The sequence below is a fragment of the Bacteroidales bacterium genome, from assembly GCA_017521245.1.
Classification (GTDB): domain Bacteria; phylum Bacteroidota; class Bacteroidia; order Bacteroidales; family G3-4614; genus Caccoplasma_A.
The window spans coordinates 288,358-346,028 of the sequence record JAFXDI010000001.1; the positions used below are offsets into that span (position 1 = coordinate 288,358).

General features: G+C 34.5%; 50 protein-coding genes, 1 tRNA gene and 1 pseudogene (2 of these 52 only partly in view). 10 read left to right on the forward strand and 42 right to left on the reverse strand.

From position 1 onward, the window contains the following. From IKK64_01125 to nfo, 7 genes are all read right to left on the reverse strand, one after another. On the reverse strand, positions 1–1,030 hold the 5' portion of the coding sequence (locus IKK64_01125) for a DNA topoisomerase 3 (GenBank protein MBR4118663.1). Its footprint begins 1,055 nt before the window's first position; 1,030 of the gene's 2,085 nt are visible here — the first part of the coding sequence; its start codon is at positions 1,028–1,030; its stop codon lies beyond the left edge, outside the window. Between the two features lie 9 nt (positions 1,031–1,039). Then, positions 1,040–1,663 (reverse strand): trimeric intracellular cation channel family protein, encoded by a 624-nt coding sequence (locus tag IKK64_01130; protein ID MBR4118664.1) that lies wholly within the window; start codon positions 1,661–1,663, stop codon positions 1,040–1,042. 63 nt (positions 1,664–1,726) lie between these two features. Next, positions 1,727–4,525, reverse strand: coding sequence for an insulinase family protein (locus IKK64_01135; GenBank protein MBR4118665.1), 2,799 nt, complete (start codon positions 4,523–4,525; stop codon positions 1,727–1,729). Then, the gene (locus IKK64_01140; GenBank protein ID MBR4118666.1) at positions 4,522–5,055 is read right to left on the reverse strand and encodes a 5-formyltetrahydrofolate cyclo-ligase; all 534 of its coding nucleotides are present in this window, start codon (positions 5,053–5,055) and stop codon (positions 4,522–4,524) included. The genes IKK64_01135 and IKK64_01140 overlap by 4 nt, the downstream gene beginning before the upstream one ends. Next, positions 5,048–6,676, reverse strand: a complete 1,629-nt coding sequence (locus IKK64_01145) for a PDZ domain-containing protein (protein ID MBR4118667.1) — start codon at positions 6,674–6,676, stop codon at positions 5,048–5,050. Before IKK64_01145 ends, IKK64_01140 begins: the two co-directional genes overlap by 8 nt. Positions 6,677–6,686: 10 nt before the next feature. Continuing rightward, positions 6,687–7,121, reverse strand: a complete 435-nt coding sequence (locus IKK64_01150) for a dCMP deaminase family protein (protein MBR4118668.1) — start codon at positions 7,119–7,121, stop codon at positions 6,687–6,689. 22 nt (positions 7,122–7,143) lie between these two features. Continuing rightward, positions 7,144–7,992: a deoxyribonuclease IV gene (nfo, locus tag IKK64_01155; GenBank protein MBR4118669.1), complete on the reverse strand. Its 849-nt coding sequence runs from the start codon at positions 7,990–7,992 to the stop codon at positions 7,144–7,146. Between the two features lie 189 nt (positions 7,993–8,181). On the opposite strand from nfo, the gene lepA reads away from it, so the two are divergent. Both lepA and IKK64_01165 read left to right on the forward strand, forming a co-directional pair. Then, complete coding sequence (gene lepA, locus IKK64_01160; protein ID MBR4118670.1) at positions 8,182–9,969, forward strand: translation elongation factor 4; 1,788 nt, start codon at positions 8,182–8,184, stop codon at positions 9,967–9,969. Positions 9,970–10,107: 138 nt separating this feature from the next. Continuing rightward, positions 10,108–10,668, forward strand: coding sequence for a DUF4251 domain-containing protein (locus tag IKK64_01165; GenBank protein ID MBR4118671.1), 561 nt, complete (start codon positions 10,108–10,110; stop codon positions 10,666–10,668). A 151-nt stretch (positions 10,669–10,819) separates the two neighbouring features. On the opposite strand, the gene IKK64_01170 is transcribed toward IKK64_01165, so the two are convergent. From IKK64_01170 to IKK64_01185, 4 genes are read right to left on the reverse strand one after another with little or no spacing between them, the layout of a single operon-like run. Continuing rightward, complete coding sequence (locus tag IKK64_01170; GenBank protein MBR4118672.1) at positions 10,820–12,400, reverse strand: peptide chain release factor 3; 1,581 nt, start codon at positions 12,398–12,400, stop codon at positions 10,820–10,822. Positions 12,401–12,404: 4 nt separating this feature from the next. After that, entirely contained in the window at positions 12,405–13,274 is an 870-nt protein-coding gene (gene rfbD / locus IKK64_01175) for a dTDP-4-dehydrorhamnose reductase (protein ID MBR4118673.1), read from the reverse strand. 7 nt (positions 13,275–13,281) lie between these two features. Continuing rightward, entirely contained in the window at positions 13,282–13,824 is a 543-nt protein-coding gene (locus IKK64_01180) for a DUF4924 family protein (GenBank protein MBR4118674.1), read from the reverse strand. A 9-nt stretch (positions 13,825–13,833) separates the two neighbouring features. After that, positions 13,834–16,329, reverse strand: a complete 2,496-nt coding sequence (locus tag IKK64_01185) for a carboxypeptidase-like regulatory domain-containing protein (GenBank protein ID MBR4118675.1) — start codon at positions 16,327–16,329, stop codon at positions 13,834–13,836. A gap of 289 nt (positions 16,330–16,618) precedes the next feature. Between IKK64_01185 and IKK64_01190 the strand changes: the two genes are divergently transcribed. After that, on the forward strand, positions 16,619–17,092 hold the full coding sequence (locus tag IKK64_01190) for a CYTH domain-containing protein (GenBank protein MBR4118676.1): 474 nt from the start codon (positions 16,619–16,621) through the stop codon (positions 17,090–17,092). A 12-nt stretch (positions 17,093–17,104) separates the two neighbouring features. Beyond that, complete coding sequence (locus tag IKK64_01195; GenBank protein ID MBR4118677.1) at positions 17,105–17,893, forward strand: M48 family metallopeptidase; 789 nt, start codon at positions 17,105–17,107, stop codon at positions 17,891–17,893. A 72-nt stretch (positions 17,894–17,965) separates the two neighbouring features. Here IKK64_01195 and IKK64_01200 read toward each other — a convergent pair whose 3' ends face one another. From IKK64_01200 to IKK64_01225, 6 genes are read right to left on the reverse strand one after another with little or no spacing between them, the layout of a single operon-like run. After that, complete coding sequence (locus IKK64_01200) at positions 17,966–19,066, reverse strand: ABC transporter permease (GenBank protein ID MBR4118678.1); 1,101 nt, start codon at positions 19,064–19,066, stop codon at positions 17,966–17,968. Positions 19,067–19,070: 4 nt separating this feature from the next. Further along, positions 19,071–20,165: an ABC transporter permease gene (locus IKK64_01205; protein MBR4118679.1), complete on the reverse strand. Its 1,095-nt coding sequence runs from the start codon at positions 20,163–20,165 to the stop codon at positions 19,071–19,073. Between the two features lie 4 nt (positions 20,166–20,169). After that, positions 20,170–20,910 (reverse strand): ABC transporter ATP-binding protein, encoded by a 741-nt coding sequence (locus IKK64_01210; GenBank protein ID MBR4118680.1) that lies wholly within the window; start codon positions 20,908–20,910, stop codon positions 20,170–20,172. Next, entirely contained in the window at positions 20,907–21,806 is a 900-nt protein-coding gene (locus tag IKK64_01215; GenBank protein ID MBR4118681.1) for an ABC transporter ATP-binding protein, read from the reverse strand. Before IKK64_01215 ends, IKK64_01210 begins: the two co-directional genes overlap by 4 nt. A 1-nt stretch (position 21,807) precedes the next feature. Then, positions 21,808–22,692: an HlyD family efflux transporter periplasmic adaptor subunit gene (locus tag IKK64_01220; GenBank protein ID MBR4118682.1), complete on the reverse strand. Its 885-nt coding sequence runs from the start codon at positions 22,690–22,692 to the stop codon at positions 21,808–21,810. 3 nt (positions 22,693–22,695) lie between these two features. Continuing rightward, positions 22,696–23,973 carry a TolC family protein gene (locus IKK64_01225; GenBank protein MBR4118683.1) on the reverse strand — a complete coding sequence of 426 codons (1,278 nt, stop codon included), beginning with the start codon at positions 23,971–23,973 and terminating at the stop codon, positions 22,696–22,698. Between the two features lie 156 nt (positions 23,974–24,129). Between IKK64_01225 and IKK64_01230 the strand changes: the two genes are divergently transcribed. After that, on the forward strand, positions 24,130–24,933 hold the full coding sequence (locus IKK64_01230) for a helix-turn-helix transcriptional regulator (GenBank protein MBR4118684.1): 804 nt from the start codon (positions 24,130–24,132) through the stop codon (positions 24,931–24,933). Positions 24,934–25,440: 507 nt separating this feature from the next. Here IKK64_01230 and IKK64_01235 read toward each other — a convergent pair. The 4 genes from IKK64_01235 to IKK64_01250 all read right to left on the reverse strand — a co-directional run bounded on the left by IKK64_01235 (position 25,441) and on the right by IKK64_01250 (position 29,023). Further along, positions 25,441–25,528: transfer RNA gene (locus IKK64_01235), tRNA-Ser, on the reverse strand. 249 nt (positions 25,529–25,777) lie between these two features. Next, complete coding sequence (locus IKK64_01240) at positions 25,778–26,161, reverse strand: hypothetical protein (protein MBR4118685.1); 384 nt, start codon at positions 26,159–26,161, stop codon at positions 25,778–25,780. A gap of 62 nt (positions 26,162–26,223) precedes the next feature. After that, the gene (locus tag IKK64_01245) at positions 26,224–27,027 is read right to left on the reverse strand and encodes a transporter substrate-binding domain-containing protein (GenBank protein ID MBR4118686.1); all 804 of its coding nucleotides are present in this window, start codon (positions 27,025–27,027) and stop codon (positions 26,224–26,226) included. A gap of 10 nt (positions 27,028–27,037) precedes the next feature. Beyond that, the gene (locus IKK64_01250) at positions 27,038–29,023 is read right to left on the reverse strand and encodes a putative porin (GenBank protein MBR4118687.1); all 1,986 of its coding nucleotides are present in this window, start codon (positions 29,021–29,023) and stop codon (positions 27,038–27,040) included. 214 nt (positions 29,024–29,237) lie between these two features. Between IKK64_01250 and IKK64_01255 the strand changes: the two genes are divergently transcribed. The 3 genes and pseudogenes from IKK64_01255 to IKK64_01265 all read left to right on the forward strand — a co-directional run bounded on the left by IKK64_01255 (position 29,238) and on the right by IKK64_01265 (position 33,172). Continuing rightward, positions 29,238–29,804: a DUF308 domain-containing protein gene (locus IKK64_01255; GenBank protein ID MBR4118688.1), complete on the forward strand. Its 567-nt coding sequence runs from the start codon at positions 29,238–29,240 to the stop codon at positions 29,802–29,804. Positions 29,805–30,995: 1,191 nt separating this feature from the next. Further along, positions 30,996–31,130: pseudogene (locus IKK64_01260) on the forward strand (spore coat protein). Positions 31,131–31,573: 443 nt separating this feature from the next. Then, positions 31,574–33,172 carry an outer membrane protein transport protein gene (locus IKK64_01265; GenBank protein MBR4118689.1) on the forward strand — a complete coding sequence of 533 codons (1,599 nt, stop codon included), beginning with the start codon at positions 31,574–31,576 and terminating at the stop codon, positions 33,170–33,172. A gap of 19 nt (positions 33,173–33,191) precedes the next feature. Here the strand turns inward: IKK64_01265 and IKK64_01270 are convergent, their stop codons facing one another. The 9 genes from IKK64_01270 to IKK64_01310 all read right to left on the reverse strand — a co-directional run bounded on the left by IKK64_01270 (position 33,192) and on the right by IKK64_01310 (position 42,812). After that, positions 33,192–33,641, reverse strand: coding sequence for a DoxX family protein (locus IKK64_01270; protein MBR4118690.1), 450 nt, complete (start codon positions 33,639–33,641; stop codon positions 33,192–33,194). Positions 33,642–33,720: 79 nt separating this feature from the next. Continuing rightward, complete coding sequence (locus IKK64_01275) at positions 33,721–34,998, reverse strand: MATE family efflux transporter (GenBank protein ID MBR4118691.1); 1,278 nt, start codon at positions 34,996–34,998, stop codon at positions 33,721–33,723. A gap of 66 nt (positions 34,999–35,064) precedes the next feature. Further along, positions 35,065–37,842 carry an AsmA family protein gene (locus IKK64_01280; protein MBR4118692.1) on the reverse strand — a complete coding sequence of 926 codons (2,778 nt, stop codon included), beginning with the start codon at positions 37,840–37,842 and terminating at the stop codon, positions 35,065–35,067. 23 nt (positions 37,843–37,865) lie between these two features. Then, positions 37,866–39,242 (reverse strand): MATE family efflux transporter, encoded by a 1,377-nt coding sequence (locus tag IKK64_01285; GenBank protein ID MBR4118693.1) that lies wholly within the window; start codon positions 39,240–39,242, stop codon positions 37,866–37,868. 11 nt (positions 39,243–39,253) lie between these two features. Continuing rightward, positions 39,254–40,072 carry a 3-deoxy-8-phosphooctulonate synthase gene (kdsA, locus tag IKK64_01290; protein MBR4118694.1) on the reverse strand — a complete coding sequence of 273 codons (819 nt, stop codon included), beginning with the start codon at positions 40,070–40,072 and terminating at the stop codon, positions 39,254–39,256. A gap of 12 nt (positions 40,073–40,084) precedes the next feature. Then, positions 40,085–40,783 (reverse strand): 16S rRNA (uracil(1498)-N(3))-methyltransferase, encoded by a 699-nt coding sequence (locus tag IKK64_01295; protein MBR4118695.1) that lies wholly within the window; start codon positions 40,781–40,783, stop codon positions 40,085–40,087. Between the two features lie 159 nt (positions 40,784–40,942). After that, complete coding sequence (locus tag IKK64_01300) at positions 40,943–41,545, reverse strand: bifunctional nuclease family protein (GenBank protein MBR4118696.1); 603 nt, start codon at positions 41,543–41,545, stop codon at positions 40,943–40,945. Between the two features lie 145 nt (positions 41,546–41,690). Further along, positions 41,691–42,116 (reverse strand): GtrA family protein, encoded by a 426-nt coding sequence (locus tag IKK64_01305; GenBank protein MBR4118697.1) that lies wholly within the window; start codon positions 42,114–42,116, stop codon positions 41,691–41,693. 6 nt (positions 42,117–42,122) lie between these two features. Beyond that, positions 42,123–42,812 carry a CDP-alcohol phosphatidyltransferase family protein gene (locus IKK64_01310; GenBank protein MBR4118698.1) on the reverse strand — a complete coding sequence of 230 codons (690 nt, stop codon included), beginning with the start codon at positions 42,810–42,812 and terminating at the stop codon, positions 42,123–42,125. A 248-nt stretch (positions 42,813–43,060) separates the two neighbouring features. On the opposite strand from IKK64_01310, the gene IKK64_01315 reads away from it, so the two are divergent. Beyond that, positions 43,061–43,738 (forward strand): MgtC/SapB family protein, encoded by a 678-nt coding sequence (locus IKK64_01315; GenBank protein ID MBR4118699.1) that lies wholly within the window; start codon positions 43,061–43,063, stop codon positions 43,736–43,738. Then, the gene (gene pgeF, locus IKK64_01320) at positions 43,738–44,508 is read left to right on the forward strand and encodes a peptidoglycan editing factor PgeF (GenBank protein MBR4118700.1); all 771 of its coding nucleotides are present in this window, start codon (positions 43,738–43,740) and stop codon (positions 44,506–44,508) included. The genes IKK64_01315 and pgeF overlap by 1 nt, the downstream gene beginning before the upstream one ends. Positions 44,509–44,597: 89 nt before the next feature. Here the strand turns inward: pgeF and IKK64_01325 are convergent, their stop codons facing one another. From IKK64_01325 to IKK64_01380, 12 genes are all read right to left on the reverse strand, one after another. Continuing rightward, positions 44,598–45,149, reverse strand: coding sequence for a 2-oxoacid:acceptor oxidoreductase family protein (locus tag IKK64_01325; GenBank protein MBR4118701.1), 552 nt, complete (start codon positions 45,147–45,149; stop codon positions 44,598–44,600). A gap of 1 nt (position 45,150) precedes the next feature. Next, complete coding sequence (locus IKK64_01330) at positions 45,151–45,924, reverse strand: 2-oxoglutarate oxidoreductase (protein ID MBR4118702.1); 774 nt, start codon at positions 45,922–45,924, stop codon at positions 45,151–45,153. Further along, the gene (locus IKK64_01335; protein MBR4118703.1) at positions 45,924–47,006 is read right to left on the reverse strand and encodes a 3-methyl-2-oxobutanoate dehydrogenase subunit VorB; all 1,083 of its coding nucleotides are present in this window, start codon (positions 47,004–47,006) and stop codon (positions 45,924–45,926) included. The genes IKK64_01330 and IKK64_01335 overlap by 1 nt, the downstream gene beginning before the upstream one ends. Before the next feature lie 24 nt (positions 47,007–47,030). After that, positions 47,031–47,258, reverse strand: coding sequence for a 4Fe-4S binding protein (locus IKK64_01340; GenBank protein MBR4118704.1), 228 nt, complete (start codon positions 47,256–47,258; stop codon positions 47,031–47,033). A gap of 296 nt (positions 47,259–47,554) precedes the next feature. After that, the gene (locus IKK64_01345; GenBank protein ID MBR4118705.1) at positions 47,555–48,709 is read right to left on the reverse strand and encodes an adenylyltransferase/cytidyltransferase family protein; all 1,155 of its coding nucleotides are present in this window, start codon (positions 48,707–48,709) and stop codon (positions 47,555–47,557) included. Then, complete coding sequence (locus tag IKK64_01350; protein ID MBR4118706.1) at positions 48,706–49,761, reverse strand: mannose-1-phosphate guanylyltransferase; 1,056 nt, start codon at positions 49,759–49,761, stop codon at positions 48,706–48,708. Before IKK64_01350 ends, IKK64_01345 begins: the two co-directional genes overlap by 4 nt. A gap of 68 nt (positions 49,762–49,829) precedes the next feature. After that, on the reverse strand, positions 49,830–51,845 hold the full coding sequence (locus tag IKK64_01355) for a polysaccharide biosynthesis protein (protein MBR4118707.1): 2,016 nt from the start codon (positions 51,843–51,845) through the stop codon (positions 49,830–49,832). Positions 51,846–51,902: 57 nt separating this feature from the next. Continuing rightward, a complete protein-coding gene (locus tag IKK64_01360; protein MBR4118708.1) occupies positions 51,903–52,871 on the reverse strand; it encodes a glycosyltransferase family 4 protein in 969 nt (322 codons plus the stop codon). A gap of 44 nt (positions 52,872–52,915) precedes the next feature. Beyond that, on the reverse strand, positions 52,916–53,878 hold the full coding sequence (locus tag IKK64_01365; GenBank protein ID MBR4118709.1) for an NAD-dependent epimerase/dehydratase family protein: 963 nt from the start codon (positions 53,876–53,878) through the stop codon (positions 52,916–52,918). A 269-nt stretch (positions 53,879–54,147) separates the two neighbouring features. Beyond that, on the reverse strand, positions 54,148–55,218 hold the full coding sequence (locus IKK64_01370; GenBank protein MBR4118710.1) for an acyltransferase: 1,071 nt from the start codon (positions 55,216–55,218) through the stop codon (positions 54,148–54,150). A gap of 294 nt (positions 55,219–55,512) precedes the next feature. Next, the gene (locus tag IKK64_01375) at positions 55,513–56,589 is read right to left on the reverse strand and encodes an acyltransferase (GenBank protein MBR4118711.1); all 1,077 of its coding nucleotides are present in this window, start codon (positions 56,587–56,589) and stop codon (positions 55,513–55,515) included. Between the two features lie 206 nt (positions 56,590–56,795). Beyond that, a protein-coding gene (locus tag IKK64_01380; protein ID MBR4118712.1) for an acyltransferase crosses the window boundary here: on the reverse strand, positions 56,796–57,671 show its 3' portion. The gene runs 162 nt beyond the window's last position; only the last 876 of its 1,038 coding nucleotides appear in the window; its start codon lies off the right edge, out of view; its stop codon occupies positions 56,796–56,798.

Sequence of the window (57,671 nt, forward strand, 5' to 3'; positions counted from 1 at the left end):
TAAGATTAAGGTTATTAATAAATTCACTATATGTTGCATTTCTACCTAAAGCACCCATTATGCCAGGAACCTTAGGATATATATCATTACTTAAAAAAGTTGTATCAACGCGAGGATAAGTGGTAAACTTCTTCTCGTATAAACTTTGAATAATTTTCAATGTATCATCAGCAGAGAAAGAAAATTTTTTGTTACACTCCACTTGTAACGAAGTTAAGTCAAATAGGCGAGGAGGAGCCTCTTTACCCTGCTTCTTTGAAACATCAGTAATAAAAAACTCTTTATCCAATATTGCATTCAGAGCCTCTTGTCCTTTCTCTATTGCATCAAATTTACCCTTTGCAGCGGAGAAAACAGTATCTCTATAAAGAGTCTTTAATTCCCAATAAGGAGTCGGAATAAAGTTCTCAATCTCCTTTTGTCTGTTAACGATTAGTGCAAGTGTAGGAGTCTGTACTCTACCAACCGACAATACTTGTCTGTTCTGTCCATATTTAACGGTGTAGAGTCTTGTTGCGTTAATACCTAATAACCAATCACCAATAGAGCGAGTAAGACCAGCTTCATACAATTTATCAAACTCCTCTTGAGGTTTAAGAGAGTTAAAGCCCTCTCTAATAGATTCCTCAGTAAGGGATGAAATCCATAATCTCTCTACCTTACATTTGCAACCAGCCAATTGCATAACCCATCTCTGAATTAACTCACCTTCTTGCCCGGCATCACCGCAGTTGATAACTGTATCTGCCGAAGCAATAAGTTTAGCAATAGTTGCAAATTGTTTCTCTACCCCTTTGTCATTTATAAGTTTAATACCAAATTTAGGAGGAATCATAGGAAGAGTGTTTATATTCCAGCTCTTCCATTCAGAGGCATATTCATGAGGTTCCTTAAGAGAGCAGAGGTGTCCGAAGGTCCAAGTAACACAATAGCCATTTCCTTCAAAATAGCCATCCTGTCTATTGTTTGCACCAATGATTGACGCAATCTCTTTGGCAACACTCGGTTTCTCTGCAATACAAACTTTCATAAAGTAATCTTATAAATCCTCCTCGCTTTTAAGAGTCGGAAGAGTCCATTTATATCTAACAGCCATAATACGAGTAGCAATAACACCACCGGCTGCAAGAATTTGAGTGATAATATCATTTACACCCATACGGAACGAAATCCAATAAACAATACCACCAAAGATACAAGCCGAAGCATAAATATCTTTTCTAAAAATCAGAGGTTCCTCATTAACAAGAATATCTCTTAAAATACCTCCAAAAGCACCAGTTAAGGTACCCATTATAATAGCAACCCAGAATGGATAATCCAAAGCAACTGATTTTTGAATACCAACTACAACAAAAAGAGCTAAACCAATTGTATCAAATATAAAAAAGGTATTCTCAAAACGTAGAATGTTCTTTTGAAGAATAATAACCAATAGCAAAGCTGCGGCAGTAATAATCAAATATATTGAGTCGCTCATCCAAAAGGGGGTGACATCTAAAAGAAGATCACGAAGAGTTCCACCGCCAATAGCAGTAACAAGTCCGACAACGTATGCCCCAAAGAGGTCGAACCTCTTTCGGGCAGCCATTCTTATACCGCTTATTGCAAAAGCAAAAGTTCCTATAATCTCAACAATATACAAAAATGTGCTATTACTCATCTCTCCTATTGCAAATATTCTTTATTATTGGTTAAAATCAAGATGTTATATCTGCTAATATAATTAGTTATTAACACCAACCATCATTACCTCAAACTTGTCGGCATTTTTGAAGATTTTCTTTATAAACTTTTGAACATCTTCAGCAGTTATATCCTCTATTATCTCAACATAGTTCAAGACATCGGTAGTTCCGTAAAGAGCCTTGTTGTTAAGCTCGCTAACCCAGAAACTATTTCGTTTTACATTATCGTTAGCCTTTTTGAGCATATACTTTTTAACGCGTTCAAATTTCTCGTTATCGATATCTTCGTTAATCACTTTAAACATCTCTTTGATGGCGCGATTTTTCAAGCGGTCCATACTCTCAACGTTAGTATCAAAAGCAAAACGGAATACCCATTCATTATTTAATGTGATAACTGCTTTAGTACCGACGCCGTATGTTCCACCCTCTTCCTCACGTATAGTAGAGGTATAAACCATATCCATAATTTGCTCAAAGATGCTTATCATCATCAGATTTTTTGTAGTACATTTGGTCTTACCAATAAATCCGCAATTAACAGTACCAACAATGTTTTCCATCTCTCTCTCAAACACATTAATGTACTCATCGTGACGCATACCATATTTGTCGTCACCACATTTCTCTTTTTTCTTAGAAGAGGGAAGAGATCCAATATATTTCTCAAATAGAGGGCGAAGAGTCTCTTCGTCAATATTACCAACAACATTGAATGTGAAGTCTCCCGCATTGCTGAAACGCTCTTTCCAAATTTCAATGATTCTATCGTAACTAATTAATCCAGCTTTATCAATATCCATAGATACTCTTCTTGGATTACCTTTATATATAGCAACGGCAACCGAGTCGGATACTGCATTCTTTGGGTCTGCATCTTTATTTTTCAAAGCCTCTTCAAGAGCATCTTGCCAAACCGCAAATGTTTCATCATCTTTACTAATATCAGTAAAATGTAGATATATTAACTGTAAGAATGTCTCAATATCCTTTACCGAACTAACACCTCTTACAGCCTCCGATTTATTGCCCAGACTAACCGAAGCATTAGCACGTTTACCTGCCAATAACTTTTTGATTTCGTTATCAGTAAAACCGCCAAGTTTACTTAAACCTATAACCTCGTCAAAAACTAAAGTGTTATAAACATCTGCCTCTGAGTTATCATACAAATAGGCACCACCTTTACTAACACCATTTATCATTATTTGGTCTTTCTTATAGTCTGTATTCTTTAAAACAATCTTGGCACCATTTGAAAGAGTCCATATCTTAGTACCAAGTTTTTTGTCCACACACTCTTTAACAACCTTGCCGGGGACAATATCTTTTGAGATAAGTTCTTTACCACTCATCTCATCTTTGTATGGTTCAATGTTGCTATTGTTTACATCCTCTAAGATGGCAAGAATCTCCTCCTCTGTTGGATAAGAAATACCCTCTTTCTCAATAGCCTCAATTAAAACAACTCTGTTATTATCTGTAACAACGGTTTTAATATAGTTGTTAATATCTTCGGTAGTAATTTTGTTTGCGACACTTTTGATTGCCTCAAAGTCTTTCTCTATACCCATAATAGAGCCACCATTCAAGAAGAAGTTCAAATACTCTTTAATATATTTGTTATTAGCAACTTTAGCACGTTCATTATACTCTCTCTCATAAAAAGATACAATGTTTGCTTTAGCACGTTCGTACTCTCCGGGAGTAATACCATATCTTTGTAAACGTTCAATCTCGGTAGCAAGAACAATAATAGCCTCTTTGCTCATACCCTCCTTAGCAACAGCATCAACCATAAAGGCATCCTTGTCCGCTAACATTCTTCCGTCAATACATCTTCCATTTAATATAACAGAACCGGGTTTTTGCGAAATCTCTGAAATGCGTTGAGAGAAGATGTTTCCAACAATTGATTTAACATAAACATCCTCCACACCAAGCATTGTTGCTTTAAGTTTGTTGTCAAGGGGATTATGTTTACAATAAATCGAAACGTCTGTACGATTATACTCCTTATCAGTAGCAACAGAAACAAGAGGAGTCTCATTATCAGGAATCTTTTCCCAAATACGCTCTGCTCTATTTTCATCTAATTTTCTTTCGCACCAAATCTCTTTAATTTTAGCCTCAACTGCATCAGCGTCAATATCTCCAACAATTATAATGCCTTGAAGGTCGGGACGATACCATTTCTTATAATAATTTTTCAATGTCTCGTACGAGAAATTTTGAACAACCTCCATTGTGCCAATAGGCATTCTGTTTGGATATTTAGTACCTTTGAACAAAACCTTAGCAGTAGCCTCATACAAACGCAAAGGAGCGGTATTACGAGTTCTCCATTCTTCAAGAATAACACCACGCTCATTGTCTATTTCATCATGCTCTAATGATATGGCAGCTGACCAGTCATACAAAATGTACAAACAAGAGTCCACTATGTTTTCCCTATCAGTCGGAACATTATCTATATTATACACAGTTTGGTCAAATGAAGTGTAAGCATTAAGATCGTTACCAAACTTAACACCATTACGTTCCAAATAGTTAATCATCGATTTGCCCGGGAAATGCTCACTACCATTAAAAGCCATGTGCTCTAAGAAATGGGCTAATCCTCTTTGGTCATCCTCTTCAAGAACAGAACCAACCTTTTGAGCAATATAAAAATCAGCACGATTCTTACTCTCATCATTATGGCGAATAATATAAGTCAATCCATTCTCTAAAACGCCATACTTCACATTCTCATCAATAGGAAGTTTTGATAAATCTTGAGCCATAAAAGTTGCAGAAAACAACATTAAGGCAACCGACAAAAATAATTTTTTCATAGTATCTCTTTTTCTGTAATTATGCAATTCATTTTAACATCATGAGGCTCTGTTGCAATACAATCTACAATTTGCATATCATAACCAACACCAACCAAGTAGGCATTACTATTGGCAAGTAACTTATCATAGAACCCTTTACCTCTACCAAGTCTATTAAGATTTCTGTCAAATGCAACACCCGGAACAACAATTAAATCAATTATATTAAAATCAATCTCCTCTCCGGTAGGTTCCAAAATACCAAAAGCACCAACCTTTAACAGCTCTTTGTTATATCTCTTAATAATCAAGTTGTCTCCCGCAACAACAGGTAAGAACAACTCTTTTGAATTTGCCCATCCCTCTAACATACAATCAGTAGGAAGTTCATCAGGTAGAGCGTTATAAAGCAAAATGTTTTTAGCACTCATAAATTGAGTGAGCAACTCAACTTTATTCTTAACCAAGATTGAAGCTAACTCCCTCTCTTCTCGTGAAATATTGAGTTTGCATTTTTTTATATGCAATCTTAAATCATCCTTATTCATTCCCTTCATCCTCTCTTACAGGAAACCCTTTGTCTTCATTTAAAATATCCACTGCTTTGCGGAAAGTCTCATCGTTCATCAGAACAATAGGGTAGAAGGCCTCATCACCCAAAATATTACGAGCAATATTAGCGTACAGGTTATTTAAAATCTCTTTACGCGAAATATTTATATAAATAGGTCGAGCTTTAATATCTTTGCTTGCTGCAAAATTAACAAACTGGTTAAGAATATCTTCACCTTTCAAATATACAAGCAGGCTCTTTGCCGATTTGAATTTTGATAATTTCTCTCTATTCTCATCTGAGTATTTAAAAGCAAACTGATAAATAATACCATTATTTACAACCTGAGTCAAATACGGACTATAAAACGAAGTATCGCGTGGAACAAAAATATCGGGCATGATACCGCCACCGCCATAGACAGTTCTTCCGTATATAGTTTTATATACAGCAGAGTCATTCATGTGAATACTATCCTGCGAGTCAAATTCGCCATGCTCAAATCTGTTAAGCAAATCCATTTCATAGTTTTCGCTATCACCCATTTTATACTCTTTTTGGATAGAGCGTCCCGACGGAGTGTAATATCTTGCGATAGTTAATCTAATTGCCGAGCCATCATTAAACGGAATCTGTTGTTGTACCAAACCTTTACCAAAAGAGCGACGGCCAATAATTAAACCTCTATCGTTATCTTGAATAGCTCCTGCAAAAATTTCACTTGCCGAAGCCGACCATTCATCAACTAGAACAACAATCTGATTATCTTGGAACGAGCCCATACCATTAGAGAATACCTCGTTTAAAGGCGAAGCATTACCTTTGGTATAAACAATCATATAGCCAGCAGGGAGAAACTCATTAACCATATTAATAGCCGACTCCATATATCCCCCAGAGTTCCCTCTAAGGTCGATAATAAACTTAGATGTACCCTCAACAGCCAATTTTGCTAACGATGTTAAAAATTCGCTATAAGTATGTTTTCCAAATTTACTAACTTTAATATACCCAATTTCATCATTAGGTTTAAACGCAACGTCAACGCTATTAACAGGAATATCGCCACGAGTAATATCTATCTCTAAAATATCTTTTGAAGAGGGGCGAAGAATAGACAACTTCACATTACTATTCTTAGGACCTCTCAATCGGTGCATAACCTTTTCGTTAGTAATTGAACTCCCGGTAATAGAAGAGTCATTTACCGAAACAATCCTATCTCCTGCTAAAACACCAGCCTTTTCCGATGGCCCACCCGATATAACATCAACCACCATAATAGTATCGTTTAATATACTAAACTGAATACCAATGCCACTGAATGAGCCATCCAAATCATTATTAACAATCTCCAAATCTTCAGCAGGTATATATGATGAGTGAGGATCTAATTCTCCAATTATTTTAGGTATAACTTTTTCAGTAAGCGAATCAACATTAACAGAATCAACATACTCGTTACTGATTAAATACATCAAACCATTAATCTTGCTTTGCCCAAAATTTGGTATAACAGAAATTGGAGAATTGCTATACTTGGCACCAATATAGATACCAACAACAATTGCAATAGCAAGTAATAGTGGGTATAATATTTTAAAACCTCGTTTCATAGATAATCAACTATTCGTCAATTTTTTCATCACCAATATAGCAAATCTCAACACCTGCTCTCTTTAACAAGTCAAGACCTTCGCTTAGTCTGTAATACTCTAAAAACACCACCCTTTTAATACCTGCCTGAATAATAAGTTTAGCACACTCAATACAAGGTGATGCAGTAACATATAAAGTTGCTCCTTCGCTACTATTGTTAGTTCTTGAAACCTTAGTAATAGCATTTGCCTCGGCATGAAGAACATATGATTTAGTATGTCCTGTTTCATCCTCACAAATATTTTCAAATCCCGAAGGAGTACCATTGTATCCGTCTGAGATAATCATTTTATCTTTAACAATTAATGCACCAACTTTACGTCGTTTACAATATGAGTTTTCAGCCCATATCTCAGCCATTTTCATATAGCGACGATCCAATATATTTTGTTTTTCTTCCATAGTACAATATTCTATATATAAATTACTTTTCTGCTTCGCTTTTTAGCCATGCAATCTCATCGGCCCATATATCCTCATTAGGGGTTTCAAGAATAAGAGGTATATCATTCATTCTATCATCCTTCATAATTCTGGAGAAAAGTTCTTTACCAATAACACCCTCGCCCAGAGAGTCATGGCGGTCAACACGTGAGCCAATACCCTTTTTAGCATCGTTTAGGTGCATGCCTCTTAGATATTTAAAACCAACAATACGCTCAAAATCGTTAAAACTCTTTTCGTAACCTTCTGCCGAGATTAAATCATATCCAGCGGCAACAGCGTGGCAAGTGTCTATGCAAACACCAACTCTTGCTTTATCCTCCACCTTGTCAATGATAGCAGCCAGATGTTCAAACTCAAAACCAATATTAGAACCTTGCCCAGCAGTATTTTCAATAACCGCAGTAACTCCAACGGTTTTATCCAAAGCAATATTAATACTCTCAGCAATAAGCGTAATACACTCGTCAATACTTATCTCTTTAAGAGTACTGCCAGGGTGAAAATTTAAAAGTTTCAATCCAAGTTGACTACAACGTAGCATCTCATCATTAAAAGAGTTTCTTGATTTCTCCAAAGCCTCTTTATTAGGGTTTCCTAAATTAATAAGATAACTATCATGAGGAAGTATCATATCGGCCGAGTAGCCAAATTCAGTACATCTCTCTTTGAATAAATCAATACTTTTTTGAGTAAGAGGAGGAGCAATCCATTGTCTCTGATTTTTAGTAAAAAGAGCAAATGCTGTTGCCCCAATATTGTGAGCATTTAAAGGTGCATTTTCTACACCTCCTGCTGCCGAAACGTGAGCACCAATATATTTAGTCATAAATAATCATTTTTTATTTTTGCGAAGATACAAAATATTTATAAAAGTTCTTAGTTTTTATCCGTTAGATTTTAGTTTTTATTTCAATATCAATACGCTTAGAACAATAATAATTTATTAAAAACATTTTGGCATATTTGAGGATATATAGTAACTTTGCAAAAGTATTAAAATGGAATAATTACGTAGATGAAGAATATTCGCAATTTTTGTATAATTGCCCATATTGACCATGGCAAAAGTACGCTTGCCGATCGCTTATTAGAATACACCAACACAGTATCAGGGAAAGACTTACAAAATCAAGTTCTTGACGATATGGATTTGGAGCGTGAGCGAGGAATAACAATCAAAAGTCACGCAATACAGATGGAGTATAAAAAAGGGGGTGAAACATATAAGTTAAACCTTATTGATACTCCGGGACACGTCGATTTCTCATACGAGGTATCACGCTCAATTGCAGCATGTGAAGGAGCATTATTAATAGTCGATGCCTCACAAGGAATACAGGCACAAACCATATCAAACCTCTATATGGCAATAGATAACGATTTGGAGATAATACCTGTATTAAATAAAATAGACCTTCCAAGTGCCCAGCCAGAGGAGGTGGAAGACCAAATAGTTTCATTATTAGGATGCAAACCAGAAGAGGTATTGCGTGCAAGCGGAAAAACAGGCGAGGGAGTACATGAAGTGTTAGACGCAATAGTAGAGCGTGTACCAGCACCAAAAGGAGATGCAGAAGCACCACTACAATGTTTGATATTTGACTCAGTATTTAATCCATTTAGAGGAATTATCGCATACTTTAAAATAGTAAACGGAACAATCCGATCTAACGATAAAGTAAAATTTGTTGCAACAGGAAAACAATATGAAGCAGATGAGATAGGAACACTCAAACTCGATATGGTCCCTAAAAAAGAGTTATCGGCAGGAGATGTAGGTTATATAATATCGGGAATAAAAACCTCAAAGGAGGTAAAAGTAGGAGATACCATTACCCATATAGCACGTCCTTGTGACAAGGCTATCGCAGGATTTGAAGAGGTAAAGCCAATGGTCTTTGCAGGAGTATATCCAATAGATCCACAAGATTTTGAAGACCTTAGAGCATCACTTGAAAAACTACAACTCAACGATGCTTCTCTAACATTTCAACCCGAATCATCAGTAGCATTAGGATTTGGATTTCGTTGTGGATTTCTTGGCTTGTTGCACATGGAGATAATCCAAGAGCGATTAGACCGTGAGTTTGATATGGATGTAATAACCACAGTCCCCAACGTATCATACAAGGTATATGATAAAAAAGGGAATATGGCAGAGGTTCACAACCCATCGGGATTACCGGAACCAACACTAATTGACCATATCGAAGAACCCTATATTAGAGCATCCATAATAACAACAACCGATTACATAGGTCCTATTATGACACTATGTTTAGGTAAACGAGGCGAGTTAATAAAACAGGAGTATATCTCAGGGAACCGTATAGAGTTGATATACGATATGCCATTGGGAGAGATAGTTATCGACTTCTATGACAAACTAAAAAGCATATCAAAAGGATATGCGTCATTTGACTATCATATCCACGACTTCCGAGAATCAAAACTCGTTAAGTTAGATATATTACTGAATGGTGAAACAGTTGATGCCCTATCAACCCTAACACACTTCGATAATGCCGAGCCATTCGGTCGCCGTATGTGCGAAAAGTTAAAAGAGTTGATACCACGTCAACAATTTGATGTGGCGATACAGGCAGCCATAGGAGCAAAAATCATTGCGCGAGAAACCGTAAAAGCGGTACGTAAGGATGTAACAGCAAAATGTTACGGAGGAGATATAAGCCGTAAGCGTAAATTGCTTGAGAAACAAAAGAAAGGAAAAAAACGAATGAAACAAATCGGTACGGTAGAGGTCCCACAAAAAGCATTCCTTGCGGTGTTAAAACTCGATTAATAACATAAAAAGAGAGATTGTTAGCTGACAATTTCTCTTTTTTTTGAACATCATAATAAATTTAAATAGTCAATAAAAAAAGTTTATATACTTGATAATTAAAAAAATATTAATACCTTAGCAAAAAAAATCAAGACAATGAAAAGATTATTTACCCTAATAGCAATATTAGTATTTGCATTTACAACAAATCTATCGGCACAAGATGAAGTGTTATCTAAAAAAGAGCAGAAAGCGGCAAAACGTATGCTTGAAGCGCAAAAAGATTCCATTGCAGGAGTAATGGCAAAAAACGCAATAGATAGTGGCGAATGGATATTTAATGCAATATCAATTAATGTAAGCGGTGGAGCAATGATGAATGTACCATCAAACCTAAACTTTTTAATGGTGCAAGGAGAACAATTCACCTTTCAAACCTCAACAGGATTTGGTGGAGGACCAAACAATATGGGAGGAATAACCACTACAGGATTAATAAAAATAGAGGCAGTAGATGTTGACCGACATGGCAATATATCATACTCATTACGATTGAACGGAACACTGTTAAATGCAACAGCAACATTAAATCTTCAACGTAACTCAAATATGGGAGATCTCTATCTAAATATGGATAGGGGAGCACGTAATATCTCAATGACAGGAGCAGTCTATTCATTAGGTTCATCTCAAGTATTCGAGGGCACTTTAAGGTAATTATGTAGTAATTAGAATTGACTTGTCTGTCATTTCTACATTGTTAGTTGTGGCGAACAAGATAACAATATAAACAACGGACTGCTTCAAGTAATCCGTTGTTTATATTTTCCAATTAGTCTAATTTGACAAATATGACCAATCTTAAAAACTAAAACTCACTTGTAAAGTGGAATTTAATTTTTGGAAAATCGCTCTGTGCCATTTGTAGAACGTAGGCAGAGTCGGCAAGGAAAACATCTCTACCTTCTTTATCCTTTGCCATATATTGGTATTTGCGTTTCTTAAAGTTCTCCAACTCTGCTTTATCATCGCTCTCAATCCAGCAAGCCTTATACAATGATATAGGCTCCCATTTACATTGAGCACCATATTCATGTAACAGGCGGTATTGAATAACCTCAAACTGAAGTTGTCCGACAGTACCAATAATCTTACGGTTGTTATATTGGTTAACAAACGATTGGGCAACACCCTCATCCATAAGTTGATCAATACCCTTATTAAGTTGTTTGGCCTTCATTGGGTCACTATTCTCAATATACTTAAACATTTCGGGAGAGAAACTTGGTAACCCTTTAAAGTGTAACTCCTCTCCGGCAGTTAAAGTATCTCCAATTTTAAAGTTACCGGTATCTGGCAAACCAACAATATCACCAGGATATGCCTCGTCCAAAACCGATTTCTTTTGAGCCATAAAAGCAGTGGGGCTTGAAAAACGCATCATCTTGCCATGGCGAACATGTTTGTAGTTTTCGTTTCTGACAAATTTACCCGAACAAACCTTAACAAAGGCAATACAACTGCGGTGGTTGGGGTCCATATTTGCGTGAATTTTAAATACAAACCCGGTAAAAGCCTCCTCTTCAGGTTTAACCTCACGCTCAATAGCGTTTATAGGACGTGGGGTAGGAGCAATATCAATAAAGCAATCTAATAACTCTTTAACACCAAAGTTGTTAAGAGCAGAACCAAAGAATACAGGAGCAAGTTCTCCTTTAAGATACTCCTCCTTCTCAAAATCAGGATATACTCCCGATATAAGTTCAAGGTCATTTCTCAAACGTTCGGCATCATCCTCGCCAATATAATTCTCAAGTTCTGGGTTGTTAATATCAGTAAACTCAACACTTTCGGTAACAACCTGTTTGCTTGGAGTATAAAGGTTTAAGTTTTTCTCATATATGTTATAAACACCTTTAAATCTTTGACCAATGTTAATAGGCCAACTTAAAGGACGTACCGAAATTTTCAACTCACTCTCCAATTCATCAAGAATTTCAAAAGGATCTCTACCTTCGCGGTCCAGTTTATTTACAAAGATAATAACGGGAGTTTTACGCATACGGCAAACCTCCATAAGTTTTCGAGTCTGCATCTCCACACCCTTAGCAACGTCAACAACAATAATAACGCTATCAACAGCCGTTAGAGTGCGATAAGTATCTTCGGCAAAATCTTGGTGACCAGGAGTGTCAAGAATATTAATTTTATGGTTGTTGTATTCAAAACCCATAACAGAGGTGGCAACCGAGATACCGCGTTGTTTTTCAATTTCCATCCAGTCCGAAGTTGCTGTCTTTTTAATCTTGTTCGATTTAACAGCACCAGCAATATGAATAGCACCACCAAAAAGCAATAACTTCTCAGTAAGAGTTGTTTTACCGGCATCAGGGTGGCTAATAATTGCAAATGTCCTTCTTCTCTCTATCTCTTGTGTTAGGGTACTCATAAAATTAATCTATATTACTATTTAATAACTTAATACAATCTTTTAAACTCTCTCTCCATTCGGGTATCTCTAAACCATACACCTTTTTAATTTTGCTCTTATCTAAAACACTATATGCAGGTCTTTGAGCCTTTGTTGGGTATTGGTCAGTTGTAATGGCATTAACCATGCAATCAATATCTGCAATTTTAAAAATCTCACAAGCAAACTCATGCCACGAACATTCTCCCTCATTTGAATAGTTGTATATCCCAGACTCAAACTTATTTGAGTTTACAATACTCATAATAGCATTTGCCAAATCACGGGCAAAAGTAGGAGTTCCACGTTGATCGCAAACAACATTTAAACTCTCACGCTCTTTGCCAAGTGAAATCATTGTCTTAACAAAATTTCTACCAAAAGATGAGTATAACCATGAAGTTCTTATTGTAATACTCTGTTCGGGTAATATATTGGCAAGAGCAATCTCTCCTTCAAGTTTTGTTTTGCCATATACTGATTTTGGATTTGTTGTGTCGCTCTCTATGTATGGCATAGTAGCATCTCCACCATAAACATAGTCGGTTGATACATGAATAACCTTTGCGTTGGCAATCTTTGCGGCATTGGCTAAGTTATCAACTGCGAGAGTATTTATTTTAGCACAAATCTCACTATCATCTTCTGCTTTGTCAACAGCAGTATATGCGGCACAGTTAATGATAAAGTCAGGTTTGTGAATTTCAACAAAATTACAAATATCACTAAAGTTTGTAATATCCAACTCCTCAACATCGGTAAAAATGTAAGAATTGATATTATCTCTATCAGCAATGCAACGCATCTCATTGCCTAATTGACCATTAGCACCTGTAATTAATAAAACTGCCATAAAACTATTATAACTCTAATTCGCCTGCTTTATCTTGTTTATATAGTTCTGAGAGATGAGATAAAAACTGCGAAATAGTTTTACTTGCAGCAATTGTCTCTTCCGAAATCTCTTTTTTAGTTAAACGTAGCATCAATAATCCGTATAGCATATTGAACGCAGTTTCAATATCACTACACTCATTTGCTCCTTGTTTACCCTTTATCTCGTTAATGTAGGGTAGTGCTTTGTAAAAAGCGACGGTATAAAGAGGCATTTTGTGCGAAGCCAGAAGTTGAGAGTGAAGGTCGTTGAGTTTGATAATGACATTTGTGTTAATCTGCAAATGACCTCTCTCCAATTTGCCCTCATTTCGCATCATTTCAATTAGATTTTCATACCAATTCCTTATCTCGGCTTTAACCTCTGGAGCAACATTATAACCCTCCACAATATTAGCATTAATCAGAGCAATGTCATATTTACATGCTCTGATTATATCCTCCACCTGCCACATATAAAGCAGATATTCGGCTATATTGTTCTCTCTCTTCTCTTTTGCAATAATCATATCTCTTTATTAGAATGAGAAGTGTAACTCAATTCTCACGCCACCTTTTTTAATATTCGGTAAATCTCTGTATGTTACGCGGAATACATATTCAATTCTTAAAATACTTAATATGTTGTCCAATCCAACACCCACCTCCATATATGGCAATTTAGGTTTCCAATGAGCATTTTGGTTAACATCGGGGAAACGCCAAAGTGTGGGATCTTTCTCGGGATTATTCTTATCCGACAAATAACCAAAGAAACCTCTAAACGAAACAACCTCTCTTATTTTCAAATATTTTATATATGGAATGTGGTTAAACAGAATACCATTGGCATAATACTCAAGATCCCAAGCAGCGTAGTTGTCAAAAATAAACTCAACAGGATTCAATACTGAGAACGATTGAGGTTGAATAGTATATGTAAGGTTAGCATCGGGTATAATCAATGCAGTATATGGAGTTTTAGTCCAAACCTTTGAGAATTTAAGTACAGCATTCAAGTGTCCGTAAGTTGAGAACCAGAAAGCCTTTTGTAAACTTAAATCGGTACGTTGATAGTTGTACTTGCTATTCAAGAAACCCTTCCATCCCATTCCATGGTTAAGCAAAATAATAGGAGCTGTTTTTGAAATAGGGTAGCGTTGACCTTTAGTTTGGTAAAAACGCTCTTTGTGGGCATATCTGATTTTTATATTGAAATCTGCTTGGTCATACTTTTTAAGAGAGTTACCATAACCATCAACAAACTCCATCCATTGAGTAGCCTCTTCGGTCTTAAAAGCAAAACCTATATTATATGATAATCCATGTCTGTGTTCTCTCATATACTCAATTTCAGAAGTTCTTAAATAGGTAGAGCGAACATCTTTCATACGTTTAAGAGCCAAGAATACATTATCCTTATTGGTAAATCTGTATTGCTGACCAAGCTGGTTAATATCATACTTGTGTGATAGACGAATTTGATGAATTGGGTACTCTTTGTAATGCTCCTTTTTATCAATAAAAGAGTATATGAAATCGGCTTTATATTTAAACTTCTTATCGCGAGTACCAAATGCCACATAACCATCCAAGAAGATACGTTTGTGTAGGTTAGGAGTAGTCATACCACCAATTCTTAAACGAGCACCCTCAACCGTATTACCACTAATAGTAGTATTTAACGGACCCAAATCAAACTTGCTGTTTTTTGAAGTAGGAACATATCCTGACACTAAGCTTGTGAGAATCTTCTCTGACCAATAAAATACCTTATTTTGACGTAGTTGGGCAAGAATTTTGTCTACCGAGTTTTCTTTCTTCTTAATCGGAATCATACGGTTATCTTCCCAATATTGATTAGGTTGCATTAAGGCATATTCATCCTCAATAACAGCACCCTCTTTCTCGAAAATAGAACTATCGGCAGGAGCTTCAAAACTATGATTTCTGCAACCAATTAAACGCCTAACGTGTAATCCCTGAATACCGGGCATCAACTTCATTTCAACAATAGCGTCATCCAATTTTTTTATACGTAATCCATCTTCGGTGCGAGTAAACTCTTGTTTAATCTTCATACTTTGAACGTAGTTAAGATTAATATCTTTAGGTACGTTCATATCAACTTTTTTAACAAAGTATGTAGAGTCAAGAGTAACATAAAGGTGTCCCACAAAACCATTTGATTCTGAGTTGTGAGGAGCAAATCCTAAATCAACACACTGAACACTATCAATAGCAATAGTATCTAAAAGGTAGAACTTATAAAACGAAGGAGCAATATTTGAAAGAGGACTCACAAAACGAGTAAGCATCAAATTAATTTGGTTGTCATAAATATTAACCTCCTTAAAAAGCTCATCGTAGAATTGTTGCATACTCTCTTGGTTGAGCATATCATCAATACCCATACGCCTGATAGCCTCAATATATTGCTTTTTAGTATTACCCTCTTTTTTGTAGTATATCTTAGAGTTTCGCTCTTTGATTGACACAGTCAAAATAGGTTTACCCGAAACCTCTGAAGTGTCAACATAATCAAATAAGAATTTGAATTTACGGAAAATAGGTTTCTCTTTCTTATTCTCGTTAAAATCATTAAAAGCAAGAGTTAATCTATCGTATTGATCATGAGTATAATAATCCTTCTCTTCCAAACTATTACTCTCTCCTGCTTTAATAACTTTCTTTACAAACTCTACCGCAGGGTTGCCTCTACGCTTATATTTTTCGCGTTTAGGTTTAACCACAACCTCTTCCATTGCATACTCTTCGTTTTGCAACTTCACCGAGATTTGGTACTTCTCACCCCTGATAACAGGATAGACATAATCTTTATAGCCAACCGAAGATACAATTAACTCTTTTGAATCTGTGTTTGTTTTTATAGAGAAGTATCCAGCTTCATCAGTCATCTGAACCGTTTGTGTACCTCTAAAATATACAGTAACATAAGGCATAGGTTCGCTTGTGGTAGAGTCGGTTACGATACCCGAAACGTATGTAGTTTGCGCTTGCACCGAAGTCGGCATTGCAAAAAGAAGTGTCGAGATAGTAGCAAATAATATTATTAAATATTTACGCATTAAATTACTCAAATTTACCATTAAAAATCGACTGCAAAGGTACAAAAAATATCCCTAACTTATTGTTTTATATTTCCTATATTTTATCCATTTTGCATTTGTTATCAAAAAATAATAAATTAAATATTAAATATTTCAAAAAAATAAGAAAATAATAGCAAAAAAGAGAATAACAAAATCAAAGAATCTAAAAAAACTGTATTATCTTCGCATACGAATTGCAAAAAAAATCATAATGGGAAAAGAGATTGAACGTAAATATTTGGTAACAGATAATCAATATAGATCTCAATCAAATGTAACATATATCTTGCAGGGCTATCTAATATCTCAAAAAGAGCGAGTGGTAAGAGTGCGAATAAAAGGAGATAAAGGGTACATAACTATTAAAGGCGAAAATATAGGAGCCACTCGTCTTGAATATGAATACGCGATTCCGGTTGTTGAGGCAAAAGAGATTATTGATAATTTATGTGAAAAACCCGTAATAGAAAAAAACAGGTATTTATATAAGGCAGAGGATGATCATATATGGGAAATAGATGAGTTCTTAAGAGATAATCAAGGGTTAGTAGTTGCGGAGATTGAACTTTCAGATGAACAAGAGGAGTTTGTCTTGCCTGAGTGGGTAGGAGAGGAGGTAACCTCCGATCCCCGATATTACAATTCAAATTTAATAGGAAACCCCTATAAAAATTGGAATAAATAAAAATAAATCAAGATGAAAAAATTAAATTGTTTAATACTGCTGATAGCAGTAATTCTAACGGCGTGTAGTACAGTGCCATTGACTGATCGTAAACAATTTCTGTTAGTTAGCGATCAAGAGGTTTTGGCATTAGGGCTACAAAGTTATAACGACTACATTTCAACAGCAAAACCATCACCTGATACAATCAGTGCAAAAGTAGTTGCAGAATGTGGATTAAAAATTCAAAAAGCAGTTGAAAATTATTTAGCGTCTGTTGGAATGAGCTCTCAAATCTCAGGATATGAGTGGGAGTTTGTGTTAACCCATGATAGTACAGCAAATGCATTCTGTATGCCGGGAGGTAAAGTAGTAGTATATGACGGGTTGTTACCATATACAAAAAGTGTGGATGAGTTAGCAGTGGTAATTGGACACGAAATAGCTCATGCTGTTGCAAAACACTCAAATGAGCGTATTAGTCAGCAAATGATACTATCAGCAGGATCGCAAACATTGTCCGGAATACTATCAGGAAAATCTGAAACAGCACAACTATGGGGCGAAACAATCTTTGGATTGGGAGCAAATTACGGAGTTATGTTGCCATTCTCTCGTAAACAAGAGTATGAGGCAGATAAATTAGGATTGATATTTATGACAATGGCGGGATATGATCCCTCAGTGGCAGTCTCATTCTGGGAGTCTATGAGTACAGGTGGAGCATCAATGCCTGAGTTTATGAGTACACACCCAAGTGATGCAAATCGTGTTGCAAAAATAAAAGAGTTGTTACCCGAATTAGAACAATATAAAAAATAGTAATATCCGGCATAATACAAATAAAGGACGGATTTCAAATCTGTCCTTTATTTGTATATATAACAATTCCTATTAACTCTGCTTTTTATATGTAATAGCAGCAAGGGAGTTAAATATAATAGCAAAAATACCCAGTGCCATAAAGTTATTCCATAACTCTGTAATTGTTGTACCTTTAAGATAAACAGAGCGAAGAATCTCAATAAAGAATCTTGGGGGTAATATCAGTGTAAAGTTCTGAGCCCATTCAGGCATTGAGTCAATAGGCGTAAGCAAACCGCTCATAAGCATATTAACCATAATAATAAAGAACATAACAAAAATAGTCTGTTGCATAGTCTCTGAAAAATTGGCAACCGTTAGGCTTAACCCTGATATAGTTAATATAAAGAGCAATGCTCCCAAATAAATTGTACCAACTGAACCTATTGGGGCAAGACCATAAACCAATCGAGCAATAATCATAGCAATAGTAACCACAAACAAACCTATAATCCAGTAAGGCAGAAGTTTTGAAAGAATAAAACTAAATCTCGAAACAGGAGTAACATTAATCTGTTCAATAGTTCCACTCTCTTTCTCTCCAACAATACTCAATGCAGGAAGAAATCCGCAAATAAGAATAAATATAATAATCATTAGGGCAGGAATCATATAGTGCCTATAATTAAGCGTTGGATTATATCTATTCTCAATAGTAATTAATTCTGATGTAGCAATCGCACTATTCTCGTTTTTGACCTCTTTCAGTGATGAAGCAATAGTCTGAATAACGTATTGCATACCCATACTACCCTTTGTGGCATTAACTGCATTAGCAGTAATGCTAATTCTTTCGGGAGATGTCATCATATTACGTTCAAAATCTTTAGGAATCTGAACAATAACATCAATATCTCCCTCTTCCAAAGCACTCAAAGCAAGAGGGTATTCAGAGGACGTTTGTTTCAGAGAAAAATAGTCCGAAGCCTCAATATGAGAAGCAATCCTGCGAGAAACAGAAGAACAATCCATATCCACAATAGCAACATTAACATTACGCACATCCATTGTCATAATAAGAGGCATAATTAGCATTAGCATTATAGGAAATGCAATAATCAATTTTGGCAGAAACGAGTTACGGCAAATCTGCAAGAACTCTTTTTGAAGTAATACAATAAACGTACGCATAAATCTATTCGAGTTTATCATTAAACTTTTTCAATGAGATACCAAGTAGTGCAACAGTCATACCAAAAAGAATAGCACAATTTTGCCAAACTGCAGTAATAGATTCACCTTGAATCATCATTTTACGCACTGCGTCAATATACCAACGGGCAGGAACTATATTCGAAACTACCTGAAAAAACTTAGGGAGATTTTCAATAGGGAATAGTAATCCTGAAAGCATCATAATAGGCATCATCAAAACCATAGCCGAAATCAATAGAGCAACAACCTGAGTCTTTGCGATAGTAGATACTAATAATCCAAGAGCAAGAGAAAGAATCAAATATAATATCGAAATTGATAGAATACCCCCAACACCACCCGTCATAGGAACCTCTAACAGATAATGAGCCAACATTAAAATTGTAATAAGAACAATACACGAAATAGCAAAATAGGGAATCATCTTGGCAAAAATAATCTTAACAGGTCTAACGGGAGAAACAAGTAAAACCTCCATAGAGCCCATCTCTTTTTCGCGAACAATTGAAACAGAGGTCATCATTGCACAAACAAGAATAAAGATAAGCCCCATAATACCAGGAACAAAATTATAGGCACTCTTCATCTGAGGGTTAAATAACATACGTGTTTCAAACATTGATTGTTGCGATTCCCTCCCCAATAATATGTTCTGTAAGTAAGCAGTAGCAGCACCAGCACTATTAACATTAGAGGCATCAACAATCAACTGAATAACGGGCTTTGAGGGAACACCCTCTGAGGCAAGAGCAACACGTCTGTCATAATCCGATGCAAATACAATAACAGCACAAACATCATTTGTACGTAACTTATTATCAACGTCATCATTATTTATATATCCGCAAAAAGTAAAATAACTATTTTGCGAAATTTTTTCAACAGCATCACAAATTCCGTCAGTACGTTCAGGAGCCACAACAGCCACACGAATATTGTTCACTTCAGTAGATATTGCAAACCCAAAAAGAATCATAAGTACAACAGGGATAAGCATAACAATTAACATTGTACGCTTATCTCGCAGAATATGAAGCGACTCTTTTTTTACAAATGAACCAAAATTCCCTTTCATTAAATTACTCTCCTCTCTTTGCTTTACGAGCCAAAATACGAAAAACTTCATCCATTGACTCAACACCATACTCCTCTTTAAGACGAGTAGGTGTGTCTAAGGCACGTACCTCGCCATCCACCATAATTGAAACTCTCGAACAATATTCCGCCTCATCCATATAGTGTGTGGTAACAAAAATAGTAGTGCCACTCTCAGCAGCCTTATATATAAGTTCCCAAAATTGACGTCTTGTAATTGGGTCAACACCACCCGTAGGTTCATCTAAAAACACCACCTCAGGCGAATGAATAGTTGCAATAACAAACGATAACTTCTGTTTCCACCCAAGAGGTAATGCACTAACAAGAGTATCCCTCTCATTCAAAAAGTTTAATTGCGTAAGTAACTCAGTCGCTCTCGCTTCGGTATCATTTTTAGACATTCCGTAGATGCCGGCAAACAGACGCATATTTTCCCAAACAGTAAGATCGTTATAGAGCGAGAAACGTTGGCTCATATAGCCAATATGTTTTTTTATCATCTCACCTTCTCGCATAACATCAAAGCCTGCAACACTACCACTGCCCGAGGTTGGATAACTCAGACCACACAACATACGCATAGCGGTAGTTTTACCGGCACCATTAGCACCAAGGAAACCAAAAATCTCACCTCTCTTCACATCAAACGATATGTTATCAACGGCAATAAAGTTGCCAAATTGTTTAGTAAGATTTTTAACAGAAATAACTATATCGTTCATTGCTTCATCAATTTAATAAACACATCTTCAATAGAGGCATTTACATTCTCAATCTCAAAACCTTCAGTATGGCTGTTCTCTTTTTTTAACGCTTCTATATCAAACTCGTTGTCAATAATAATATGGTGCCACTCTCCAAAAGGATAGCAGTTAACAACACCTTTAAAATTTCTGCTCCTCTCTAAAAGAGCAAACATATTTTTAGCTTTAATACCATATAGTTTTGAATCAAAACTTTTAACAATCCTATCTGGTGTATCAATCCTCAAAATAGAGCCTTCGTTGCAAAGAGCAATCCGGTCGCAACGGTTTGCCTCATCCATATAAGGAGTAGAAACAACTATTGTAATACCTTTCAATTTTAAATCCGAAAGCATATCCCAAAACTCGCTACGCGAAACAGCATCCACTCCCGTTGTAGGCTCATCCAAAAACAATACACTTGGGCGATGAATTAAAGCACACGAAAGAGCAAGTTTTTGCTTCATACCTCCCGATAACTTTCCTGCTTTACGACTCTTGAAAGGTTCAATATGTTTATATATAGGAGCAACCAAATCGTACGATTCCTCTATTGTAACACCAAACAGAGCAGCAAAGAATTGCAGGTTCTCTTCAACTGACAAATCGGGATATAGAGAGAATCTTCCAGGCATATAGCCAATCCTTGAACGTATAGATAGATAATCTTTTACAGTATCACAACCCTCCACCTTTGCACATCCCGAATCAGGATTGAGAAGGGTAGTAAGTATGCGGAACAACGTAGTTTTACCAGCACCATCAGGTCCGATAAGTCCGAAAAGTTCTCCCTTTCGCACCTCAAACGACACACCTTTTAAGGCCTCAACTTTGCCGTAACTCTTACTCAGATTATCAACCTCTATTGCATTCATACTATAATTTAACTTCGCCAGAAAGACCAATTTTAATACGACCGTCGTTTTTAACCGCAATCTTTACTGCATACACTAAATTAGAGCGAGACTCCTTAGTTTGAATAGTTTTGGGAGTAAATTCACTCTCAGCCGAGATCCAAGTTATTTTGCCATCATACTCATAACGATTATCTTCTCCAAAGTCAGCAATAACAGTAACGCTCTCTCCCAATTTAATATCAGCAAGTTGGTTTGAAGTAAAATATGCACGAAGATAAATATTCTCAAGGTCAGCAATCTTCATAAGAGGTTTGCCAACTGTTGCAAGTTCTCCTGCTTCAGCGTACTTAACCAAAACAGTACCATTTATAGGAGATACAATTTTGCACTTCTCAATTCTATCATCAAGAGCCGAGATTTGAGCCTCTAATGCAGCAGAGTTATCATCAATAGTAGAAGCATTCTTTGTGAGAGTAGAGAGCGTAGCATCCAATTTACCCTCTAAAATACGAATATGAGCCTCAATATCATCATACTGCTTTTGAGTAGCCGCACCATCACGTAGCATATTACCTATGCGTTTTAACTCAACCTTCTGTTTAGCAATCTCCTCTTTTAATGAAGAAACCTGTTTCTTAATATCGGGGCGAGAAGCAAGAAGAGCCGATTGTTGAGCCTCAAGTTGTTTACGTTGAAGATAAAGTTGAACACTATCAATAGTTCCAATAATAGTATTGGCATCAACCATATTACCCTCTTCAATATTAAAACTAATAATTCTGCCATTAGCCTCCGAAGAAACAATAACCTCAGTAGCCTCAAAAGTACCCTGAGCGTCAAATTCGCTCTTATCTCCACACGAAACCATAAGTAATGTTATGGTAATATATACAAATCGTTTCATATCCTATTGGTTTAAAGTATTTTTAAGTTTATATATAGCCTGTAAAAGTTCAATCTCGTGAGTGCTTCTATTTAAAATAGCAGTAGTCTCATCGGTAATCTTACGAAGCAAATCAGTAGCATCAATAACTCCATTTTCAAGTTGCGATTCCGCAGCCTTACGCACTCTCGTTCTAAGTTCAACAATTCTGTCATCATCTTTAATCGCTTTGTTTAAACGGGCAATCTCTCCATCATATTGGGTAGTTTGCAATTGAGTATTAAACAAAAAAACATTGCGTTGAACATCAATTTGCTTTTGAGCAATATTCAGTTTCTCTATATTATTCTTCTTAGTATAAAATGCTCCAATATTCCACATCATACGCACACCAACAATAGCATTTAAACTCCAATCATCTGAAACCATACTCTTGAACATATCCATACCGGGGTAACCATAATACCCTTGAGCAAAAGCGCTAAATTGAGGCATAACAGACGAATTAATAGCCTTGCTTTGTGCCTTGAATTTATTCTGTTGAGCATCAAAGAGAGAGAGTTCAGGGCGAAGAGAAGTACGATTAGTAACCTCGCACATATTGGGGCGTTTCAATATTTTGTCTTTCAAAGGTTGTCCAATAAATATCTCCAACATTTGGCGATAACTTGCTCTCGATGCCTCAACCTGAGTAAGAGTCTGTTTAGCCGAAAGCAATTCAGCCTCAATAGCGTCAACATCACTCAGCATTGCAATGCCATTATTATAGTAAGAACGTATCCTGTTTAGGTTGCTCTCTAACAAATCAATCAAAGCATTAGTCTGCTCTATACGCTCATCAAGGAGTAAAATACCAAAATAAATATTATCAACTCTCGATTGCAAATCATACAACGACACATCAACCCTGCTACGTTGCTCCTTAGCCTCAGCTTCTGCAATTGCCCTATTTGCTTTTGATTGACCACCATCCCAAATACTTTGAGTAACATCAATAGCAATTTTATATTGGTCCTTATCAATACCAACCATATTCATACCGTTGCTCTGCATAATCTTCTTAAAAGCATCAGGATAAGTAGGAGTAGCCGACTGATAAGTAGCCTGCCCCGACAACATAACCTGAGGAATCCAAGCCCTTGTAGCATTAGATAAATTGTACTCCTCCGTTTTGCTAATCAAATCATACTGACTTATCTCAGGGTAGTGTTCCTTAGCAAGAGATCTGCACTCTTCTAAAGATTGGGCAGAAACAAACAATGAAAAAACAGTCAGTGCAAATAATAGATAAAAACGCTTCATAACTTCATTACATTGAAAATTATGACACAAAGATATACCTTATCAAATATAAAACAAATGCCAATACTTAGCAAAAATTGAGCAAAATCCATCATAAAACTCATTTTACTCCTAAAAATAGGTAATTAGTTTAGTCAAAATATTTATCTTTGTTATATGGATATATTTGAAAGCCCCGATAATGAAATATATTTCGCACTCTTCCTATGTACACAAGGAAGTTGCGAAATGGTAGTAAATGACCGACTATGTTGTTTAAAAGCGGGAGATGCCATTATAAAATCACCGTTAATACAGATAAAGGTAAAACATAAGTCGGAAGACTTTAATATCGTAACCATATTCAAAGATGAGATAGATGTACTCGCTCCTATTGCTGAGGTAAACATAGAAGTAGTACAAGAGTTCCTGCAACAAAACAAATTTTATTTAACTTGTACCCCAAAAGAGCAAGAAGATTTTCTATATCGCAAAAGTTTGATTGATGGTTACAAAGAGGAGTTGTTAACCCTCAGTCAATCATCAAAGCAACACACAGTAGTGCAAAATATAATAGCACTATTAGAGCAAACCACAATATTAGAGTACGCAAGAATATTTCTTCGTCAACAAGATTTTGAAACAGTCAAGAATGAAAAAGAGCGGAGTATAATGATAAAATTTGTATTCTATCTATTTCAAAATTATAAAAATCACAGAGAGGTAAGTTTCTATGCCGATGCGCTAAACTTCTCCCCAAATCATTTTACCCGAATAATAAAAAAAGCATCTGGACGTACCCCTTCGCAATGGATAGCGCTTGTAACAATAAATCAGGCAAAAAAATTATTACGTCAAAATAATACAACTATCAAAGACGTATCGTGCGAACTAAACTTCCCTGAGCAATTCACCTTCCGAAAATATTTTAAACTATATACAGGAATCTCCCCAAAAGAGTATAAAAAGATGAATACATAGGAGAGGAGGTAAGACTATCAATTTTCTACTAACCATTTAGGCTTTAAATGCTTTTCTGGCATTAAAAAGGGATTCACTCACCATCGTTTGTGCATCCCTATGGAGAGATGCTGTTCAAGCAATTAGTACTATCTTCTCTTTTAGGCTTTAAATGCTTTTCTGGCATTAAAAAGGGATTCACTCACCTTCGTTTGTGCATCCCTGTGAAGAGATGCTGTTCAAGCAATTAGAGAAACATCATAGATGTTTATTCCTAATTTTGCTTTATCCCTATTGTCAAATAAATTTGATAGTAGGGACGTGGCCTGCCACGTCCGCAATTAAAGGGATTCACTCATCTTCGTTCGTGCATCCCAATACTCCGTAGGTCTCCTTGCCAACAGATTAAAGATTTATACTTCGTATAACCTCTCTTTTTTATATACCTATTTTATTATTAAACAAGTTTATTCTAAAATAGATATATAAAAAAAGAGTTTGAACAATCGTTCAAACTCTTTAATCTGTTGGCGGAGAGAGAGGGATTCGAACCCCCGGAACCTCTCAGTTCAACGGTTTTCAAGACCGCCGCAATCGACCACTCTGCCATCTCTCCAAAACCGCCTTACACTTAAAACGGGTTGCTTTATCTTTCAAAAGCGATGCAAAGATATGAAGTTTTTATATTATCACCAAATTTTTATCAAACTTTTTTGACCAAAAAAATATTTTATTTTTATTTATTCTTTCAAATGCCTATATTACAATTTATTGCAATTTTGCTTTCACTCTTTTATTTAATAAAAAAAGTCATAATCAGATTTCTCCTTTTATGACTTTTAGTTATTTTTGCTAATTATAAATATTACTTCTTGCTACTTTTATGCATTGTATTGTTCTTTTGCATTGCCTTTTTAGTTACAATTTTTTTTGCTTGTAGAGGTGTTGCGTTTGGGATCATATCACTAACAGTATAATATACAATTGCAGAATCACCAATTATAATACCGCTACCTTCAACTATTGCACCATTCTTTGTAAACCAAATAGTGTCGCCTTCCATTGATACTATCGATAAACTATCTCCTCCTGTTGGTTCAGCAATAATTCCGCTGACAATCATCATACTGTCGTTGGGTTGGCTAACTGTTTCAATTACTTGATAATTCTTTTGATTGTTTGTTTTGCTACATCCTATTAGTGCAATAACTGAGCAAACTCCTAAACCGAAAATGATACTTTTCTTCATAAATATAAATTTTAATGTACAAAATAAAAGTGGAGAACTCTTTCCTCTCCACTATATAACTATTAAAATCCATATTTGTTCATTAATCTTTTATATTTCTCTCCGTTTTTTACTCTTTCTAACCACACATCCAAACTATCTTTTAGATTAGCGGAGGAGTGCCTTACGCCCCATGCCTGTGGTATTGGAATACTTATCTTTGTATCTATGTTAAGTTGAGGGAGAAACTCTTTCATACGTTTAGCAATCATATAACCACACACTGCGTAGTCTATTGTTGAGTCTGCAACCATAACAATAAGTTGTTCTGCGCTACAATTTTCTCTTACATCTATTTTAATAGAATCTCCGATTTCGTAAGCAATATTGTTTATAATCATCTTAATACTTTCATCATCAATAATACTTACACTCTTTTGAACTAAATCAAGGTTGGTCTTAATACCACCATCTTTGCGTTGAACAACTACTAAACTATTTTCGTTTCTGTCAATTGTCTTAGTAAATAATAGTCGCTCTTTGTTGGCTGTTGTTGCAAATATTGGACGTGCAATAACGTCATACTTGTTATTGTTTAAAAGTCTTATACTCTCAGTTAAACTATTAATAGTGTCAATTTTGTATGCAAGTCCGCTCTCTTCTCCAATAAGTTCGGCAACCTCAAAGTTAACAAGATTTATCCCTTCAATTAAATCATCGTGATAAATATTTGTTACAAAACGGAGGGTGTCGTTTGCTATCTCTTGATAATCACGTTCTGCGGGTTTATGGTTAATGATATGCGTTTTAATAACAATCATAGCCATAATAACAACAGCAAGTAGAGCAAAGTATAATATTATATTTCCTTTAATAACTCTTTTCATAAATAGAGTATTAGTTTGCAAAATCAACGCTTACGCCAAACTGAAACGATGCGGGATTCATTGGATAATGTGGCATATTCATATAGTTGTTGCCTCCAAATAATCCTTTATTAAAGTGAGCATACATAACATAGAAACGCACCATTTTTAGTTTCATATTGGCATATACATTCATAAAAGGGTAGTTGCCCACTTTGTATTCATCCTGAACTCTAAAAGTAGCAGTTGCAGGGTTGTATATTTCGCTGTAATAAAGAGTATTATATCGGCAATCAACACCAATTTGAGTCTCTAACACTTTTGCTATTTTAAATAGTACATATAGGTTGCCGTATGCTGATAGAGCAGGAACAGGTATCACACTCTGTTTGCTCGACATTTGGTAAATTGCCTCAAGATCAAGATGAACAATGCTAAATTTAAGTTTCTGTTTAAGAGTTGCCGTAAATAGTTGAATGTTTCCACTCTCTTGCGTGGGCAAATTCTCTTTATTAAAATATACGTGGTTTTGAATATTTTCAAATCCAACATTTAGGTATGTTCCCCAGCCGGGAATCATAACTTCGCCTCCAACTCTGAATTTACGTATTTTACCGAAATCGTTATTCCATACAAAGTGATTTGAGTTGTATCGTTTTGTATAGAATGTAGGTTCCATATTTTTGAAAAATCCGTATGCTTTAATTGTTAGTGAATCCTTTAAGAACTTAAATTTCGATTGAATATCACCATAAATATCCATTGAACCAAGTTCCGACCCTGTCAAACCCCATTTGCCTTTAACATCGTAAGTGAAAATAGCACCTTTGCGTTTCGAAATTTCTCCTCCTACCCAAACAATATTATCAGTAACCGAGAACATATTTTGTTCCACTGCATAAGGATACGATTCATCAGGAAGCATAGGTAATTGTGGTTTGGTATTTGCCGATTGGGGCGAGGGAGTAGGCATAAGTTTAAATCTACGCACCTCATAAGTAGCAAAAGCCGAAATCTCCATCTTTGCCTTCTTTGTAAAAGAGTCAGAAAGCGAAACTCCAAGAGTGTTACTAAGTTTCCAATACGACGTAGTATCGTTTGTTACACTATCATCAATATATGAGTTTTTGAAATAGTTTTTGTTATCATCAGCATTCCTATCGGTAAAACTACGTTGATTATCTTCAAAATCAAAGGTGTGAATAAAACTCATAATAGGGACATACTCCTCAACCTTTAGAGTATCATCAATAATTTTGGTTTTGTAATTACCCAGATTATATCTGTGAGTAGCATAAACGTTCTTGCCTTTAAGTCGAGTAAGAGCACCATTAAGGTTTACGGGAATATCCTTTTCATCAACACCACCTCTTCCATTATTAACTTCATCGGGGCGAAGAATAAAAGCATCATCAGCAATACCGCCATTCTCCTGCATAACTAAACTATAAGCATTAAACATAACATCTAACTGATATTTATCGCAAATATAGTTACCTGCCAATTGCCAATTAAAGTTTTTAGTACGTTGTCGGGCATAAAAACCTTTATTATATAGATATTGAGCATTACCCTCAAATCCAAGATTTTTATTGACGTTAGCCGAAAAGGTAGCCTTTAAATCATCGTTTCTATTCTCTTTACTTGCTCCGCTCATATACGAAAGCAGAGACATAGGAATACGAGTATTGTAGAAAGTATAAGTTTGAGGAGTAACGATATTACGCATAAAAGGAGTTTTAAACATAAATTGCTCCGTCTCTTTTCTGTTGAAAATAATCCTCGACATTGAAGGACCGCCTAAATATCCAGCACCAGTAGAGCCATCATCCCAAGAGTATGGTTGGTCGGTTTGAAAGAAGTTAAGATGAAGAGTGTCAATAGGCACTCTGTATCGGGTACCTAAAGTCTCTGATAAACGCCAAGCGTATGGTTCTCCAATCTTCTCTTTTTTTTGAGCATAAAGAGAGACCATACTTAGAGCTAACAGTAATATTACACTCAAAAAATGTTTCATCTTGCAAAGATACGAATAAGCGAGCGAAAAAGAAGAAACTTGTTTCAATATTTTTTGCAGCGAGCGAAAGTATATTCGAGGTTTACCTCAAAGATACGAATAAGCGAGCGAAAAAGAAGAAACTTGTTTCAATATTTTTTGTGGCGAGCTAAAAAAATAATAACCATTGAACAACTATTCGTATATATTTGTTATAAAGGAAAAAAATAAAGTTATGGACATTTCAGTAATACATTTTTGGGGTAAGACCAAATTCTGGTGGGTATTTATGTTAGTCGGAATTTTATTCATTCCATTTGGGTTATGGATAGTATTTTCTCCAGCAATAGGATACGAAGTAGTAGCGATGTTACTTGGATGGGCATTAGTTGCTTATGGAATAGTTCAATTGTTGATATCATCAGATACAAAGCGGAACAAACATAGTTGGGGGTGGTGGTTAGCAGGAGGAATAATAGATATCTTTTTAGGCTTCCTGTTATTAGGAAACATTGTGTTAAGCGAGTTATTATTACCCTTCTTCTTTGCTTTTGTATTCTTGTTTAAAGGAGTGAACAATATAGTATCATCAATATCAATGCGGAATGTATATAGTTCGTGGTGGTTATACCTTTTGAATGGAGTACTAATGATATTCATATCGTTTATGTTTTTCTATACACCTTATATGAGTTCTTTTACAGTATTATTCTTAAGTGCATTAGCATTTATCTACTGGGGATTGAGTTTAATAACCTTCTCATTCGATTTAAAACCGATAAAAAATATTGAATCGGACTGAACAATCTTATAACATTAATTGTTATATATATAGAATTGCATAAACTATGCTGAGTGTTAACGACAAAGACTGGTGAGTCAAATTGCAATAACATAGAATAAGAGCCAATGTTGCGTTTAAGCAAGAGAGGAGTTATGTTTGCATAAACTATGCCGAGCGTTAGTAACATGGGCGAGAAATAAATTGATAAATAAGAGCCAATGTTGCGTTTAAGCAAGAGAGGAGTTATGTTTGCATAAACTATGCCGAGCGTTAGCAACATGGGCGAGAAATAAATTGATAAAAAAGAGCCAATGTTGCGTTTAAGCAAGAGCAGAGTTATGCTTGCATAAACTATGCCGAGCGTTAGCAACATGGGCGAGCGAAGCGAGCCAATTGTGTTTTATATATTTCCTATTTTCTTTATCGAAGGAGCGGGTATTGCGTGAGCAAGATCCGCTCCAATTTTATACCATCTTGCTGTAAATTTGCGTCAAACAATATAAATAGTTATCTTTACAAAAAAAATAGAAAAACAGAATATTCTCAAAACAATCTCTAAACCTTTTCAAATTAGAATTGTCAATAAGATAGAAACCAAAAACTATTTTTATTATGAAGACAAGGAGAATTTTTATAGCATTGATGTTAATGTTGTCAATTCCAGCAATTGCACAACGTTCAGTCTTTGATGATGATATATATTACTCTCCAAAGACCGATGCAAAGATATCAAAAAAGGTAATATCGGAGGTTAAAACAGTAGAGACAACAACTACTACAATACCAACAACACAAACCCTACCTCAAACACAATCTGTATCAACAATACAAGATATGGATGTTGATGCCTATAACCGTAGATATACATCAGGCTATACAACATCAGAGGTAGCACCACAAGAGGTAGTGCCACAAACAACAACTACAACAACCACTACTACTCAAACCTATTATGTAAATGATATAGGAAGTAGTAATTTACAATATACCGAGCGTATTAAACGATTCCACAACCCCGAAGTAGGAATTTATGTAATTGATTCAGATTATAACGACATCTATCTAATAGAGGATGATTACACTCCATACGTAGCATCAATTAATATAATAACAACTCCTTGGGTGTCACCATGGTACACCACATATTCATCGTGGTATTATTCTCCATGGTACTATAACTCATGGTATTATAACTCTTGGAGATACGATCCATGGTATTGGCCAACAGCCTATAACCCATACTACCCATGTTATCATCCAACAAGACCATATCCAGGATATTACCCACCACGTCCATATCCAGGATATAGACCAACACCGCCTCCACCACATAAACCAGAATATCGCCCACAGCCAAAACCAAATAATAATAGTGGGCATCGTTATAATCCCGGAGGTTCAGTAGGAACTGGAGGTCGTACTGATGGAGCAATACGATATAATGGAGCAACACAACCATCGCATAATAACCATTCGGTAGCCCCCAATAAAGCAAACACAACTCCTAAAAAGTCAACTCCGTCATATAACGGAAGACCATCATCAGGAGGAAATAATAAAGGTGTATCAAAGAGCGGAGGTTCATTTAGCCGACCATCATACTCAAAACCCTCAACGTCAACACCTGCACGTCAAAGCTATTCGCCAGGTAGTTCAAGTGGAAGACCTTCATCAATAGGTAATGGCGGAAGTAGTAGCGGTGGCAGAATGAGTTCAGGGTCACCTATACAAAGTTCATCAGGACGTAGTGTAGGCGGTAGAGGATCAAGATAAACAATAATAAGACTATGAAAAGAGTAACCATAATATCGATACTAATGTTATTGCCGATTGCAATGTTTTCGCAAAATGCAATGGATGTATATAATATATCTTCATCACAAATAAGAGGTACGGCACGTTACGTATCAATGGGAGGAGCATTTACCTCTCTTGGAGGCGATCCATCGGCAATAGTACAAAACCCTGCTGGAATAGGAGTATATCGTTCATCCGAAGTCTCTGCATCAATGGGAGGTCAATGGACAGCCAACTCATCTGCTAATGCCGAAACCGCAAAAAAAGGAGCATTTACCTTTGATAACCTATCATTGATAACAACCTTCTTTACAGGAAAGTCGAGTGGATTGGTAAACTTTAATTTAGGAGTAACCTATAATCGTAATCAATCTTACAAACGTAAGTATAATGCCGCAACACTCGAGTTAAACGCTTCGTTTACAAACTATCTTGAGACGGTAACAAATGGCATACCATCAACCGATTTAGTTGTAACAGAAGCCAAAGATTCGTATTACGACACCACATCACCTTGGTTGTCTATATTGGGTTACCAATCATATTTGATCTCTCCCGATTATGATGGAGCATCAACATATTATGGCTTATTCACACCGGGACAATCAACAGGCTCATCCTACACAACAATATTAGAGGATGGAAGAAACGATGAATATACCATTAACTTTGGAGGAAACGTTAGTGACAGATTCTATTTTGGACTTGCATTAGGTATTCGCGATTTCAGTGTAACGCGTAGTATCTATTACACCGAAGATTTATATAATACACAAGGAGTATATGTTGATAAAAATAATCAGGAACAGAACATAGCATCAGCTAACTATCAGTATTATACATACTATAATATGCGAGGAATAGGATTTAATGGTAAGTTTGGAATAATTGCCCGATTAACCGACAATTTACGATTAGGAGCAACCATACATACACCAACATTCTTTAATATTGACCAATCAATGGATGCCTCTGTTGATAATAAGTTTATAACAAAACAAACACGAGAGGAGATTGATGAATATCAACAAACACCGGCAGTAGCAACCAATACCATAAAGATACGAACACCTTGGAGTTTTCAAGCAGGTGCTTCGTATGTGGCAGGTAAAAGGGCTATAATCTCAGCAGATTACCAATATATAGGCTACAACAATGTAAAGATGAAAGAGAGCAATGGAGATGACTTCCCAATAGAAAACGAGTTTTATAAAGCATGTTTCAAAGCAGGTCATACCGTAAAGGCAGGATTAGAATTCAGAGCCACAAATGCCCTATCACTAAGAGCTGGATATGCAATACAACTCTCACCAATAAAAGCCGAGTTAAAGGATGTAAATGTAGAGGTGCCAACCGCAGGAATGCAAACCATGTATATGTTACCGGGAAACGGATCGTATTATAGTGGCGGAATAGGATATAAATTTAAAGTATGTTATCTCGATTTTGCATATCAACACTATACACAAAAATCCGATCTATTTGCATATTCACCAATACTATCAAATGGGGTAGAACTAATACCCTCAAGTTCTGAGATAAAGACAAAGCAAAACTCAATAACCTTTACCTTTGGCTTAAAGTTCTAAGAATAACATAAAAACATATCTATCTTTTGACCGTCTTACTATTTTCGTATATACGATGAATAAGGCGGTCAATTGCATACTTACCACCACCCAAAATAAATAAAACAATGTAAATAGCTAAATACATCATAGCAAGTTCACTCTGTTTCAAAATAAAAACTGGGAATGTAAAAAAAGCTGCGGTGCTCATTGCCAGTATCATAATAAAACAGGCGAGGCGGGTAGCAATACCAACAATAATCATTATAGAACACCCCAGCTCTGCAATAGTAATAAAGGTAAGACCTACCCAAGAATTAATACCAAACGGAGTAGGAAAGTTCTCTGCAATAGTACTAAAATTCTCCATTTTATCAATAGCATGAGTAAGCATCATAACACCAACAAAACATCGCAAAATAAGTATTGCAATATTAATTTCAGTATCATAAAACTTCATTAAGAATAACTTTTTCTTATCTTCAGTCATAACCTTTTTGTAAATAAATATAGATGATAACAATAAACAAAGAAAAATAGTTTATTGAGAGGATATATTGCTTATAGAATTATCTTCTTAATGTTGCACCAATTGCAATTAGTGTAATAAACTCGGCAACAGGCATAGCAATCCACATACCAGTAGTACCTAAAAGCATTGGTAGAAGAATAAAGCAAGGAATAAGAATTATAAAACCTCTTAGAAGGACAAACCATGTTGCTCTCTTTATAAGTTCAATACTTTGGAAATAACCAATAATAGCAACATTTAGAATAAAGAATAAAATACCAGATGCAAGAAGAGGGAATCCCTCTATTGCAATCTCCCCAGCCTTACTATTAGCATCAACAAAGAGAACAACTAACTCCTTAGGGAAGAATATAAATAGTGTAGAAACTATAACTCCACTAACGATACAATATTTCAGAAGGAGAGATCTTGTTTCTCTAATCTTTTTCCAATCCTCAATACCATAATTAAAACTAATAATAGGTTGAGCCGATTGGGCAATAGCATTACCAACCATAAAGAAGAAAGGCATATAGTAACAAGCAATGCCAAATGCCCCCACACCATCATCACCAAGGTAGTGCATAAATATTATATTACCTACATAAATAAGCACCGCAAGTGTCATCTCGCCTAAAAGAGTAGAAGAACCAATCTTACAATGATACCCAAAATTACGAAGTGATAATTTTAAACATGTTACACTCCATTTAAGTTTGGTAATACCAATAGTTTTATATCTAAACATAAGGTAATAGAGAGCCATAATGCCACCAAATATAATACTTATACCCGTTGCAATGGCAGCACCCTTAACACCCATATTCAAAGGGAATATAAACACCCAATCCAATATGGCATTAAGAGTAGCAGGGATAATATTACACCACATAGCGTATTTGGGAGAGCCATCAATCCTGATAGTAAACAACCCAATCATACTCCACATTTGAAATACAAAACTAGGCATAATCCATACCAAATAATCACTAACTTGCGGAAGTAGAGTAGGAGAGGCACCTAATAATTTGCCAGTGGTATTAGGAAATAATATTACTGCTAATGCAAATAGCGCAACTATTAAAGATGCAATCAATATAGCTTGAGTTACATTCAGTTTTGCAGCTTTAATATTATTTTGAGATAGATGAATAGATGTTGCAACTGAACATCCCACACCAACCATCAAACCAAAACCAGCCATTATCTGATATATAGGCACAACAATGTTTACGGCAGCAATTCCATCGGCACCAACACCATGACCAATAAAAATTCCGTCAATGGCAGTAACGGCACAAATAGATATTGCACCAAGTAAAGTAGGTATCAGCATCTTTCGAAAAAGAACTGATACCTTACCATCTTTAAAATCTATGTTATCTCTATTCAACTTTTAAATTTATAGTTTGCTTTCTAATTTGGTGATCTCTTCTTCAGCTTTTGCTCTTAACTTATCACCTTGTTTCTCTGCCTCTTCAACTAACTTTTTAGCAGCGGCTTGAGCCGCAATCTTAGCAATAGGATTTTTTGCCTTCTCAACAAGTTTATCCCCCTCTTTCTTGGCTACCTCAACAAGTTTGTTTGCAGCATTATCTGCCTCTTCTCGTAATTTGGCAATCTGTTCCGACATATCTTTACCCGTTGCCTTCTCAATTTGAGTGGTGATTGTGTTTTTAACCGCCTCTTTAGCAATAGAAGCCAAATCTAACTTAACAATAGGTTTAGTAAATGTACCTGTTATAGTACCGGGAATTTTGCCAACATATTGCGATGCTTTACCGTCTTCAGGAAGTGTAACAACGATATTGTAATTAATAGTTTGATCTAATCCTGTTACTCCACCTAAGTTAATATTAGTATCTTTTATCTTTAAGTCAAAAGGTTTAGTTGTAACCTTGCCATTCTTAACCTCAAACGGAATCCTAATATTAACAGCATTAATATTTCTTAGAGCATCAGTTTTAAGATTGTTAGCAATTAAATTAAACGCTTCAATATTACTTATAGTAATTTCGTTTGAGTTTATACTTCCAATTGCAACAATACTATTCAGGTCAGGATTGAAGTCTTTGTCCAAAGTACTGCTTAATTTAATATCAGCAGAGAAATTACCACCTGTCTTTGCAAACAAAGGAACAATCTCTTTAACAACATCAAGTTGTTCAAAGGTGGTTTTGAAATCAACCTTTGCCAAATCTAAGTTAAAGTTAACAGTAGGTTTGTATTTATCCTTCGCAGTATTAAACTCACCATTTGCAGCAACACTTCCTCCAAAAGCATTAAACTTAAGAGAATTCATTTTTGCAACACCATCTTTAACCGATATAGTTCCGTTTAGTTTATCAATAACAATCTTTTGGAATAGTACTTTATTAAAGTTTGATTTAAGAGTAAGATTTAAATTTTTGGGAATCTCAAAAGGTTCGCTTTCCTGTTCCATAACCTCAACGCTCTCAGTTGTTTCGTTCTCGGCTTTTGTAGTCGAAGAACTATCCTCAGTTTGAACGTTATCACTCTCAGTGGTACTATCGCCCATAAGTTCATTAAGGTCAAGAAGAGAAGAAGATACGTTTAGAGAACCATTTAGAGTTTCATCTCTTAGAAGGTAAGCAATATAGTTGTTTACCGAACCATTAGCCTTAACATTACTCTTGCCAATCTTAATATTCATATCTTTAATAGCAAGAGCCTTAGTGCTAACACTAACAGCGAGTTTGTTAATAAGAACATCAGGTAAATCACTGCTTTTATAAAGCATATCAGTAATATTCAAATATCCTTCTCCTGTAATCTTCTCAAAACGCTCCTTCTCAATGTCAGAGAGTTTACCTTTAAAGTTAAGGTCGGCATCAAAAGTTCCGTTTATATCAATACTGTCTCCTAATGGATATACCTCTTTAATCATACCAAGATTTAACACCCCTTTTGCACCAGCATCAAAATTAAGGTCACTAATAGGAGTAGAAACTTTTGCAGAAACTGAGAAAGGGTTATTAGCGATAGAGAAACCTAACGATGCGTCAACTTTAGTTAAATCAATATCTCCTTGAGGGTGAGTAACTCCTGCTTTTAAAGTAATATCATCAATAGTTTTAGGTAAACCTTCATACGCCATTTTACCATTGTTCACATCAAGAGTAACTTTGAAATCTGGAAGATAATCCCCTGACAAAATACCTTTTGCATCAGCAACTAATTTAAGATTACCACTTGCAGTTAAGTCTTCAAAAGAGTTCTGATAAATTGCAGGAATCATCGATAAAATATCTTTGAACTTTATAGTTGATGAATTTAAACTTAAATCCATCTCTATTGCATCATCGGTAGGCATAGCAACCCAGCCATCAATATTAAGTTTAATAGCATTTAGAGCAATTGAATTCTCTTTAAGAGTGAATTTGCTATTCTCTAAATCTGCATCCACATTTAGGTCTGCATCAAGTGTAGCATTCTTAATATAACTTACCCCCTCAATTATAGCATTCAATTTATCAATATTTGTCTCTATAATCAAATCGGTACGCATATCATTCATATTACCTGAAAGATATAGGTTGAAATCCTCAATGCCAAATGCCATATTCGATACGCTGTCAATATATGATATATTAGCCTCCTCTATTGAGAACTTGCGTAGGTGTAACTTGAAGGGAGCACTCTCATCGCTCTCAATAGTATCTGTAACTAACTCATTCTCTGTTTCAATCTCCTCTTTATTCTCGTTATCATCATCTATCTCTTCAGCCTCCACACTTTCACTTGCTTTCATTATATCCCAATTGGCAATATTGTTACTATTAATAACAGCATTAACATTTGGCTTATTTAAAATAATGTGTTCAACCTCGTATCCATCATCGCTGAACAGACTCATAAGATTAACAACAATCTCAATCCTTTTTGCCGATACTAGAGTTATCTCTTCAAATGGAGCAGAGCCATTAATACTCAAATCATCAATAGCAATAGAAGCTTTTGGAAATTGTCTAATAAGACTTATATCCAAATCCGAAAAATCAACCTTTGCATTAACATATTCATTGGCAACCATCTTAACAATGTCACCTGCTTTATCTTTTATAAAGAAAGGAATTACTAATAATAAGATGAATATAACACCAACAATAACACCAATTGATATGCCGGTTATTTTCAATAATTTTCCTAAACTTTTCATAATCGTAATTTTTTGACAGGAAACTATTCCTCAATAATACAATCTATATTTCTATTCTCTTTTTTAATTTTATTATATATCCATGCAAAAGCAATCATACTGAAAGTGAATGCGGCAGCATCAGAAATAGGCATACTAATCCATACACCATCTGTCCCATAAAAGTAAGGTAGTATTATAATACCCGGAACGAGGAATAACATCTGTCGAGATAGTGACAGAAGAATTGATATCTTTGATTTTCCGATAGCCTGAAAAAAGTTTGTTATCACAATTTGAGCACCTACAATAGGGAAGAACAAACCTGTAATAGTAAGACCATTTGATGCAATAGAATTAAGAGTGGCATCGTTTGAGAAAATTCCCACCACTTGGTCAGGGAAGAATACAAACATAACCCAACCTAATGTAGTAATTATAGTTCCTGCAAACATTCCATAGAAGAGAGTTTTCCACATTCTGGCAAACTGTTTTGCACCGTAGTTATATCCCAAGATAGGTTGCATACCTTGATTAAGGCCAGCAACAATCATAACAACAAGCATCAACATTCTGTTGATAATGCCGTATGCACCAATAGCCAAATCTCCACCATAATCCTTAAGGCTACCATTTAAGAATATAACCATAATACAAGCACAAACATTCAATAAGAAAGGTGCTAAACCAACAGCCAATATACTTTTGATGATTTTGTTTTGAAGAGAGAAGTATCCTCTTTTTAAACGTATAAAACTCTTTTTGTTTATAAAGTGCGCCAATACCCATATCATTCCGCAAAATTGAGATGCGATGGTGGCAAGTGCTGCACCCTTTATCCCCATATCAAGGGAGAAGATAAATATTGGAGCTAAAATAACATTAACAACAACACTCAGTAGGGCAGAGTACATTGCTTTTCGTGGATACCCGGTAGAACGCATAACATTATTCAAACCCACAAACACGTATGCAATAGGGTTTGCAAGTAAGATAATAAACATAAAGTCGTATGCGTATGGTAGGGTATTTTCACTTGCACCAAAATATGTGAGAATTTTATCAAGAAAAGGTATTGTACACAATGAAACAGCAATACCAACCAAAATCAAAAGGATTATAACATTATGTAGAACAGCGGTAGTACGTTCAATATCCTTTTGCCCCATATATATCGATGATATAGTTGCTCCTCCAATACTAACAAGCATACAGAATGCAATAACGAGATTCATTAAAGGCAGAGTAACAGCGATACCCGATATTGCGTATGCACCAACACCCTGACCAATAAATATGCTGTCGATAACATGATATAGAGATGTTACTGTCATTCCAATAATGGCAGGTATAGAGTACTCAAGCAAAAGTTTGCCAATTGGAGCAGTACCTAATATATGCGGTGATGTTTTTGAATTCATTATTAACTATATTAAAACTTGTTTATGGTCTCTCTAATAGCTGCAAGTTTAGTTAATAGAGGCTCCATTAGGTCGAGTTTTAGCATATTTGCACCATCCGATTTTGCTACCGATGGGTCTTGGTGAGTCTCCATAAAGAGTCCATCCACACCAACTGCAATACCAGCTCTGGCAATAGTCTCAATCATCTCTGGCATACCACCGGTAACACCTTCTGTACTATTGGGTTGTTGTAGAGAGTGTGTAACATCTAATATTACGGGGAATCCAAATTTTTTCATTTCAGGAATACCTCTGTAATCAACAATTAAATCGTAGTATCCGAAAGAGGTGCCTCTATCAGTAAGAGCAACATTGTTATTACCAGCATCAACAATCTTTTGAGCAGCAAACCTCATTGCTTGAGGAGACAGGAACTGTCCCTTCTTAATATTTATTGCTTTGCCAGTTTTTGCTGCTGCAACTAATAGATCAGTTTGTCTGCAAAGGAAAGCAGGGATTTGTAGAATATCTACATATTTCGCTGCCATTTCAGCATCTTCAGGAGAGTGTATATCTGTAACAACAGGAATATCAAATCTCTCACTAACCTTTTTTAGTATAGTTAATGCCTTTTCATCACCAATCCCTGTAAAGGAATCAATTCTTGAACGATTTGCCTTTTTAAAAGAACCCTTGAAAACGTATGGAATTTTTAATTTATTGGTAATCTCTACACATTTTTCAGCAATCTCCATAGCCATATCTTCGCCCTCAATAACGCAAGGACCTGCGAATAGAAAAAATTGCCCAGAAGATTTATGTTTAAGTTTATCAAGATTAAGATTCATAACTAATATATGTTATTGATTTATTATTTGAATTGTACTACAAGCAACCATACCGGCAGTCTCTGTACGTAAGCGACTCTCTCCAAGAGATATAGGAGTAAATCCGTTTTCTAATGCAAGAGAAACCTCTTCTTCGCTGAAATCTCCTTCAGGTCCAATTAATATTAAGCAATTATTACCTTTTTTATAGGCATCCCTTAAAAGTACTTTCTCTCCTTCGTGGCAGTGAGCAATAAACTTGTCTCCATCAAATGGTTGCTTAATAAAATCATTAAACTTTATCATTGGTGATAAAGTGGGTTTTGTAAACTTCAATGATTGTTTCATTGCCGAAACAATAACCTTTTCAATCCTATCTGCTTTAATCTCTTTACGCTCTGAATATCTGCAATTGATTGGAGTTATGTCATCAATTCCCATCTCAACGCATTTCTCGGTAAACCATTCAATCCTATCAATATTTTTTGTTGGAGCAATGGCAATTTTAATATGGCATCTCCATGTTGGCGAAAACTCTTTACTCTCTAGAATATTAATTTCACAATGTTTAGGATGAGGATTAGTTATTTCGGCTTTAAATAATTTACCTTTACCATCGGTTATATTTATTGTGTCACCAACATTTAATCTTAGTACTTTTACGCAATGTTGCGACTCTCCTTCTGGGAGAGTTAAGGTAGATTCTATATCTGGTGCATAAAAGAGTTGCATACAACTTATTATTAATAATATTTACAACTCACAAATTTACAAATAAACAAGTAAAATATAAAACTTGTAGTATGTAATTTTATAAGATAAAATTTAGAATTTAATATCCTATATAAAAGTCCTATGGTTGTCACTCAAATATTAATAGCATAAACAATTTTATTCATCGCTATTATTTGCAGTTAGACGCTTAATTCTTTCATTAATAGTAGAAGCTAATTCGTAATTTTCCTCTTTTATGGCTTTGTTTAGGCGTTTGTTTAGTTGCTCTATGTTAAGCTCCTCAATAGGAATATTATCATAATTATCCTTTTCTTTATCCCCTTTTGAAGAAGACACTTTATCCTCAACATTTACACCAGCCTCATCAAAAATATTTTGATATGTAAAAATAGGAATATTAAGCCGTAAGGCAATTGCAATACCATCCGAAGGTCTACATTCAATTTCTCTCTCTTTATAGCTGTTATTACAAATAATTTTAGCAAAAAATACACCCTCCTCATATTCATAAATAATCACCTCTTTGATAGTGATATCAAATTCATTTGTAAGAGTTGTAATAATATCGTGAGAAAGAGGTCGAGGGGCAGGAACTTTTTCCATAGCAATTGCTATGGATTGAGCCTCACTTGAACCAATTATAATTGGAATACGCAATTTATCTTCAGGTCTTCCCAGTATAACAATATATGGAATGTTTTGCCCTGCTTGATTACTGAATGATAGTCCTAAAACCTCAACTTTTATTTTACCTGTCATAATAAAACTATATAATATTATTAGTTGTAAAGTTTCTTGATGCGAATATAACAATTAATAAACATATTTATATCAAAAGGAGTTTTAATATTTATAAAAAAAACAGATAGAACTCTATCTGTTTTTTATCATATATCTCATTTGTTTATGTTGTTTGAGACTTTGGTTTCTTGAATATAAAAATATCAAAAATAAAGTTCAGTAATCCGGAAATTAGTAAAGCAACAAAGTTACAAATAATTACATCCCAACCAAAAATTGCCTCAAATAGTAGTAGGAATGCCATTTTTATTAAGAATCCTGCAACTGCGGAGAGATTGAATATTAAGAACTTTCTAAAGAAAACTCCTTTGCTTCTATTTACTATATTATTTCTCCAGATAAAGAAATAAGAGCATAGAAAATTACATATTACGGCTGCTTCAAACGAAATAGTCGGAGATATAATGTTAACTCCAAAATAACTCGAAGAGAATATAAAATCAGAGCATATCCATAATATTAAGGTATCAACTCCCGTCCCCAATAGTCTTGTTAAAACAAATTCTATATATTTAATAAGCACGGCAATTCTATTTTATTCTATAGTTTTTTTAGGATCTTTTTTTGCTAACTCTTTGCGGTCCTTAGCAAATTGTTGAAACCACATAACAAATAAGGTAATCGACATAATAAATCCAACTATATCGTACACGCCAAATGAGTAACCATACATATCAAATCTTATATTTACCCAATTGGTGTACATGACAATTGTATTCAAAAGAATGATTATCAAACGTAACTCTGTCGGACCAAATCCCCCTCCGTATGTTAATCTGAATTCATCTTTTATAATAGTACAAATGTATGTGTATATTGATAATACTAAGTATCCAACCAATAGAAGCATTGCTATATCCAATCTAAATACGTGTGAAAGTCCTGCACCAATACACATTATACATATAGTAATAGCGTCTAATGAGTGGTCTATAAAGAAACCATATATTGGACGTTGGGCATTTCTTACGCGTGCTAATGTACCATCTAAACTATCTCCATACCAGTTTACAACAAGACCAAACGATGATAGCCATAACCAGTATATATCAAATCTTGATAAAATATATCCCACCGCACAAATAATAGCTCCTAATACTCCAATAAATGTAAGTAGGTCTGAAGTCATCCATTTAGGTTGTCTGCTTGCTAGCCAAATAAGAGCCTGTTTCTCCATCCTGTTTAAGAAAGAGGTTTGAATTCTTTCCGATTTTTCCTTTCCCATTATATTGTCTTTTATATAATATATAATAATTGCAATGCAATTACCATTTTTATTAATTTGAGTGCAAAATTACTAAAAAAAAATTAAATAGAACTATTCCCTTTTGCTGTATTAGTGTTCTTTATGATTGAAAACTATAAAGATTGTTATAAAAAGTATTTTTTTTATAGAACAATTCCTTTCTGTTTTTATATTAAAAAATAAAATTATTATATTCGCACAATTACTATTACTAAATAAATAAGACTATGGAACTACATCCAAAATTTTGGGAATTTACACTTCGACTTTCCGTTGCATTTATATTAGGAGCAATAATAGGTATAGACCGAACATATCGTGCAAAAGACGCTGGTTTTCGTACGCATATATTAGTTTCCATCGGAAGTGCCTTAATGATGATAATATCTCAATATGGATTTGAAGATTTAGTAGGAGTTGATACAACTCGATATGATCCAGCACGAATTGCAGCACAAGTGGTAAGCGGAATAGGATTTATAGGGGCAGGTACCATAATTCTACAAAAACATATTGTAAAAGGACTTACTACTGCTGCAGGATTATGGGCAACAGCCGGTATAGGTTTGGCTGTTGGAAGTGGGATGTATGCAATAGGAATTGTAACAACAATCTTAACCTTATTGGGATTAGAACTATTTCCACGAATATTTAAAAATCTAGGAATACATACCTTAATAGTTCAATACTCAACAACAATTTATTCAAATATAAAAAGCATTAACGAAAAAATATCTCAGACAAATGCTCATTTGGTAAATTTTAGTACCGAAAAGATAGTAGTAGATAATAAAGAGACTTACAGGGTTAATATCGTGGTTCGTTCAATTAATAGTGAAAAGGAGCGAGATATTATCAACTATATACAACAACTACCTGAGATTTTGTTAGAAAAAATAGACTAATGCTACAACTATTAAGACATAATCTTCCAGAAGATATCATAGCATTCTCAACAAAACGAGGAGGTAATAAAAGTAATTATGACTCTTTTAATATCACACACTATTGTGGAGATAGTGATGAGCATGTAACAGAGAGTAGAGTAGAACTGTGTCAAAATCTTGGAATATCTGATAATGACCTGATTGTTCCCCATCAAACACATAGCACTAATATAATATCAATAGATAAAGAATTTTTTTTATTATCAAATGAAGAACGCCAACAAAAATTATATAACATTGATGTTATACTTACAAACTTAAAAGGTATTTGTATTGGAGTATCAACAGCCGATTGTATCCCGATTTTGTTATTTGATAAAGAGAATAAAGTTGTTGTAGCAATACATGCCGGATGGCGAGGTACAGTACAGCGTATAGTTGATAAAACAATAAAATATTTAAAAGAAAATTATTTTACAAACCCCCAAAACATTTGTGCTGTAATATGTCCGGGAATAAGCGAGGAGGCATTTGAGGTTGGAGAAGAGGTGTATGATACCTTTTATAATAGCGGATTTGATATGAATAAAATATCAAAACGATATAACAAGTGTCATATCAATTTAAAAGAGGCAAATAGAATAGAATTACTAAACTGTGGAGTTAATCCTGAAAATATCCAAGATTGTACAATCTGTACATATTCTAATTTCAAGGACTATTTCTCTGCTCGTCGTTTAGGTGTAAATTCAGGGAGAATATTCAATGGAATAATGATTAGAAGATAGTATCTTCCTTGGTGAATAAAAACTTATATATACACAAGAAAGAGTTTGGAAAACCAAACTCTTTCTTGTAAAATAGTATATTGTATACTCTATATCTCTTGTTCTGCTTTAATTATCTCCATTCCATGAAGAATTGCTTTCTCATTCTCAGGAATCAATTTGTGCAATCTTTCAGCCAACGACTCTTTAAGACTATTTACAATGCTCTCAGTATTAACAATTGGGCAAACTTTTAAAATGCCACCTAATACCAACATATTAAATGCTCTTGCGTTACCCATCTCAATAGCCTCATCCATAGCATCAATACGATATATGTTAATATCTTTACGTGTAGGCGTGTGACGTATTCCGTAACTATCGTATATGATTGTCCCACCAGGTTTTACATCATTCTCAAATCTATCAAGCGAAGGTTGATTTAGGACTACAACAACATCGTATGAATTTAATACGGGAGAACTAATACGGTCATCACTTAAAATAACAGTAACATTTGCTGTTCCTCCTCGTTGCTCAGGTCCGTATGAAGGCATCCAAGTCACCTCTTTGCCCTCAATCAATCCTGCGTGAGCCAATATCTTTCCTAATGAAAGAATACCTTGACCTCCAAATCCTGCAACTATTATCTCTTTTTTCATCTTACTTTTCTACAATAGTGTCTTTAATATCTCCGAGAGGATATTTTTCAAACATATTCTCTTCCATCCATCTGTTTGCCTCATCTGGAGTCATTTTCCATCCGGCATTACAAGTTGAAACAATCTCTACTAACGAAGTTCCTCGTTTCTCCATTGAGTTCTCTATGGCTTTTTTGATTGCAGCTTTTGCTTTTTTGATTGCGGCCGTATTGTGTACACTTTGACGGGTTATATAGCATGTTCCGTCAAGTTGAGCCAATATGTTGCTTATCTTCAAAGGAAATCCGTTTAACTCTGCATTACGACCGTAGGGGCAAGTTGAAGTTTTCATCCCCAATAGTGTAGTAGGAGCCATTTGACCTCCGGTCATACCATATATACCGTTATTAATGAATATAATAACAATATTTTCACCTCTGTTACATGCGTGAATAGTTTCGGCTGTGCCTATTGCCGCTAAATCTCCGTCACCTTGATATGTGAAGACAAACTTATCGGGATTAAGACGTTTAATTGCTGTTGCAACAGCAGGAGCTCTGCCATGTGCGGCCTCAATCCAATCTATATCCAAATAGTTGTACGCAAACACAGCACAACCAACTGGGGCAATTCCAATGGTCTTTTCTTCTAATCCCATTTCATCTACAAGTTCAGCCACGATCTTATGAACAACACCATGACTACATCCGGGACAATAGTGCATAGGATTATCGTTCATTAAACGAGGTTTCTCGTAAACGATATTTTCAGGTTTTATAATATCTTTTATATCCATTATTTTATATACTCTTTCTTAATAACATCTAATATCTCATCAGGAGTGGGAACAATACCTCCCAATCTGCCGTAGAATTTAACATCTATTGTGCCATTTACAGCCAATCTGATATCTTCAACCATTTGACCGGCATTCAGCTCAATAGAGATAATGCCTTTTACTTTCTTTGCATATTCGGCAATAATATCAGAGGGGAATGGCCAAAGAGTTATTGGTCGTAAAAGACCAACTTTTATACCTTCTGCACGGGCCATTTCTTGAGCCTTCAAACATATTCTTGCGAGTGAGCCAAATGCAACAATCATATAATCAGCATCTTCGCAGTCAATAGCCTCGTATCTAACCTCATTTTTCTCAATCTCGCGGTATTTTGCTTGGAAACGAAGATTATTATCTTCCATAACAGCAGGAGACAATTCAAGAGAAGTTAGAATATTAGGTTTTCTTCCTTTCGGTTTTCCTTGTAGCGCCCATGGACATTGAGTGCGAATCTCCTCTTCAGTTCTGCGAGGGCGAATAGGGGGGAGGATAACTTTCTCCATCATCTGACCAATAATGCCATCTGCAAGAATAATTGCGGGATTACGATATTTAAATGCAAGGTCAAATCCTAAATATACAAAATCTGCCATCTCTTGAACACTCGAGGGGGCAAGAGCTATTAATTTATAATCTCCGTGTCCACCGCCTTTAACCGCTTGAAAGTAGTCGGCCTGTGAAGGTTGAATAGTTCCTAATCCGGGTCCTCCTCGCATTACATTTACAATTAATGCAGGTAGTTCTGTCCCAGCTAAATATGATATTCCCTCTTGTTTAAGACTTACACCAGGGCTTGATGATGAAGTCATTACAGCCTTACCTGAACCGGCTCCACCATATACCATATTTATAGCGGCAACTTCGCTCTCTGCTTGTAGTACAACCATTCCAGTACTCTCCCATGGTTTTAAGGTCATGAGTGTTTCCATAATCTCCGATTGAGGAGTTATAGGGTATCCAAAATAACCATCAGCACCATATCTTATGGCAGCATGGGCTATTGCTTCGTTTCCTTTTAGTAGTTTTATCTCTTCTGACATAAAATTCTCTTTTTAATAGTTGTGTTAAAGTTTTACCTTATATACGGTAATACAGCCATCGGGACATACATATCCACAACTTGCACAACCAATACATTTATCTGGATTTTTCATATATGCGTAGTGGTATCCTTTATCGTTCACCTCTTTTTCATGAAGAGATAATACGTTTGCAGGACATGCTGTAACACAAAGGTTACACCCTTTGCAACGCTCTTTATTAACCTCTACTGCACCTGCTATTTTAGCCATTGTTTTAAAAAATTATATTTTATCTATTCTTTTTATTCGGTCTATTAGTTTTAATAACCGAAATACATTCTGATTTTAATTAATTGCAAATTTACAAAATTTAATCGGTAACGGAATATTAAATACTGATAATATTATTAGATATTCATTAAAATTTGTTTTTTAGATTATATGTGAAAATTAGATTCTCTTGCTATATTAGACTAATCTAAATATCTGAAGTCAAAAAAGAATAATAATTAATATAATGAAGAAAGGCAGTGTTAAACTGCCTTTCTTCATTGTTCTTTAAATAATTATGATCTTCTTATTTTAATAGACATTGACTCTTTTAGATGTTTGTCGCACACTAATATAAGATATCCGCCACCTCCTGCACCACTTATCTTCCATCCTTTAACATCAGGGTTTTGGCTATATTTCATAATTTGCTCTAATACATCACTTGGAGCCATATTGGGGAATAAGTTTAATTGAGCATTCAAACTCTCAGTTACCGCCTCTCCAAATTTATTCAAATCCTTATTAAGAATTGCATCCCAACATTTTTCAGCAGCAATACTTAAATTGCGAGCATTTTTTTCGTTTATAGAAGTGTTTTCATAAACATCATAATCTGCCTTACGAGGATACAAAGGAATTAAACATATATGTTCCTCAATCCAATCTAATATTGAACTATCAAGATTTGAAGTTATTTTGGTTGGCCAAAAGTCTCCATTGTAATCTAACTTATTAAGTCCTGGCATAACAATACCAATAGAGTCTTGAGAACCACTGACATATTTAACACCGGGAGGATTTTCAAAACAAAATAGTGTTTTTGCTAATTTCTCTTTATCGCCCGAAGGAATATCGGTTTGCCATAACTCTATCGCTTTTTTTCTTGAGCTTGTTGACATTCCGCTTCTGTCGTTAAATTCATACTCTGGTTCTATACTTATAGTTAAAACAGGACCAGGGTAAAATTTACTTACATGAGGTTGATCCAACCATCCGCCGGCGAGGTCTATTCTGTATGGGATATTACACTCTTTACGTAGAGCAGTAGTTGAGCGTGTTGGTAGATTTCCATGAGGGATTCGTTTGCTTACAACATATTCAATTCCTAATTCTTCGCAGAATTTCTCTTTCAAAGGTGTGCTACCATCGCTATTTACAAAGAAAATATCAGGCATTAATTCGCGAACCTCTTTCTCAAAATCCAAAAGACCTCTGCCACTATTTATCCATGCCTCTTTTACCGCTTTAAGAGATTTTACCATATATAATCTCTCATCTTCGGTATTAATAGTTTTCCTTGCTTTGAGTTCTTGTATTGTTTTGTCCGATCCTATACCAACATATAAATCTCCGTATGTTGCTGCCTCCTCAAAAAAAGCAACGTGTCCACTATGTAGCATATCATAGCATCCCGACACAAAGACCTTCTTTTTTATTTCGTTACTCATATCTTGTCTAAATTTCCGTTATCATTAAGTTTATAATATTCAATTCCTCTCTCTGTTTCAATTACAAATGTATTGTTTAAATCTTTAATAACAAAATCTTTGCTTGATTTAATATGTGCAGTACAACCGCTTGCGTTTATAAATGATACATTTCCTATGGCAGCATTTCCATTCTCGTCTTTATTTAGATAATCTCTAAGAGAGTCCCATGTCCCCAAATCAGACCATCCAAATTCAGATGGAAGAGTATATATGTTTTCTGCTTTCTCCATAATAGCATAGTCAACCGATATTTTTTGAACATTACTATAAACATCTAAGACAGCATTGTTTTCATTGTCGGTATTATATGAACTTTTTATGCTCTCAAAAGCTGAAATAATATCAGGAGCATATTTTTTATATGAGTCTATTAAAGTAGATAATTTCCATAAAAATAGTCCTGAGTTCCAATAGTAGTTGCCTTCTTTAATGTATTTAAGAGCAACTTCGTATGAAGGTTTCTCTTTAAATGATAAAACCTTTTTTATTTCATTGTTACAATTATTATCTGTGGCAATATAACCATAACCTGTGTGTGGCATTGATGGAGTAATTCCAATTGTTACAATAGAGTCATTTTGGGTAATAAAATTTAGAGCCTTACAAATTGTCTCTTTAAATTTTGTTATGTTTATAATAGAGTGGTCGGCAGGAGAGATAATAATCTCTGCCTCACTATTACATTTTTCTCTTATTTTACTACCTACGTATGCAATACAAGGGGCAGTATTACGCATAAAAGGCTCAAATAGTATATTCTCTTTTGGAACATTTGGTAATTGATTATATATAATATCTTTGTAATTACCCGATGTTATAATCCATATATTCTCTGTTGGAACAATACCCTCAAAGCGATCAACAGTCATTTGTAATAGACTTCTTCCAGTTCCTAAAATATCTACAAATTGTTTAGGACATTCAGGGGTACTTATTGGCCATAATCGACTACCAATACCACCAGCCATTATTACAAGATGCCTCTCTATATTATTATTGTTGCTATACATTTCGCTAATATTCTTCTCTCTTAATCTTGATCTTCTTAGATTATTTATGAAAGTCTTGATTTGGCTATTTAGTTTTTGTCAAGAGTTTCAAATTTTGAGTTTTGACTGATATATTCAGGAATAATCTCCTTCATAGTGGCAACAATAACTTCATCGTTAAACTTCCATGCCATATCAATCAATTTCTCTATTTGGGGGGCTATCTCATTATAATCATATTTACGAACCCTACCAATCATTATTCGTTTATGTTTGGTGTTGTCTGTAATCTCTTTGTCATTAAGTAATTCTTCATATAGTTTTTCTCCAGGACGCAATCCTGTTTCAACAATATCAATATCAGTGTATGGTTTAAGTCCTGATAACTTAATCATACGTTTTGCAAGATCAAATATTTTCACAGGTTGTCCCATATCAAACACAAAAATCTCTCCACCTTCTCCCATACAGCCAGCCTCCAGTACAAGTTCGCAAGCCTCTGGTATTGTCATAAAATATCGAATAATTCTTTTATCTGTTATGGTTACAGGACCACCTTTTGAGATTTGCTCTTTAAAAAGAGGAACAACCGAACCATTACTGCCAAGAACGTTTCCAAATCGGGTAGTGATAAACATGGTTGTGTTATTGCCTTTTTTCTTCAAATCTAAAGCAAGAGATTGAACATATATTTCAGCAATACGTTTTGATGCGCCCATAACATTTGTAGGGTTCACAGCCTTATCGGTAGATACCATAACAAATTTTTCGACATTGTATTTAAGCGATATATCAGCAAGATTTTTACTGCCACCAACATTCGTTCTAATAGCCTCGCTTGGGTGTAGTTCCATCATAGGAACATGTTTATATGCAGCAGCATGAAACACTATTTTTGGTTGGTATTTATTAAAGACCGATTCAAGTCTTGCCAAGTTCCTAACATCGCCCATAAAAGGAATAACAACATTGTTGTATCCTTTATTTTGCATTTCAAGCAAAATGCTATGCATAGGAGTCTCTGCATTATCAAACATAATAATCTTTTTAGCCCTATATTTGGCTAATTGTCTTACAATTTCACTTCCAATTGAACCAGCAGCACCAGTAACCAAAACAACTTTGTTTTCAATAAAGCTGTTTATAGTTTCAACGTCAGGTTCTATAACCTCACGATTTAAAAGTTGCTCAATTTGAATATCGTGAACATTACAAGATATAGGAATATTTGCATCCTCTTTTGAGTGTCTAATCACACTGTTTGATATTTGCCTGACTTTAATATCAGCATCAAGGAATGCGTCAATACCTCCATTTCTGAGAAAAGCAATTTGAGAAGGTTCAAAAATTAAGACCTCAGCGTTTAGATTTGCAAATGTTTTACCCACCTTTTCAGCTGTAAAACGTTTTATTGGTAATCCGTTTATCTCGGCATTTGTATATCTCTCTTCGTTAGTCCATAAAAAAGCAACAGGTTCATAGTTGCCATTAACCTCACTTTTTAATTTATCCACGAGAGCAACCGATTCTGTATTAGTCCCCAAAATTACGGCTCTAATTTTTTTGTTTCTATCCTTTTCGTATTCAATACCCTTTGTATATAATATTTTAGCAAAAATCCTAATAGATAATGAGCAGAATATAATAGCTAATCCCATACCAACAATCAATATGTTATGAGAAAGCACTCTATTTCCTGTAATATATTCAACAATTAAGTTGTTTGCAATTAATATTGAAGTAGCAATAATAACTGATACAACTAACTTTATAGTATCAACATATCCACTATATCTAACAATACCCAAATATGGTTTAAAAATTATAAAGCAAATAAGGAATACTGTAAATATTAAGAATAACTGACTTAGAAATTTTGCCAAATCAAAATCATATAGAGGAAAAAGGATTGCTTTTGATATAGGAATAAGACAACAACAAGCAATAACCACAATCATATCAATACCCAAAACAACGTAAGGGTGAGTTTGATTATGTTTAAACCATAAAGCAATTCTTTTCAGAATATTGAATTTAGTATCAATATCCCCGTTAAAAAATCTTTTAGTACCTATAATTGCTCTTTTAAAAAAGTTTCTGCTCATAATTTAAAATACAATTCTGTTATACTTATTTTATCCCTTTATTAAGGTTTTCTTTTGTTAGTTATTCTTAGTGTGAAGATAAAAATAACGTTTCATAAACCAAATGTAACCCAAACATAAAATAAAAGTTGAGGTAAAAAGATATGTATAGCAATATTTAAAGCACAAAATATATCCAATAACAATTATCGATTGCAACAACATATACCAAAGAGATACAACCAAATGAGGGATTTTTAGTTCATTGGCCATAATTTGGTAAGCATGTTTACGGTGTGCTTCAAAAATATTCTCATTAAGCATAATCCTATGAATTATGGTTAAAATAGAATCTACACCATACAAAAGTAGTAACACTATATAACTCAAATTTTCAGTTTCTATAATAAGTTTTCCAAGAAGGAACAAAATAATAAAAGCCATTGCAACAGAGCCACAATCACCAGCAAAACACTTAGCCTTTTTTCTGAAGTTGAAGAAGTTGAAAACCAAGCATCCAACAATGACCGTATATATAAGTTCAGGCATTACAAACTGAGTAATTGCCGTATTAATATATGCTAACGAACCCAATACAACAAGAGAATAGCCACCAGTAATACCATTAATGCCATCCATAAAATTATATGCATTAATAACTCCTGTGCAGAATATAAAAGCAATAACAATATACCACCATGGCAGTTCTCCGCCAAACAATCCCCATTGCATAAACATCATAGCCATAGCAGTAAAGTGGAATAATATTCTCACTTTAGAACTTAAACTAATAACATCATCAATAAAACTAATGAATGTAATGAGAGTAAGCCCAAACAAAAAGTAAGGGTAGGGAAATCCAAAGAGTAAGGCAAAATAGACAATAGCGATATAAAAGATAATACCGCCACCGCGTAGGGTAATACTCTTGTGAGAACTACGTTCATTAGGTTTATCAATAATATCAAACCTATCAGCAATTCTAAAATAAACAAGTTCAGCCACAAACAAAACAGGCACAGCCAAAGCAACTAAGCACCAACTCATAGCATTATCAATCCCTAATGTTGCCATAATCTATAAATGAAGAACTATAAATTTTTAAAACTAAGCAAAGTTTTAAACATACCTTTTTCTGCCGAAGTAGGTAAGTTCTTAACCCCAATAGCATCTTTAATTTTGCTATTATCAACAACAAAATTCTCAGTAAGTTTCATCAACCGTTCGCTATTTAAAGGCAGATGGATAATATCTCCAATCTTTGCCATGCACTTAATAAAGCCTTTGCCAATGCCCCAAATAACAGGTTTCTTACCTAACGATTTAGCAATAAGCATTATTAAAAGGTTTGTAGAAAGAGGTTTGTCATCAGCAACATTGTAAATGTCACTCGCAATATCTTTCTCAATCAGCGATTTAATAATAAAACATAGATTGTCAACCCCCATAAATGAGCGAAGATTATCAAACTTACCCAAAGGCCAAGGAATACCTTTGCAAACAACCTTGTAAAGTAAATTCAAGTTGCCTTTATTTCCTTTACCATGAATCATTGCAGGGCGTAGAATAAAAACCCTCTTCTCCTCAAAATCAAAACCGCCATTCACAATGATATACTCTTCGGCAGCACGTTTTGATTTTCCATAAGGAGTTTTGGGATTGCAAACCACATCCTCCTTTAAAGCATCGCCATTAACCCTATCAGTAGCAGCCTTAACGCTACTAAAGAAAATAAAGCGTTTAGCCTTTGATTTAGAAAACAAATCAAACACCCGTTTGGTGAGTCCAGTGTTTATTTCAAAATACTTACTCGCATCAGTAGTGTTTTTAGTATCGTGAGCCATACCGGCAAGATGAATAACAATATCAATCTCATCCCAACAGATACACTCAGCATCGTTCCAGTGGTAGAACTCATCATACACACCTTTGCCCTGATTAATATCCAAAGCAATAAGATTACAATCAATACACTTCTTCAGAAACACCGAAATATTAGAGCCTACAAAACCGTAAGCCCCAGTAATTAAAATATTTAATTTGTTTTCTTTCATTATTTATTCTAACAACAAACAACTACCCCAACGGGGCAACGAAGTTGAAAACTAAAAACTAATCATATTGCGAAGATAGTAAAAAAAACTTAATAGATAGGAATTTATCTATAAATAAAAAACTCCGAGCATAAAAAACTCGGAGTATATAAATATTTTATAATAAAAGAACATTCATTCTTTTATTTTGCTTATGCTCGGCATAGTTTAAAGAACTTAACTCTGCTCTCGCTTACTCGCATAATTCCTAATTGTGGCAACGCCACGAACTAATTCCTAATTGGAGTTTTAACTCCAAACAGCCAATTAGCAAGTATTGGGCTGATTCTTATAATACTACTTGTAACTAGGCAAAGAGCAATAACCATAGAGGCTAAAGCAATACTAACAAAAAACTCTAACGAAAGATTTTGGTTCGCTTTAAACCAATCACCAAGAAATTGAATATTGTAAGGTAAGAATAAATAGTGAAGAAGATAAATATCTAAAGTTCTTCTGCCAATATATTGCAAAGTTCTACCAATGCGTTTATCTTTAGTAAAACAATCTTGGTACTTATAGAAAAATGCAAAAACAGTAATAATGCCGGTAAATCCTATTAAAACTTTAAGAATATCATCCCAAATAACTGTAATTTGAATATCGCTTTTAATATAGGCAATTGTAATGATAAAGAAAAAGGCGATTATCAAAGCAGTAGCAAAAGCATTATTAATCAGTTTAAAGAAATAAGGTAAAATTCTTTTCACAATAATACCCAGAATAAAAAATATGTAATATTTAAAATATACCAAACCTAAGACAGAAGCTACATCATTTGGAATACCTAAATCCTCAATAGTAGCCTTAGAAGATAAAGATCTAATCACAATGCCAGATGATAGCCAAATAAAAATTTCAACAAAGTCTTTACACTTGAATTTCTTAATAAGAAAGTCAGTAATAATAAAAAGGATAAAGAAAAAGAATAGAGCAATAGTAAACCAATAACCATATTTAGTCACATCCAACACTCCATCTAAAATAGACTTATTAAAGATATAGCAAAAGAGAACAAAAAATATAGAAGTAGAAATAATTTGCACCTTAAATTTCTTAAGAATAAACGTAAAAGAATTCTTAAGATTCCACATCTGAGTTGCTTTATAAAGCACAAAGCCACTAACAAAAAAGAAGAGGGGCATTCTTAAAAAAATAAACAAAGAGTTAAAAGATAAGGTAGTGGCAAAATTTTGAACTCCCAAACTCATATACAAAATGTGGCTATAAACAACCAAAATCATTGTAAAGCCACGCATAGCATCAATATACTCAAGTCTTTGGCTGTTTCCTATATTCATACTATCGTAGTTTCGGATTAATGTGATGACTCCCTCTTTTTTTTTTAAAAATTTCCTATTTTCTTATCTTAAAGAAAACTAAATCTATTTACGATGCAAAAGTAATAAAAAACTTTAATAAATATTTCTTATTTGTAAATAAAAAACTCCGAGAGAACTCGGAGTATATAAATATTTTATAATAAAAGAACATCATTCTTTTATTTTGCTTATGCTCGGCATAGTTTAAAGAACTTAACTCTGCTCTCGCTTACTCGCATAATTCCTAATTCCTAATTGTGGCAACGCCACGAACTAATTCCTAATTGGAGTTTTAACCCCAAACAACCAATTAGCAAGCATTGGACTGATTCTTATAATACTACTTGTTACTAAGCAAAAAGCAATAACCATTGCGGCCAAAGCAATACTTACAAAGAACTCAAGCGTTGGGTTTATGTTCTCAGTAAACCACTCTCCAACCATTTCTAAGTTATAAGGTAAAAAGAAGTAGTGGAGAAGATAAATATCCAAAGTCCTTCTACCGATATATTGCAATATACGACCAATACGTTTCTCTTTAGTAAAACAATTTTGGTATTTGTAGAAGAAGGAGAATGATACGAAAGTTCCTGCAATAGCAAGGAAAATTACAATTAATAAATTAATAGCAACTCCGTGTATAGTTCCTTCTTTTATCCATATCAAGGCTATTATAAAAAATAGAGCAATAGTCAACCCTGTTAAAATAGAATTGTTTAAGTACTTTTTAAATAAATCAAATCTTCTTTTTACAATAACACCCAATACAAAGTATATAAAATATTGAAAATTATTATAACCTAAAGCATTTGGTAAAGTATCGTTAATCCCTATTAGAGATAGAACTTTTTGTGGACTTATCGTTGCAAAAAATATAAATAGTCCAATAATCAATAAGGATATATCATATTTCCAAGAATGTTTTATCTTGTTTAGAGGCTTTGCAATTAGAACATACAAAACAAAATATTCAAACAGTGATATAGTAAACCAATAACCATATTTCATAGGAGAGTATAAACTACCTATAAAAGATCGATTGAATATATATATGAATAGTCCTAAGAATATAAGAGTAGGAATAATTAATTGCCTAAATTTTGCACCTATATATTTAATACTATTTTGCCAATCCCATAACTGCTTTTCTTTATAAGCAAATAATCCACTAATAAAGAAGAATAAAGGCATTCCAAATAATAGAAAAATGTTTTCAAAGGAATTTATTTGATTAATAACCTTTAAGACATCAAAGCTAAAATAGTTTATATGCCAATAAACTATTATTATCATAATAAAACCTCGTAGAGCATCAATATACTCAAGTCTTTGGCTGTTTCCTATATTCATACTATCGTAGTTCCGGATTAATGTGATGACTCCCTCTTTTTTTTAAAAAAAAATTCCTATTTTCTTATCTTAAAGAAAACTAAATCTATTTACGATGCAAAAGTAATAAAAAACATTAATAAATATTTCTTATTTGTAAATAAAAAACTCCGAGCAGAAGAAAAAACTCGGAGCTTATGAATATAATTTTTTGTTGTAAATAATTGTTATCGTTTAGGTATTAAAAACCTTTTAATACTACTGAATATAAAATCTTTAATATAAGCTACTAATGCGGAACTATAAAATACTAACGGAACAATAATTAGTATATATACAAAAAATTGTTGTTGTGATTCAAAAAAACGGCTTTTGAAATAAGGGTAGTATAAAATATCAAATATACAACAACACAAGTATATGTCAAGCGTATAAATTGATAACTTTGAGAGTATTCTTGAGTTGTATTTTAAATCGTATAGAGTTAAAAATAGTGCCGTAGCAATTGTTAAGTAATATATACTCCAAACTTGTCCACCAATTGGAGCAAAGGTTTTGTTTAATATTAAACTAACTCCAGCATCAGATAAACATAATGCAATTATGCCTAATGCTAAAAATATTTTATTGATTTTAGGCTTATATTCTGCAATATACGTACCAACAAAGTAGAATGTAATAGCACCAATTATATCAAAATAATTTGGAAAAATTTGCATCCCTCCTCTGTTGAAGAATAAAGGAATAGAGCTATTAAATATACAAATTCCAATTAAAAATAATCTATTCTTCTTTGTCTCTAATTTTTCAAACAAGATATTTAAAAATGGCATTAATAAGAACAATCCTATATATAGTTCAATATACCAACCATAAGGTATAACTGTAAAATTTAATAATGATTTTAAGGATTGAAAAACTGAAAAATCTTGATTTAGATAGAATATTTTAAATAAAACGAATAGTACTGAATAGAATATGTATGGATTTATAACCTTCCAAATACCTTTAAAAGTTTTTAAATTTATTTCATTATATTTTTTTCTCCTATGTAAATAACCTGTTAGTAATACAAAAAGAGGCACGGATACATAGAATAGAGA

Excerpts from the sequence above, each read along its gene's own strand:
- IKK64_01130 (MBR4118664.1), bottom strand. The coding sequence starts at position 1,663 with ATGAGTAATAGCACATTTTTGTATATTGTTGAGATTATAGGAACTTTT.
- IKK64_01135 (MBR4118665.1), bottom strand. The coding sequence starts at position 4,525 with ATGAAAAAATTATTTTTGTCGGTTGCCTTAATGTTGTTTTCTGCAACT.
- IKK64_01140 (MBR4118666.1), bottom strand. The coding sequence starts at position 5,055 with ATGAATAAGGATGATTTAAGATTGCATATAAAAAAATGCAAACTCAAT.
- IKK64_01145 (MBR4118667.1), bottom strand. The coding sequence starts at position 6,676 with ATGAAACGAGGTTTTAAAATATTATACCCACTATTACTTGCTATTGCA.
- IKK64_01150 (MBR4118668.1), bottom strand. The coding sequence starts at position 7,121 with ATGGAAGAAAAACAAAATATATTGGATCGTCGCTATATGAAAATGGCT.
- nfo (MBR4118669.1), bottom strand. The coding sequence starts at position 7,992 with ATGACTAAATATATTGGTGCTCACGTTTCGGCAGCAGGAGGTGTAGAA.
- lepA (MBR4118670.1), top strand. The coding sequence starts at position 8,182 with ATGAAGAATATTCGCAATTTTTGTATAATTGCCCATATTGACCATGGC.
- IKK64_01165 (MBR4118671.1), top strand. The coding sequence starts at position 10,108 with ATGAAAAGATTATTTACCCTAATAGCAATATTAGTATTTGCATTTACA.
- IKK64_01170 (MBR4118672.1), bottom strand. The coding sequence starts at position 12,400 with ATGAGTACCCTAACACAAGAGATAGAGAGAAGAAGGACATTTGCAATT.
- rfbD (MBR4118673.1), bottom strand. The coding sequence starts at position 13,274 with ATGGCAGTTTTATTAATTACAGGTGCTAATGGTCAATTAGGCAATGAG.
- IKK64_01180 (MBR4118674.1), bottom strand. The coding sequence starts at position 13,824 with ATGATTATTGCAAAAGAGAAGAGAGAGAACAATATAGCCGAATATCTG.
- IKK64_01185 (MBR4118675.1), bottom strand. The coding sequence starts at position 16,329 with ATGCCGACTTCGGTGCAAGCGCAAACTACATACGTTTCGGGTATCGTA.
- IKK64_01190 (MBR4118676.1), top strand. The coding sequence starts at position 16,619 with ATGGGAAAAGAGATTGAACGTAAATATTTGGTAACAGATAATCAATAT.
- IKK64_01195 (MBR4118677.1), top strand. The coding sequence starts at position 17,105 with ATGAAAAAATTAAATTGTTTAATACTGCTGATAGCAGTAATTCTAACG.
- IKK64_01200 (MBR4118678.1), bottom strand. The coding sequence starts at position 19,066 with ATGCGTACGTTTATTGTATTACTTCAAAAAGAGTTCTTGCAGATTTGC.
- IKK64_01205 (MBR4118679.1), bottom strand. The coding sequence starts at position 20,165 with ATGAAAGGGAATTTTGGTTCATTTGTAAAAAAAGAGTCGCTTCATATT.
- IKK64_01210 (MBR4118680.1), bottom strand. The coding sequence starts at position 20,910 with ATGAACGATATAGTTATTTCTGTTAAAAATCTTACTAAACAATTTGGC.
- IKK64_01215 (MBR4118681.1), bottom strand. The coding sequence starts at position 21,806 with ATGAATGCAATAGAGGTTGATAATCTGAGTAAGAGTTACGGCAAAGTT.
- IKK64_01220 (MBR4118682.1), bottom strand. The coding sequence starts at position 22,692 with ATGAAACGATTTGTATATATTACCATAACATTACTTATGGTTTCGTGT.
- IKK64_01225 (MBR4118683.1), bottom strand. The coding sequence starts at position 23,973 with ATGAAGCGTTTTTATCTATTATTTGCACTGACTGTTTTTTCATTGTTT.
- IKK64_01230 (MBR4118684.1), top strand. The coding sequence starts at position 24,130 with ATGGATATATTTGAAAGCCCCGATAATGAAATATATTTCGCACTCTTC.
- IKK64_01240 (MBR4118685.1), bottom strand. The coding sequence starts at position 26,161 with ATGAAGAAAAGTATCATTTTCGGTTTAGGAGTTTGCTCAGTTATTGCA.
- IKK64_01245 (MBR4118686.1), bottom strand. The coding sequence starts at position 27,027 with ATGAAAAGAGTTATTAAAGGAAATATAATATTATACTTTGCTCTACTT.
- IKK64_01250 (MBR4118687.1), bottom strand. The coding sequence starts at position 29,023 with ATGAAACATTTTTTGAGTGTAATATTACTGTTAGCTCTAAGTATGGTC.
- IKK64_01255 (MBR4118688.1), top strand. The coding sequence starts at position 29,238 with ATGGACATTTCAGTAATACATTTTTGGGGTAAGACCAAATTCTGGTGG.
- IKK64_01265 (MBR4118689.1), top strand. The coding sequence starts at position 31,574 with ATGAAAAGAGTAACCATAATATCGATACTAATGTTATTGCCGATTGCA.
- IKK64_01270 (MBR4118690.1), bottom strand. The coding sequence starts at position 33,641 with ATGACTGAAGATAAGAAAAAGTTATTCTTAATGAAGTTTTATGATACT.
- IKK64_01275 (MBR4118691.1), bottom strand. The coding sequence starts at position 34,998 with ATGCTGATACCTACTTTACTTGGTGCAATATCTATTTGTGCCGTTACT.
- IKK64_01280 (MBR4118692.1), bottom strand. The coding sequence starts at position 37,842 with ATGAAAAGTTTAGGAAAATTATTGAAAATAACCGGCATATCAATTGGT.
- IKK64_01285 (MBR4118693.1), bottom strand. The coding sequence starts at position 39,242 with ATGAATTCAAAAACATCACCGCATATATTAGGTACTGCTCCAATTGGC.
- kdsA (MBR4118694.1), bottom strand. The coding sequence starts at position 40,072 with ATGAATCTTAATCTTGATAAACTTAAACATAAATCTTCTGGGCAATTT.
- IKK64_01295 (MBR4118695.1), bottom strand. The coding sequence starts at position 40,783 with ATGCAACTCTTTTATGCACCAGATATAGAATCTACCTTAACTCTCCCA.
- IKK64_01300 (MBR4118696.1), bottom strand. The coding sequence starts at position 41,545 with ATGACAGGTAAAATAAAAGTTGAGGTTTTAGGACTATCATTCAGTAAT.
- IKK64_01310 (MBR4118698.1), bottom strand. The coding sequence starts at position 42,812 with ATGGGAAAGGAAAAATCGGAAAGAATTCAAACCTCTTTCTTAAACAGG.
- IKK64_01315 (MBR4118699.1), top strand. The coding sequence starts at position 43,061 with ATGGAACTACATCCAAAATTTTGGGAATTTACACTTCGACTTTCCGTT.
- pgeF (MBR4118700.1), top strand. The coding sequence starts at position 43,738 with ATGCTACAACTATTAAGACATAATCTTCCAGAAGATATCATAGCATTC.
- IKK64_01325 (MBR4118701.1), bottom strand. The coding sequence starts at position 45,149 with ATGAAAAAAGAGATAATAGTTGCAGGATTTGGAGGTCAAGGTATTCTT.
- IKK64_01330 (MBR4118702.1), bottom strand. The coding sequence starts at position 45,924 with ATGGATATAAAAGATATTATAAAACCTGAAAATATCGTTTACGAGAAA.
- IKK64_01335 (MBR4118703.1), bottom strand. The coding sequence starts at position 47,006 with ATGTCAGAAGAGATAAAACTACTAAAAGGAAACGAAGCAATAGCCCAT.
- IKK64_01340 (MBR4118704.1), bottom strand. The coding sequence starts at position 47,258 with ATGGCTAAAATAGCAGGTGCAGTAGAGGTTAATAAAGAGCGTTGCAAA.
- IKK64_01345 (MBR4118705.1), bottom strand. The coding sequence starts at position 48,709 with ATGAGTAACGAAATAAAAAAGAAGGTCTTTGTGTCGGGATGCTATGAT.
- IKK64_01350 (MBR4118706.1), bottom strand. The coding sequence starts at position 49,761 with ATGTATAGCAACAATAATAATATAGAGAGGCATCTTGTAATAATGGCT.
- IKK64_01355 (MBR4118707.1), bottom strand. The coding sequence starts at position 51,845 with ATGAGCAGAAACTTTTTTAAAAGAGCAATTATAGGTACTAAAAGATTT.
- IKK64_01360 (MBR4118708.1), bottom strand. The coding sequence starts at position 52,871 with ATGAGTTGGTGCTTAGTTGCTTTGGCTGTGCCTGTTTTGTTTGTGGCT.
- IKK64_01365 (MBR4118709.1), bottom strand. The coding sequence starts at position 53,878 with ATGAAAGAAAACAAATTAAATATTTTAATTACTGGGGCTTACGGTTTT.
- IKK64_01370 (MBR4118710.1), bottom strand. The coding sequence starts at position 55,218 with ATGAATATAGGAAACAGCCAAAGACTTGAGTATATTGATGCTATGCGT.
- IKK64_01375 (MBR4118711.1), bottom strand. The coding sequence starts at position 56,589 with ATGAATATAGGAAACAGCCAAAGACTTGAGTATATTGATGCTCTACGA.